Raw genomic sequence first — 54,821 nt, 5'->3', positions numbered from 1 at the left:
ACCATGCACACCGCACGCGCGGGCCTACGGACGATACTTTGCTTCATTGACTAGCTCTCCAGGCACGATGTCCGGCCATTTTGCACCCGACCGGCGGGATGCTGCAGCATCCCGCGAATGACGGCTGCATCTGCACGCGCGCGACGCTCGTATCTGACTGAAGATCCTGCGACGCCCGCCGGCCTGCACGACAGGCGGCGTGTCGACCGCGATCGCTCAACCGGTACGTCCGACAGTGCTATATTTCGCTCCACATTCAAGCCATGGCTCTGCGCGCCATTTTCTCCGCATGAACGACAGGCCGAAGGATGCCGGGCGCGTCGCTCCGTCGGCGTCTGCGCGCGACGGCGACGCGGACGCCGCGCGCCGCGAACACCTGAACCGCGTGACGTCGCAGGCGGCGCTCGGCGATCAGGCCGCTTTCGCCGAGCTTTACCGGCTGAGCGCGGCGCACCTGTTCGGCGTCATCGTGCGGATGGTGCACGATCACGGGGAAGCCGAGGATCTCCTTCAGGATGTCTACACCGCCGCGTGGCGGCGCATCGATGCGTTCGACCCGGCGCGCGGCGGCGCGATGACATGGCTCGTCACGCTCGCGCGCAACCGGACGATCGACCGGTTGCGGCAGCATCGCGACGCGCAGCTCGACGACGAACACCGGCTGACGGTCCCCGACGACGCTCCGACGCCGGCCGCGCTCGCGGAGGCGAGTCAGCAGCGCCAACGCCTCGAGCGCTGCCTCGAGCGGCTCGATCCGCACCACGGCCGCGCGGTGCGCGAGGCGTTCTTCAGCGGTGCGACCTACAGTGAGCTGGCCGCGCAATTGCGCGTGCCGCTCGGAACCATGAAAAGCTGGATCCGGCGCAGCCTGATGCAGCTAAAGGTGTGTCTGGAGCAATGAATACGTCGCCCGATCACGATCCCGAACTGCGCTGCGCGGAATACGCCCTCGGCGTGCTCGACGCCGACGCACGCCGCGTGCTGGAGCAGTCCGCCGCAAGCGATCCGATGTTGCGCGCCACGCTCGAGCGCTGGCAGCGCCGTCTCGCGCCGCTCGCCGAAGACGTCGCGCCGGTCGCGCCGCCCGCGCGCGTCTGGACGAAAATCCAGCGCGAACTCGACTTCACCGCTGCGCCGCCCGCTCACGGCGACGCACGATCAAGCGGATGGTGGAACAGCCTGCAACTGTGGCGCTGGGTCGGCATCGGCGCGAGCGCCGCGGCGCTCGGGCTGCTCGCGGTCAACGTGCTCCGCGTCGGCGAGGCGCCGCAGCGCGCCGCCGTCGGCACGCCCCACATGGCCGCCACGCTCGCGCGGCAGGACGGCGTGGCCGACTGGACGGCCACGGTCGACCTGCGGCGCGCGACGATGGTCGTCGTGCCGGCGAACACGCCGGCGATCGCCGCCGATCGCTCGACCGAACTGTGGCTGATTCCGCCGAATGCGAAGCCGATTTCGCTCGGCGTCTTCGCGCCGAACGCGCCGGCGTCGATGACGCTGCCCGATGCGATCGTCGCGCAACTCGGCGCGCGCGCGGTTCTCGCCGTGTCGCTCGAGCCGCGCGGCGGCTCGCCGACCGGTCAACCGACCGGGCCCGTGCTCGCCACCGGGCCGATGCACGCCGCATAACGCGCACCACATGACGCACGCCGCGCAACCGCGCGGCGCGCGACTACGTCTCACCCGCCCCTTCCCGACACCGCCGAACCGCGCTGCATCCTGCCTGCTGCATCCGTTCCGCCCACGGCTCCGTATATCGAAGACATCGCGTCCTCGGAGCCCGTATGCCCGCCGTCGCCGTTGCCCTGCTCGCTTTCATCGGTCTGTTCCTGTCGTTCACGGCGGTATGGATCGAACAATTGCATTCCCGCAACGCCGCAATGATCGACCCCGTCTGGGCCGCGACGCTCGGCGGCGTAGCCGTGTTCGTCGCAGCGCTCGGCACCGGCCTCGCCGCGAATCGCGCGCTCGTCGCGATCGGCGGCGGCGTCTGGGGCCTGCGGCTCGCGCAGCATCTGTGGCGGCGCAATCGCGGGCAGCCGGAAGATCCGCGCTATCGCCGGTTCCGCGAGCAATGGGGCGACGCCGCGCCGCGCAACATGTTCTGGCTGTTCCAGCTGCAAGCGCTGATCTCGATGTTGCTGTCGATCGCGTTCTTCGTCCCCGCCTATAGCGCGGAAGCGCCGTCGGGGGCGGCGCTTGCCGCCGCGGTCGCGATCTGGATCGCCGCCGTGGCAGGCGAGACGGCCGCCGACCGGCAGCTCGCGCGCTTCCTCGCCGATCCCGGCCACCGCGGCCAGGTCTGTCGCGTCGGCTGGTGGCGCTATTCGCGGCACCCCAACTACTTTTTCGAGTGCGTGCACTGGCTCGCGTACACGGCGCTGGCGATCGCGATGCCGTGGGGCTGGCTGACGCTGCTGCCGCCGCTGCTGATGGCCGTGCTGCTGGTCAAGATATCCGGCTTGCCGCTGCTCGAAGCGCGTCTCGTGCAAACCCGGCCGGGCTACCGCGACTACATGCGCACGACCAGCGCGCTCGTGCCGTGGCCGCCCAGGCCGATGCGCGGCACTTCCGCCGCGCCGACCGATCACCCCGAAGACCGGAGCTCACGCTGATGACCGCTACCACCTCGCCACCGTCGCCGGCCACGCTGCCGGCACCCGACGACTCCTGGCTGATCCGCTGTTGCGAGCGCGGCTGGCTGCCGGACCCGCTGATCCGCGCCGGAATGCGCTCGCTGATGCGCGACCGCCTGCGCGCCGAACATGCTTACGACGGCGAAGGGCGAGCGGCGGCCCATGACGCGCTGGTGCGCGAACTGAGCGCGAGCCCGATCGCGATCGACACGCAAGCAGCGAACACGCAGCACTACGAGGTGCCCGGCGCGTTCTTCGAGGCGCATCTCGGCCCGCGGCTCAAGTATTCGTGCGGCTATTACCCGCGCGGCACCGAAACGCTCCCGCAGGCCGAGGACGCGATGCTCGAGTTGTACGTGGAGCGCGCCCAGCTCGCGGACGGCCAGCGCATTCTCGACCTCGGCTGCGGCTGGGGCTCGCTGTCGCTGTGGCTCGCCGAACGCTATCCGCACGCGCAGATCGTCGGCCTGTCGAACTCGCACGGCCAACGGCTGTTCATCGAGCAATGTTCGGCGCGGCGCGGATTGACCAATCTGCGCATCGTGACCGGCGACGTGGTCGACTTCGATTTCGACGCCGACGACGCCGGCTTCGACCGCGTGCTGTCGATCGAGATGTTCGAGCACATGAAGAACTACGGGCAACTGCTCGCGAAGATCGCGCGCTGGATGCGCGACGACGGCAAGCTGTTCGTGCACATCTTCGCGCACAAGCTGCTCGCCTATCACTTCGCGGTGCGCGACGACACCGACTGGATGTCGCGCCATTTCTTCACCGGCGGCACGATGCCGTCGGCCGATCTGCTGCTGCGGTTCCAGGACGACGTGCGCATCGCCCGCCAATGGTGGCTCGACGGCACGCACTACGCGCGCACGGCGAACCAGTGGCTCGCGTCGCTCGACGCGGCGCGCGACCGGATCATGCCGATTTTCGACACCGTCTATGGCGCCGACGCGCGCGTCTGGTTCCAGCGCTGGCGAATGTTCTACATGGCCGTCGCCGAGCTGTTCGGCTATGCCGGCGGGCAGGAATGGGGCGTCGCCCATTATCTGTTCGACAAGCGCCGGGGGCACGCGTGAGGCCCGTCATGTCGCACGGCGCGGTGCGTCGCGTGGCCGTCGCGATGGCGATGGCGATGACTCTCGCGCTCGGCGCCGCAGGCTGCTCCGACGCTCCGCCGAACCCGAATCCGCGCGCCGGCGTTCCGCTGTCGACCGTTCCCGTCGACCTGCCGCGCTACATGGGCCGCTGGTACGTGATCGCGAACATTCCGTATTTCGCGGAACGCGATTTCGTCGGCAGTCGGGCCGAATGGCGGCTACGCGAAGACGGTCGGATCGACGACGCGTTCGTCGGCCGCAAAGGCGGCTTCGATCGACCCGAGACGCGCTACCGGTTCGTCGATTCGGTCAAGCCCGGCAGCGGCGGCGGCGAATGGCGCCTGCGGCTGTTCTGGCCGGTGTACGTCACGCAGCTGACGCTGTATGTCGACGCCGACTATCGCTACACGATCCTCGGCTACCCGGGCAAGACGCTCGGCTGGATCTTCTCGCGCGAGCCGACCATGGACGACGCCACCTATCGGTCTCTGCTCGCGCGGCTCGACGCGATGGGCTACGACACGTCGCGCTTCAGGCGCGTGCCGCAAACGCCCGACCAGCTCGGCCAACCCGGCTTCGCGTCGCCCGGCCGGCGCGATTGACGGCTTGCCGTGCATCCGCACGCGCGCGCGCCACGTATATCCGGACATGTCATTTCCGATTGCGCTATTGTGACTGACGGAGACCCTTCGCGATGCACCCGCAATACATCGGCTCGCTGCCGCGCGGACGACGAATCGCCGTCGTCGGCGCCGGCATCGCGGGCCTCGCAAGCGCCTATCTGCTGGCCCGCCGTCACCGCGTGACGCTGTTCGAATCCGCCGACTATCTGGGCGGCCACACGCACACGGTCGACGTCGAACTGGACGGAGCGCGCCACCCCGTCGACACGGGGTTCCTCGTATTCAACGACCGCACCTATCCGAACCTGATCGCGCTGTTCGACGAACTCGGCGTGGCGGCACATGCGACCGACATGTCGTTCTCGGTGTCGGTCGACGGCGGCCGGCTCGAATGGGCCGGCAGCAATCTCAACACGGTATTCGCGCAACGCCGCAACCTGTTTTCGCCGACGTTTCTCGGCATGCTGCGCGACATCCTGCGCTTCAACGCGGCCGCGCGCGATCATCTCGAAGCGGCGCACCGCCAGCGTCTGTCGGTCGGCGAACTGCTCACCGCCGGCCGCTACGGCGCGCCGTTCCAGCATCACTATCTGCTGCCGATGGCGGCCGCGATCTGGTCGAGCGCGGCCAACGACATCCTGCGTTTTCCGGCGGCGATGTTCCTGCGCTTCTGCCTGAATCACGCGCTGCTGCAGGTCAACAACCGCCCGCCGTGGCGCACGGTCGCCGGCGGCGCGCGGCAGTACGTCGAGCGCATCGCCGCGACGCTCGACGACGTGCGCGTCGGCACGCCGGTGCGCGCGATCCGGCGCGACGACGGCTACGTCATGGTCGCCACCGACGCGGCCGGTCACGAGCGCTTCGATGCGGTCGTGCTCGCCTGCCACGCGCCGACGAGCCTGCGGCTGCTCGCCGACCCGAGCAACGCCGAGCGCGACGTGCTGGGCGCCGTGCGCTATCAGCACAACGTCGCGGTGCTGCATACCGATACGGCGCTGCTGCCGCGCCGCAAGCGCGTGTGGTCGGCCTGGAACTACCTGAGCGGCCGCTCCGCGCCGGGCGGCGGCGACGCAGCGCCAGTGTGCGTCAGCTATCTGCTGAACCAGTTGCAGCCGCTGCCGTTCCGTTCGCCGGTGGTCGTCACGCTGAATCCGGTCGACGAGCCCGCGCCAGGCACGCAGTTGGGGCGCTACGACTACGAGCATCCGCTGCTCGATCTCGCGGCCGTCGACGCGCAGCAACGTCTGCCCGCGCTGCAGGGACGGCGCAACACGTGGTTCGCGGGCGCGTGGACGGGCTACGGATTTCATGAGGACGGGCTGAAATCGGCGTTGCGCGTCGCCGCCGACTTCGGCATCGCGCCGGTCTGGGCGCGCCCATGAACGCGCCGTTCGCCCGCGACGGCCATGCCGCGCGGCTTCTGGTCGGCCACGTGATGCACGAACGGTTACGGCCGGTGCGCCATGCGTTCACGTATCCGATCTTCCAGGTCTGCTGCGACGTCGAACGGCTCGACGAGATCGACGGCCGCTGGTTCGGCGTCGACCGCTGGCGCCCGCTCGCGCTCGCATCGCGCGACTACGGCCCGCGCGACGGGCGGCCGCTCGGGCCATGGATGCGCGATCTGCTCGCGCGGGCCGGCATTCCGGCCGACGGCCCGATCTGGCTGCAGACGATCCCGCGCATCTTCGGATACGCGTTCAACCCGGTCAGCTTCTGGTACTGCTACGACCGCGCGGGCCGGCTGCGCGCGCTCTACGCGGACGTGCGCAACACCTTCGGCGCGTACCACGGCTATCTGCTGACGGCGCTGCATCACGCGCCGATCGACGCCGGCACCGCCCTCGTCTGCCGAAAGACGTTTCACGTCTCGCCGTTTTGCGAGGTGGTCGGCAGTTATGCGTTTCGCGTGCGGCAGCGTGGCGACCGCCTGAGCGTCGCGATCGACTATCGCGACGACGACGGCCTGCTGCTGCGCACGGCGCTCGGCATGCGCGCCGAACCGCTGACCGCCGCACGCGCGTGGCGCGCGCTGGCTCGCCAGCCGCTGAACGCGGTGAACGTCGTCATCCGCATCCATTGGCATGCGCTGCGGCTGTGGCTCGCGCGCGTGCCGTTCTACGGCAAGACGCCGCCGGGCCATTCGGCCGGCGCCGATTCGTCCCTGTCCCGCTCGCCGGACGCGTCGTCACGCGGCCGCCCGGCGACGTCCGATCACGAGGCCCGCCCATGACCCTGCTGCGCCTGCTCTCTGCCGCCTCGCAAGCGGCGCTGCCGCTGTCGGCCCGGTTGTTCATCGCGCTGCTGCGACGCATCCACGACGGCCATCTCACGCTCGTGACGCCCGAAGGCGCACAACACGTGTTCGGCGATCCGCACCGCCAGCCGGCCGCGACGCTGCAGATCCGCGACTGGCGCGCCTGCCGCGCGATCCTGCGCGCCGGCGACATCGGCTTTGCCGACGCGTATCGCGCCGGCTGGGTCGACACGCCCGATCCGGTCGCGCTGCTGCGCGTCGCGATCCGCAATCAGCCGGTGATCGCCAAGACCGTGACGGGCGGCCCCTTCGCACGCGTGTGGTACGCGCTGCGCCATCGGCTGCGCGCGAATACGCGCGCGGGCAGCCGCCGCAACATCCACGCGCATTACGACCTCGGCAACGACTTCTACCGGTTGTGGCTCGACGATACGTGGACCTATTCGAGCGCATGCTTCGACGGCGACGACCGCCGCCCGCTCGCCGACGCGCAGGCGGCGAAGTATCAGCGCATCGTCGCGACGCTCGGCCTGCGCGCCGGCATGCGCGTGCTCGAGATCGGCTGCGGCTGGGGCGGCTTCGCCGTACACGCGGCGCGTCAGGGCGTCCGCGTGCACGGCGTGACGATCTCGCAGCAACAATATTCGCTGGCTCGCGAACGCGTTGCGCGCGAGGGGCTGGCCGATCTCGTCACGATCGAATTGCGCGACTATCGCGACGTCGACGGCCAATACGATGCGGCGGTGTCGATCGAAATGTTCGAAGCCGTCGGCGAAAAGTTCTGGCCCGTGTACTTCGACGTGCTCGTGCGGCGTCTGAAGCCCGGTGCACGCGCGTTGATCCAATCGATCACGATCGCCGAGTCGCAATTCGAGGCGTACCGCGCGTCGAGCGACTTCATCCGCGAATTCATCTTTCCCGGCGGGATGTTGCCGAGCGCCGAGCGCTTCGTCGACGCAGCGCGCCGCGCCGGACTCGCCGCCGCACCGGTGCACGCGTTCGGCGACGACTACGCGCGCACGCTGCGCACGTGGCGGGCGACGTTCGATGCACACGCCGATCTGGTGCGCGCGCAAGGATTCGACGAGACCTTCATTCGCACGTGGCGGCTGTACCTCGCCTATTGCGAAGCTGGATTTGCCGAGCGGCGTACCGACGTGATGCATTTCGTCGTGTCGGCGGGCCGCTGACATGACGCGCCGGTTCGCGGCCCTCGCGGCCGTTGCGGCGTGGGCGGCGTTCGCGATGCCGGGCGCCGCCGATGCAAATTGCGTCGACGATGTCGCGTCGGCGCGGCTGATCGGCTCGGGCCGCTTCTGCGTGTTCGCGATCTGTCTGTACGACGCGCAGCTGTGGGCGCGTCGCGCGCCCGGCGCGTTCGACACGCCGTTCGCGTTGTCGCTGGCCTATCGCCACGACGTGACGGGCGAGCGGCTCGTAGCGACCGGCATGGATGAAATCGAGCGCCTCGCGGCAGCGCCGCTGCCCGCCGCGACGCGCGACGCCTGGCGACGCGACATCGCCCGCGCGTTCACCGACGTGTCGCGCGGCGACGTGCTCTGCGGCGTGTATCTGCCCGAGCGCGGCGCACGCTTCTATACGAACGGTCGCCTCACCGCGGAAGTGGCCGATCCGGCGTTCGCGCGCGCGTTCTTCGAGATCTGGCTCGATCCGCGCACACGCGCGACGTCGTTGCGCCGCCAGTTGCTCGGCGACGATGCGCGCTGATTCGGCCGGCGGGCGCGGCCGGCCGAATCAGCGCGCGGCCGCGTTGCCGCGTGATCGAACTTCGTGAGGATCGCTTTCAACGCGTCGTTCGCCATGGTCGACAAGATTCACTTGCCTCGAAAAACGTGTGCCGCCTGTGGGTTGCCTTTCAGCTGGAGAAAGAAGTGGAAGGCAGTGTGGGAGGACGTCCGATATTGCTCGGATCGCTGCCGGCGAAACCGGCGATCGACCGGGAGGGGGAAGTCGGTCGGTTCGCGCGATTGAGGTCGCGCTGGCTCGTCGCGCATAGCGCCGGGCCAATCAGGGGTGAACCTCGTCGCGCGGTTGAGCGCTGTTGGCCCATGCGCGCCGTGCGTTCTCCGCGGTTGACGCAAGTCGAAAGAACTGCACGCCGGCTGTCCCCGTCGGTGTCCGGTCGAGATGGGCCAGCAGCAGGAGGTCGAGCGCATCACTGCGGCTGGATGAATCGAATTTGAGCCATTGACTCATCTATCTGAGTCATATCTTGAGTCAGACGCCCAACACACCCCATCCCATTGGCTAGCATCCGTATGAATCGCATCGTTTGGCGCAGATTCATCACGAATAGCGACTCATAATTCCGTTTCAATAGACGCGAAATTGAAGCACATTCGGCTCGATAGTCCATATTACACGCATAATTTCACACGAATACCCCACACCGCAGAGGCAATGACACACTAAATTCGCATTTTCACAACTCTTGACTCGCTTTTCTGCTTCACATTCCCGAAAATTTGCATACAATCGAGCCGTGACGCAGGTATCGACCCAAGGGAGGCCCCGTGCCAACACGCAACGACCACATCAAGCTGAGCCGTCTCGCCATCCGTGCGGCCGCGGGCCGGATGCGTGCGGCCGCCGCCACCGCGCGCGCGCGCTCGCACCGTCCCGCCGCGAACGCCGACGAACCCGCTTCGCGCCAGCGGCTCGCGGCGCTGACGCGCGGGGAACGCCGTCGTCGCCCGCAACCACAGGCGATCGACCGATGCGCGCGCGCCGAAGCGACGTTCGTCCGCACTGACGGAACGACGCTCGCCGAAGCCGACCTCGGTACGCCCGCCTATCCGACGCTGCTGGTGATGGGCGACCTGTTCGCCGCCGACATGCCGGTCGCGCCGGCCGCGCCGCCCGGATTGCGCATAAGCGAGCGCGCCGAGTCGGTGTTCCAGGCGCTGCGGCATCCGGAGCTATTCGTCGATTCATTCGTCGCGCACGTCACGTGGCTGCACAGCGACGTTGCGCAGCTCCTCGTGTCGCTGGCGCACGGGCGTCGCGTCCGTGCGGCCGCGGTCGTCTACGAATACGGCAGCGTGCGCGCCGTCGAGCTGCTGCGTGTCGCCGGCTTCGATCTGTTCCGTGCGGCCGACGGTCAGGTCGACCGTCAGTTCGTGCTGGCGAAACTGAAACGCGCGGTCGCCGCCACGTTCGCGCCGGAACGAACCGACAGCGAACCGGAGTTGCCGCGCATGCGGCATCGCGACGACACGACGCCTGCCGCGCGACACCGCACATCGCACGCACGCCGCCGTCGCGAGCGCGCGGGCCGGCCCGGTCGGCAGGCACGCGCGCGCGTTCGCACCTGAGCCACGCGCGGCCGATACCTCTTCGGGCACGCACGGCATCGCACCGGATCACGATCTGCCGCACCACCATCCAACCTCGAGAAACGAACCGAAATGGGAAATGTAATCGACGCGCCCGAGCACACGTTGACCGCGATCGACGAGGGCATTCCTCTGTCGCAACTGATTCGTCGTCGGCTCGAACATGCGGGCGCGCGCTTTCATGCGAACGACAACATCGCCGCGCACCTGCGCGACGGCGAGCTCGACGCGCTGCAGAGCGAAGTCGCACAGCGGATGGAAGCGGTGCTGCGCTCGCTCGTCATCGACGTCGATCACGACCACAACACGCGCGACACCGCGCGGCGCGTCGCGAAGATGTTCGTCCGCGAAGTGTTTGCAGGCCGTTACGAGGCACCGCCGCCCGTCACCGAGTTCCCCAACGTCGAGCGGCTGGACGAACTGCTGATCGTCGGCCCGCTGCGCGTACGCAGCGCGTGTTCGCATCATCTCTGCCCGATCATGGGGCGGATATGGATCGGCGTGCTGCCGAGCGCCACGTCGAATCTGATCGGCTTGTCGAAGTATGGCCGGCTCGTGAACTGGGTCATGGCGCGCCCGCAGATTCAGGAGGAGGCGGTCAAGCAGATCGCCGACCTGCTCGAACGGCGCATCGCGCCCGACGGGCTTGCCGTCGTGCTCGAAGCCGACCACTTCTGCATGCACTGGCGCGGCACCAAGGACGACCAAGCGAAGATGACCAACAGCGTGATGCGCGGCAAGTTCCTCGCGGACGCGTCGCTTCGCCGCGAGTTCCTTGCCCTTCTGTCCGGCAAGGACGCGTAGGCCGGCACGGAACCACGCGCAATGAATCCACCGGCACGGTGTTCACTCATGATCGGCGTCCGCTCGCACCGCGACGCGCAAAAGCAGGAAGCTCACAGCATGCGGAGTTGCAGATGAACTGTTCGCACGAGTCACTCCGCCCGTCGTCGGCGCACGGGCGCGCGAAGCCGCTCCATTCGGCCAGACAGCAACGCCGCGGCGCCGCTCATTCCCGGTCGCATGCGGCAGGCGCCGACGCGTTCGCAGACGACACGGCGCAGCGCGAACCGGACGAGCAAGCCGTCTGGCACGCGGCGCTCGACAGCCTGCTGTGTCGCGTCGCCGCCGGCGACGAGCAGGCGTTCGCGCAGCTGTACCGATTCACGTCGGCACGGCTGTACGGCGTGATCGTGCGGATGATACGTGACCGCCATGAAGCGGAAGACCTGCTTCAGGAGGTGTTCACGACGGCATGGCGGCGCGCCGGTGCGTTCGACGCCGAACGCGGCACCGCGATGACATGGCTGCTGACGCTCGCCCGCAATCGAACCATCGATCGGCTCCGGCAGCACCGTGACGCGCCGCTCGACGAAGAGCAGGCGCTGCTGATACCGGACGAAGGCCCGACACCGGACGCGGGCGCTCAGGCAAGCCAGGAACGCCAGCGCCTGGAGCGCGGGCTCGCCCATCTCGGCGAGCGACAAGCCTACGTGCTGCGTGAAGCGTTTCACGGCGGCGCATCGTATGCCGAGCTGGCCGAGCGCATGCAGGTTCCGCTCGGCACGATGAAGAGCTGGATTCGCCGCAGCCTGCTGCGGCTCAGGATTTACCTCGAGCAATGAGCCAGCCCGATTGCAGAAGTTCGACGTCGAGTGCCGATGCCCATGCGGCACGCGCTGCGGCGATCTCCCAACGCATGGGGCTGCCACGATGAATCACATGCCGCCGTTTTCCGACTCATCGGCACATATCGCTATCGTCGGCGCCGGGATAGCGGGGCTGGCCTGCGCGCGCGTGCTGGCCGACGCGGGTCACCGCGTGACCGTGTACGAAAAGAGCCGCGGTGTCGGCGGACGCATGAGTACGCGCCGTACCGCGCTCTGGCAAGCCGATCACGGTGCGCCGTATTTCACCGCGCAACATCCGGCGTTCGTCGCCGAAGTAGCGCGCTGGGTGGCAAGTGGAGCAGCAGCCCCGTGGGAGGCGCGCGTGGCGTCGATCGGCGCGCTCGGCCCGCGTGCGTTGCTCGCGCCTGCGCTGCGGTACGTCGGCGTGCCGGGCATGTCGGCGCCGGCGCAGCGTCTGTCGGCCGGCATTCGAACGCTCTGCGAAACGACGATCGTCGAGTTGATCCGCGACGGAGATTGCTGGCGCGCGACGTCGGCCGAGCACGGCGTACTGGACGCGCACCACGACGCCGTGATCGTCGCCGTCCCGGCGCCGCAGGCCGTGCCGCTTTTGCGGCATGCGGAGCCGGGTCTTGCCGTCATCGCACAGCGCAGCGAGATGCGCGCGACGTGGACGGTGATGGCGCAGTGCCGCGGGCTGCCGGACGCCGGCTTCGACGCGGCCTTCGTCAATGCGGGGCCGCTCGGCTGGATCGCCAACGACACGTCCAAGCCCGGGCGCGCCGGCATCGACACGTGGGTGCTGCATGCAACGCCCGACTGGAGTCACGCTCATCTGGAAGCACGGGCCGAATGGGTGACCGACGCATTGTTGGCGGCGTTTCGGGACATCACGGGCGCTGGCGCCGAGTCGGCGACTGCCCATCGGTGGCGCTATGCGGAGCCGGCCGCTGCCACGGCCTCGACGCACGGCCGCTTTGCATGGCGGACGACGGCGGGCGTCGGGCTGTGCGGGGACTGGCTGGGCGGCGGCAAGGTCGAAGGTGCATGGTTGAGCGGCAGCGGGCTCGGCGGCGCCGTGGTCGACGCGTTGGGCACACGGAATTCACGCGTTGAGACACCCAGTTCCGATAGTTGATCGATTCGTGAACGTCGGAGGGTGAGGCGCGCGCCAATTCCGCGATGCTCTCTGCTACTTAACGCATGCGGCGAGCGATCGCGCGGCGCCACGGCAGTGCTCGACATGCGACACGGGCGCAACACACGGCGCCCGCGCACTTCGGCATTTCGACGCAAGCGGCGCTCCCCATCCGCCGCCCCTTCATACGCCCCGACCACAACCCGCCCTACAGCGACTCGATATCCCGCACCACGCACTCCGCCTGCGCGCGGATCGCATCGAACGCCTCGTCGTCGAAACGCGCGAGTTGCCGATAGACGATCGACAGCCGGTGGTTGTGTTGCAGCGCGCTGCGATGCCGGTCGAAAAAATCCCAGTACAGCGCATTGAACGGGCACGCGTGCTCGCCCGTGCGCGCACGATGGTCGTACGCGCAGCCCTTGCAGTAGTTGCTCATCCGGTTGATGTACGCGGCGCTGGAAACGTACGGCTTGGTCGCCATCGCGCCGCCATCCGCGTACTGGCTCATGCCGAGCGTGTTCGGCAGCTCGACCCATTCGAACGCATCGATGTAGACGCCGAGATACCACTGATGCACCTGACGCGGCTCGAGCCCGGCCAGCAGCGCAAAGTTGCCGATCACCATCAGTCGCTGGATATGGTGCGCATGCGCAGCGTCGAGCGATTGCGTCAGTGCATGCGCCATGCACGCCATGCGCGTGCTGCCGTTCCAGAACCAATGCGGCAACGCGCGCCGATGGCCGAACGCATTGCTGTCGGCGTAACCCGGCATGCGCGCCCAGTACACGCCGCGCACGAACTCGCGCCAGCCGAGAATCTGCCGGATGAACCCTTCGACCGCGGCCAGCGGCGCGGCGCCGGTGCGATACGCATGCTCCGCGCGCTCGACGACTTCGCGCGGATTCAACATCTTGACGTTGAGGGCGAACGACAGCATCGAGTGGAACAGGCGTCGCGCGTCGCGGTGCATCGCATCCTGAAAGCGTCCGAAGAAAGGCAGCCCATGCCGGATGAAGGACTCGAGGCACGCGAGCGCCTCGCTGCGATCGACCGGCCAGCGGAAGTCGTCGGCGGACGGCGCGCCGAAGCTGCGCACGCCGGCGGCCACGATCCGGCTCCACAGCGCGCGATGGTCGTGACGCGGACGCCAGTCGGGCGGCTCGGCAGGCGTACCGGACCACGCCTCGCGGTTTTCGGCATCGTAGTTCCATTGCCCGCCTGCGGGACGCCCTTGTGCGTCGAGCAACACGCGATGGCGTACGCGCATGCTTCGATAGAAGCGGTCCATGACCCACGTGCGGCTGTTGCCGAACAGGCTCGCGACTTCGTCGCGCGTGGTGTAGAAATGGTTCGTATCGAGCACTTGCACCGGCACGCGCGCCGACGCCGCATAAGCCTGCAGTTGCCGGTCGACGCGCCACTCGTCGGGCAGCAGATACTCGATGCGATGTGCGCCGTAGCGGTCGGCCAGCATGTCGAGGTTCGCCGCAATGGCCTGGCGATTGAGCGGATCGTCGATCCCGATGTAGTGGACGACGTGCCCCGCCTCGCGCAGCAACTCGGCGAAGCGGCACATCGCCGCAAACACCGCAATGAGCTTCTGCGCGTGATGAAGCACGTAGTCGGTCTCCTGCCGAATCTCCATCAGCGCGTATACGATGCCGGGCCGGACCTCGGCGAACCAGCGGTGATGCGGGTCGAGCTGGTCGCCGAGAACGAGCCTCAAGGTGGTCATGGGATGCTTTGCGATCGGTTGTCGTTCATGGGGTGTCGAGGCGGGCGCATCGCGACGCCGGATGCGTCACGATCCTTCACTTACAACTTCGCGCACAACGCCCGCCGCACCGATACATTCTAGCCGCGCATGCGCTTCACGAACCATCTTTCCGATCAAAATTGAGCACATTGAATCACTTTTCTGCTTCAAATTTCCGGCAAACAGCGTAAAATCCTGATACATCAGCCATCGACTTCAGGAGAGCACCGATGTCCGCTCGCAAGGATCGCGATACGCCGCACCGCTATCGCAGCGGCGAGGCCGCGCGCCTGGCACGCATGCCAGCAGCCACGCTGAGGATTTGGGAGCGGCGCTATGGCGTGGTTGCGCCGCCGAAGACGCCGTCCGGGCAGCGGATGTACTCGGACGACGACGTGCAGCGGATTCGTTTGCTAAAGGCCCTCGTCAACCAGGGCCACGCGATCGGCTCGATCGCGAGCCTGAGCCGCGACGAACTCGAGGCGTTGTCGTTGACCGATACACGCGGCGGCGCGGCGCTGCCCGAAACGGGCGTGAGCCTGGCCGTCGTCGGCGCGTTGCCGATCTCGGCGTCCGCTATCGAGCGCATGGGCATCCATATCGCGGCGCGCATCGAATCGATCGACGAAGCGAGCCGGCACACCGGTCCGTCCGCCGATGCGCTGATCGCGACGACCACGTCGCTTCATGAAGACGTCGTGTCGCAACTGGCCAGCGCGGCGCAAGCGCTCAATGCACATGCGGTGGCCGTCATATACGGGTTCGGCACGGCGGAGGCCGTCGAGCTGGCGCGGCTGTCCGGGTTCGAGCTGTTCCGCTCGACGGAAGGCCAGACCAACTCGGCGTCGATCATCTCGAAACTCGCCCAGGCGGTCGTCAAGGCGCGACAGGTGAACGACGCCGAGCGCGGGCTGTGGCTGCGCACGCAGCGCCGCTTCGACGAAGCGACGCTCGCGTCGCTGAGCGGCTTGTCGACGACGGTCAAATGCGAATGCCCGCGCCATCTGTCCGAACTGATCATGCAGCTCAGCGCGTTCGAGCGCTACAGCGACGAATGCGTGTCGCGCTCGCCCGCCGATGCGCTGCTGCACCGCCATCTCGGCGACGCGGCGAATCGGGCCGCCGAATTGCTCGAAACGGCACTCTCCGTCATCCTGCGCGAAGAAGGGCTGGACGCGGCCGCGCAAGCGCCGAAGTCGGTCTAGGGCGGCAATCGCCAGCCAGCGGTTGGGTTGCGTTGTGGCGTAGCGCGTCGTCGACGCGCGATGCGCGGCGACGAGCGCGCCCGTTCCATTTCACCACCGCTCACTGCGCCGAAACCGCCGACGCGACCGTCGCAGCGCGCGGCTTTGCGTCGCCGCTCGCGACTCCGGCGTTCGACACGCCGCCCGCGCGCTCGACGAATGCCGACAGATCGTCCAGCACCGACGCCGCGCGTCTGAGCGGCGCGCCCAGCACGCCGACCAGCGCGGCATGGCTCAGATGCCGGTAGCGCGTGACCACCACGCTATCGCCGGCGTTCTGCAACGCCCGCGCGAATCGATCGGTGTTGCCGGGCTCGACCACCGTATCGTTCTCGGCGACGGCCAACCACATCGGCGGCTCGCTGCCCCGCACGAAGCGGATCGGCTGGCTCGCTGCACGCTGGTCGTCGGGGAAGATCCGTTCGAGCGTCGCATCGCGCAGCGGCAGGAAATCGTATGGGCCGGCCAGCCCGATCACGCCCGCGATCTCGCTGCTGCGCATCTCGCTCGCGGCCAGATAGCGGCCGTCGGTGGCGAGCAGCGCGGCGATTTGTGCGCCGGCGGAATGCCCCATCAGGAACACGCGCCGCGGGTCGCCGCCGAACGCAGCCGCGTGCCCGCGCGCCCATGCGACCGCACGGGCCGCGTCGTCGATGAAGCCGGGAAAGGTGGTGGCCGGATAGGTGCGGTAGTCGGGCACCACGGCGACAAAGCCGCGCGACGCCAGCGCCTCGCCGACGAACAGATAGTCGTTGCGCTTGCCCGACTGCCAGCTTCCCCCGTAAAAGAACACGACGACGGGCGCGCCGGCATTCGGCTCGGTCGGCCAGTCGCGCGCCACGCGCGCCGGCAAGTAGACGTCGAGCACTTGGCGCTCGCCGGGCCCGTAGGGGATATCGGCGAAAAGGCGGAAGGTGTTGGTCGGCGTCAATGCATTCAGAAGCCGCAGCGGACTGTGCGCGGCCAGCAAAGCGGCTGCGACCAGCACGGACAGCACGGCGAGCGCCACCTTGAGGTTCATGCAAATCTCCAATTGTGACCACGCGGGTCGCATACCCGCGTATACGTAGCCGGAGCGCAGGCGGATGCAGGCGCGCGTTCCGCTCGTGTCGGCACGAGATGCATCCGTTCGCCGCGCACCGCCGTATACGCATGAACCAACGAACGGAGCCCGCATGCCCGCCATCGCTCCCGATGAAGCCATCGTCTGCGAATCGCCCTATTCCTTCGGCGCTGTTTGGCTGCGCGCTGCGCGTGCGCGCCGTGTCGAGATGCGACGTGTGCATCGCTGTGGCCACGGACGAGGCTGGGCGCTCATCCTGCCGGCGGCGATCGCGATCGCAGCGCGTTGGGACGGCGTGACCGCGCCGGTCATCGCGGGCAATGGACGGCCGCGACATGAATAACGCGGCCATCGTTCGGATACGTCGCGCGGCTCGGCCCCATCCCGTTCACACCATGCAACCGCAACTCTTCACGACACACTCATGACCCGCTCCGACCTTCCGCACGAAGCTCGCCCCGTCGTCGTATGGTTCCGCGACGACCAACGGCTGGCCGACAACCCCGCGCTGACGCATGCGCTCGACACCGGGCACCCGGTCGTTTGCGTGTATGTGCACGACGCCGCGCCGAAACACGGTCGTGCGATGGGCGGCGCGCAGCGCTGGTGGCTCCATGAATCGCTGAGCAAACTCGACGACGCGCTCGCGGCGCATGGCGGCTCGCTGATTCTGCTGCGCGGCAACGAGCATGAAGCGATCACCGGTTTCGCCGCAGCGATCGGCGCGGCGATGGTCGTCTGGAACCGGCGTTACGCGAAGGCGCAGACCGGCACCGATGCGTCGATCAAGAGAGACTTGATCGACCGCGGGATCGCCGTGTCGACGTTCAACGGGCACCTGCTGCGCGAACCGTGGACGGTGACCACGCGCGAAGGCCTGCCGTTCCAGGTCTTCAGCGCGTACTGGAGAGCCGCTCGGCGCGACGATTTTTTCCCGCCGGTTCCGCTGCCGGCGCCGTCGCACATCCGGTTTTTTCCGGTTCCAGCCCACGCGACGCCACACGTCTGCACGCTTCGCGAGCTCGAGCTGCAGCCGTCGGCTCCCGACTGGGCCGGCGGGCTGCGTGAGACCTGGCAGTGCGGCGAGCAAGCCGCCAGCGATCAACTCGAAGCATTCCTGGAGAATTCGCTGTCCGACTATCCGACGCTGCGCGATTTTCCGGCCGCTCGCGCGACGAGCCGGCTGTCGCCGTATCTGCGCTTCGGCAACATATCGGTTCGGCAGGTTTGGTACGCGACGCTGTCGGCGGCCGATGCAATGCGAAGTGCGCACACCGTGCGCGGCATCGACTCAAAGGACGGGCCGTTGAACAAGTTCCTCAGCGAAATCGGCTGGCGAGAATTCTCGTACCACCTCCTGTATCACTTCGCGCCGCTTCATCAGGTCAATTTCCGCCGGCAGTTCGATTCGATGCCGTGGCGCGACGACGCGAAGTCACTGCGCAAGTGGCAGACGGGCCGCACGGGCTACCCGCTCGTCGATGCCGGCATGCGCGAGCTGTGGCATACCGGCTGGATGCACAACCGCGTGCGCATGGTGGCGGCGTCGTTTCTGTCGAAGCACTTGCTGATCGACTGGCGACAGGGCGAAGCATGGTTCTGGGATACGCTGGTCGATGCCGACGAGGCGAGCAATCCCGCGAGCTGGCAGTGGGTGTCGGGCAGCGGCGCCGACGCGGCGCCGTATTTCCGCATCTTCAATCCGGTTCTGCAGGCGCAGAAGTTCGATCCGCACGGCGACTACACGCGTCGCTGGGTGCCCGAGCTCGCGCAGCTTTCCGCAGACACCGTCCACGCGCCATGGGCCGCGTCGCGCGAGCAGTTGCAACGCGCGTCCGTCACGCTCGGGCGAAGCTATCCGATGCCGATCGTCGATCATCAGTGCGCGCGTGCACGCGCGCTGGAATCGGTGAAGCGGCTCGATTCGGAAAGCCATGCGTAGCATGGTCGTAGCGGCGGTGGATTGCGGTATGAACGCGGACGCCACGTAGCGCGTTGCGCGCCGCATCGTTCAGAAGAACTTCGACACCCACCGCGGCGCGGACGCGCGATCGAACACCACGTGCAGTTCCGGGCTGAACGATCCCAGTTCGAGCCCGTGCTCCGTCGCCAGCAGCGTGAGCGCCGCGCTCGTGTAGAACGAAATATGTCCGTTGCGCGGCACGCAGTACCACCACTGCTCGATGCCGCGCGCGCGAATCTCCGGCGTGATCAGCGAGGTCTGAAACAGCAGCGCGCCCGCGACGCCGCGATAGCGGACGATGTCGGCGAACAGGCGTCGCGGCTGCGGATGATGCTCGAACACCTCGAACGACAGCACCGCGTCGAACGTGCCGTGCGGCGCGACAGCCTGGCTGAACGGATCGTACGACGTGACGTCGCCGAACCCGCGCGCCGACAACTTGCGCTCGAGCAGCCCCAACCCCGAACCGAAATCGAGAATGCGGCCGTCGCGCATTTCCGGGAAGCTCGTGCAGATCAGGTCGGCATGCTGTTGCGGGCGATGCTCGAGATACTCGGGATCATGGCGCACGTAGTCGTCGTTGTAGACATGACGCGCGAAGTCGTCGTGCGTCCAATGGTCGAACGCCGGCGTGCACGTGAAGCCGCATTGCCGGCATGCGTAGTAGTAGATCGGCACACCGACGAACGGATCGACCTTGTTCCCCGCGATCATGTCGGCGCCGCAACGCGAGAAATCGACCACGCCGCAGATGTCGGCTTCGGCAGCGCACACCTTGCATGCGATCGTCGTCGGATAGTGGGTGATGTCTTCGAACATGTTTCGGTCTCCCCAGGATCTTCGAGCGCGCTGCCGACAGCCGCGATGGCCGTCGAATCGGCAAGCTCGGTCATGCGTTTCGCCGAATCGAGCGGCCGACGCGCGAGCGTATTGTCGGGCCGAAGCCGCGCGCCGTCGAGTGTCGCGCGCGCGTCGCGCGCATATGACGTCACGGCGCATCGGCGCTTTGTTAAATAGCGTGAGTCGCCGGCAACCGGCCGGAAAATTGCCTTAACATCGCGGCCACACGATCGACCACGGTCGTCGCCCGCTCGCCGCGATCGCTTTCTCATGTGACCCGAAGCGGGTGCGCAATTCCTTCGAACGGACCGACGCTCATGTTCCAAGCACCGGGAGACTCCTTCGTCGGCGGATCGCTGCTCGGCCTGTGCGTCGAGGTGCCGCTCGCCGCCGTCGTATCGCTGCTGATGCACGGCGTCAACTGGAACGCCGCTCGCATCGCGCTGCTGGTCGCGACACCGGTGCTGATCGCGTACGCGTTGCTGCTCGCGCGCCCGCTCGTCTTCAGCACGGTATGGAAGCACAAGCGCTCGCCGTTCGAACTCGACGACAACGTGCACGCATCGATCTACGGCCGGCTGACCGGCATCGCGATCGGCGTGGTGTTCGGCATCATGATCGCGACCACGTTTTCGTAAGGGGATACGCGCGGCGTGGATGCCTGCATGTATTCAAGCCTAGGAGCCGAACTCGCCGTCGAATTCGACGCCTTGAAGATCGGTTCGAACGGCGCCTGATCGCCGGAGCGGTCCAGCCGATCGGCATTTGCGCCGCGCCGCTAAGGCTGCCCCGCGCCGCCCGACGCGCCATAGATCTGCCCCGTCACATAGCTCGCACGCGACGACGCCAGTTCGACATAGATCGACGCGAGTTCCGCCGGCTGCCCCGGCCGACCCATCGGCACCTGCTGGCCAAACGTCTCGACGTTCTTCTCGGTCTGGCCGCCGCTCACCTGCAGCGGCGTCCAGAACGGCCCCGGCGCGACGCCGTTCACGCGAATCCCGCGCTGGATCATCTGCTTCGCGAGCCCTTTCGTGAAGTTGGCGATCGCGGCCTTCGTCATCGCGTAGTCGAGCAGGTTCGCCGACGGATCGTACGCATTCACCGAGGTCGTGTTGACGATCGCCGAACCGGGCGGCATGTGCGGAATCGCGGCGCGCGTGATCCAGAACAGCGCATATAAATTGGTGCGCAGCGTCCAGTCGAACTGCTCGGTGCTGATGTCGAGGATCGAATCGTGGCTCTGCTGACGCGCCGCATTGTTCACGAGAATATCGAGCCCGCCCAAGCCTGCGACCGCCTGTTCGACGAGCTTGCCACACGCCGCTTCGGTGCGGATGTCGACGGGCAGCGGCACTGCCTTGCGGCCCGCACTGCGAATGTATTGCACCACCTCGCGCGCATCGGGCTCCTCGTCCGGCAGATAGGCGATCGCGACGTCCGCGCCCTCGCGCGCGAACGCGATCGCGGCGGCACGGCCGATCCCGGAGTCGCCGCCGGTAATCAGCGCCTTGCGGCCGTCGAGCCGGCCGCTGCCGCGGTAGCTGCGCTCACCGTGATCGGGCCGCGGCGTCATGCGCCCGGCGAGGCCCGGCCACGGCTGGTGCTGCTGCGGAAACGGCGCGTGCGGATACAGCGTGCGCGGGTCGTGCGGCGCGGTGTCGCCGACATCGGTCGCGCCGGCATTCTGCGCGACGGCCGGAATCGCGACGCTCGCGACCAGGCTGGCCGTCGTGCCCTGCATCCACTTGCGGCGCGATTCGGATACTTCGTCTGATGACATGGTGGGCTCCGGTGCGAGATCTACACGAATAGCGATGGATGCCGAAGTGCGCCGAGCCGCGGCTGCGGTGCGGCGCGTGCAACGCAACTGGCCATTACAGCGGGCGCGGCCGGTCGCCTGCGTCGTCGGGCGCGTCGTGCCCGTCGGGCCAGGGCTTGTCGGACGGATCGCGGGCGGCGGTCTGACGCGGATCGTCGGGCACGACCTTGCGCGCCTGATCGTCCGGAATCGAATCGAGCTCGCCGCCGCCGGGCGCGTGGCCTGGCGGCCGCGCCGGTTCGGCCTGCGTGCCGCCGTGCGGTTCCGGCGTGCGGGCCAGGCCGCGTGCGTCGCGATCGTTCGGTATGCTGGATTGGGTCATGGCTTTCTCCCGTGTGCGGATGGGCAGGCGCAACGCCGCTGCGGCGGTGCAGAACGCGCTCGAATCGCGGGCGCGCGGCGGCGTGCGACGACACCCGCCTTCAGCAAGCGCCATGCCGTCATGCGGCCGCGCAACATCCGTATCCATCCGACCATTGCACTGCAGAATTTACAAACGCAGCGCCGCCCGGCACCGCGCGCGCCCGCATGGCGGCGCGGCGACGCCCGCCGCACGGGAATCCGGGCGCGGCACGCAGTTTGCTCAGGCCGGCCGGGATAGGCCGGCCGTACCGGTTCGCCGGCTGCCTGCGGCGTCGTGGTGTCGTGAGATATGAAATCTGCCTCTACCCTGCTGAAATCCGCGCCGATGCGCACCGACCACTTCGTTCAGTTCTACGACTCCGACGAGCAGCTCGTGTCGGAAGTCGCATCGTTCTCGGCCGACGCGCTGCGCGACGGCGGCAGCGCGATCGTGATTGCACGGCCCGAGCGGCTGGCGGCCGTCTACGCGCGGCTCGGCACGCTCGAGCGAGCGAGCGGCAGTGCGGCGCGCGACCGCGTCTTCATGTCGAGCGCGCAAGCACTGCTCGACAGCTTCATGGACGGCGACCTGCCCGACCCCGCGCGCTTTCGCCGCTCGATCGGCACCATCGTCGAAGCGGCCGTGCGCGCGGGCCGGCCGGTACACGCGTTCGGCGAAATGGTCGCGCTGCTGTGCGCGCAGCATCGCTACGCGGGTGCGCTGCGGCTCGAAGCGCTATGGAACGAGTTAATCGAGCGATACCGCTTCTCGCTGTACTGCGGCTATCCGCACGACGCGTTTCCGAGCGCCGAGCAGTCGGAGATGTTCCGCCACGTGTGTGCGCTGCACCGGCGCATCCTGCCTTCGGCGTCGCTGCGCAGCGACGAGAACCAGCTGCATCTGACGCTCGCGCTGTCCCAGCAACGGGCGCGCGCGCTCACCGACGAGATCCGCCGCCGCGAGGATGCCGAGCAGCAACGCAACGGCGTGCTGATGCATGCGCCGCTGCCGATCGCGCTGCTGTCGGGCGCCGCGCATCGGATCGTGCTCGCGAATCACCGCTTCTCCGCGCTGTGCGGCCGAGCCGACATCGTCGGCCGGCCGCTGACGTCGGTGCTGCCCGGCGGCGACACCGCGGCGATCGCGCGCGCGCTGGAAGCGGCGCGCGTGCAGGGGCGCTCGACGACGATCGGCGAGCACCACGACCGGCCCGATACCGACGATACCGACGCGGACGGCGCGCGCGTGTACCGGCTGCACTTCAATCCGCAACCGCTGGCGGACGGGCTCGGCGTGATCGTCAGCGCCGTCGAGGTGACGGAACACGTCGCGGCGCGCGAGAAGCTGGTCGCGGCCAACGCCGAGCGCGACCGGCTGCTCGGCGAGCTGCGCGACGCGAACCAGGCGAAGGACCAGTTTCTCGCGGTGCTCGGCCACGAGCTGCGCAACCCGTTGACGCCGATCTCGCTCGCGCTGGAGCTGATCCGCAATCGCGACGGCCAGGCCACGCCGAACGAGATTGCGATCATCCAGCGCCAGCTGGACCACATGGTCCGGCTGATCGACGATCTGCTCGACGTGTCGCGCATCACGCGCGGCAAGATCACGCTGAAGAAGGAAGCGGTGCGGCTCGCGGACATCGTCGACCGCGCGGTCGAGGTCGCGAGCCCGCTGCTCGAGCAGCGCCGCCACCGTCTGCACGTCGACACGGACCCCGAGGCGCGCTGCCACGGCGACCCCGTGCGCCTGTCGCAGGTCGTCGCGAACCTGCTGACAAACGCGGCGAAATACACGCTGCCGGGCGGCGACATCGCGGTGCACGCGCAACGCGGTGCGGACGGCAGCACGCTGATCGAAGTGCACGACAACGGCGCGGGCATTCCGCCCGACCGCCTTCAGAGCATCTTCGAACCGTTCTACCGGATCGACGGCGACAACAAGCAGGCGCACGGCGGCCTCGGCATCGGCCTCGCGCTGGTGCGCAGCCTCGTGAACCTGCATGGCGGCACCGTGCGCGCGGACAGCGCCGGGCCCGGCCGCGGCAGCACGTTCACGATCGTGCTGCCGGAATTCCGGCCGCGCGTCGGCGCCGCGGCCGCGCCGCAAGCGGAGCCCGGCATCCGCGTGGCCGCACCCGGCAGCGGCCGGCGCGTCATGCTCGTCGACGACAACGAGGACGCCGCATCGACGCTCGCGCAGTGGTTGCGCGACGCCGGGCACGAGGTCGCGGTCGTGCACGACCCGGTGACGGCGCTCGCCGCGTATCGCGGGTATCGTCCGGACGTCGCGATCCTCGATATCGGTTTGCCGGTGATGGACGGCTACGAACTGCTGCTGCGGCTGAAGGCGATCAACGAAGTCCCGCCGTGCATCTTTCTCGCGCTGACCGGCTATGGTCGCCACTCGGATCGCGAGCGCTGTCTCGCGACCGGATTCGCCGAGCATTTCGTGAAACCGGTCGACCCGGCCGCGCTGCATCTCGCGATGAGCCGCACCGGCGCGCAAGGCGGGACGCCCAACCACGACGGTCCGCAAGCCGGGCGCTAAGCCGCGGCACGGTCGATGCTTGAGATCGGCATGCCAGCCGCGCCGGCACCCTTGCGACCGAGGAGAACGATGATGAGCGACCCGAACGATCTGACACCCGACGACGACGAGCAAGGCGGCCATGCCGGCAAGCCGGGCCATCCGCAGCCCGAGCGTCGGAACGATCTGCCCGAGCTTCCCGATCCGACTGAAGTCGGGGAGGATGGGTGAGCGCGTCGATCGCGACGTAATGGAGGCGGCGCGGAGCCGGGCGTGCGCTGGTGAATGCGTGCTGGTGCTGCGCGGCGACTGCCGATGCTTCCGCAGCCGCCGCGCTTCTTCGAGTTCGTGCCCCCGCGCACGGCGGCGCCAGTGACGGCCACCGCCGTCGAGCAGCGCCCTTACGCCCGATGGCTGGCGCGCCCTATGCCGTGCCTTACCGCGTGCGCCGCTTCTCCCGCGCGACCTCCGCGGCCGGTACGGCATCCGTATCCTGCAGCGGCTCCCCCGGACTGCGACGCTTCGCCGACTGATCGATCGACACGTCCGCGGCAAGCTCGCCGCCGCCGTCCGTGTCGCCGCCCTCGGCGTCGAGCTGTCGTTCGGCGCGCTGCCAGTATTCGTCCGCGCGCCCTTCAGGCGCACCGTCCGCCTGCCACAGCCAGTACGCACGTTCCCTGATCTGCGTTTCCCTGTCTTCGTTCATCCGATTCTCCTGAGCTGATTGCACGTTCTATCGTTCCGGTTTCGACGGCGCCGACACCGCGCCGAGCGTCGACGACATCCCGCCGTCGGCCGACGTGGCCAGATCGCCCAGCGCGACGATGCCGACCAGCCGCTTGTCGCGATCGACCACCGGAACGCGACGAATCTGCGCTTCGGCCATCTTGTTCTGCACCGCGGAGATGTCGTCGTCCTCGTAACACCAGTTCGCCGGCCCGCTGACGACGCCCTCGATCGGCTCGTCGGGCCGCACGCCCATCGAGACGGCCCGCACGACGATGTCGCGGTCCGTCAGCATGCCGATGAGGCGCGTGCCGTCGCACACGGGCAGCGCGCCGACGTTCAGCGCGTCCATCATTTGCGCCGCTTCGCGCAGCGTCTGGGTCGGCGCGATGGTCGCCGCATCGCGTGTCATCACTTCAGATACAGAGGTCATGCTTCGCTCCTGTTCAAGCCGCCCACGGCGGCCTGCTGCCGGAGCATCGCGCGTTCCGCGCTGCTCAGCTCTGCGCCCAGCAGCGCGCGGACCCCAGGCCGGCCGAGGCAACGATCCGCATCAACTGCTGCAGCATCGCGTCGCTCGAAGCGGCTTCGCGCCACTGCACGATCAACTCTTCCTCGCGCACGTCGCGCCCCACCGTTTCGCAAAAGCCGTGCGTACGGCAGGTGAAGCCGGCCGCGCGCAGTTTCTCGTTCAGCTGTTCGCGAGCGGCCGAGTCGGGCGGATATTCGACCGTGACGCGTGCGGTCATGACGCGCCGCAGACGCTGCTCGACGAAGCGCAGCGGCCACACGACCAGCAGCGCGAGCACGAGCCCGAGCGCGCCGAGCAGCAGCTGGCCGCCGCCGATGCACAGACCGATGACGGTCACGAACCACAGCGTCGCGGCCGTGGTGACGCCCGACACTAGGCCGTCGCGATGCAGGATCGCGCCGCCGCCGATGAAGCCCATTCCGGTCAGGATGCCGAGCGGCAGCCGCATCAGGTCGAGCACCGAGAACGCGCCTTGCGGCTTGCCGGCCTGCAGCAGCAGCGCATTGACCTGCAGCATCGACAGGCACGCGGCCAGACACACGAGGATCGTCGTGCGCAGCCCGGCCGTCTTGCCCGACTCGCTGCGATCGAGCCCGACCAGCCCGCCCGCGACGAGCGCGAGCACGATCCTGGCGACGACGTCGCCCCACTGAAGTACGACGGGCATCGGCTCCATGCGCGCCTCCTTGCAAATCGTCGAGCGTCATGCGTCGCGGCGCGGCCGCCAGCGACGCCGCGTACGTCGCAAGGTTCGGACCCGCTATGCGCGTACCGGCCCGAGCACGCGGACCGTGTAGTGCGGCAAGCGCAATTGTAGAAACGGGCATCGGGCGCGCGGCGCTCGCCCGCACCTCGTCACGAAGGAGTTCGACCATGCTCACGCAGAAAACCAAGGACATCGTCAAGGCGACGGCTCCGGTCCTCGCCCAACACGGCTACGACATCATCACGTGCTTCTACAGGAAGCTGTTCGACGCGCATCCGGAACTGCGCAACGCGTTCAACATGGCGCATCAGGAGCAAGGGCAACAGCAGCAGGCGCTGGCGCGCGCGGTGTACGCGTACGCGGAGAACATCGAAGACCCCGGCAGCCTCGCCGCCGTGCTGAAGAACATCGCGAACAAGCACGCGAGCCTCGGCGTGCGGCCGGAGCACTATCCGATCGTCGGCGAGAACCTGCTCGCGGCGATCAAGGAAACGCTCGGCGACGCGGCGACCGACGACATCGTTTCCGCGTGGGCGCAGGCGTACGGCAACCTCGCCGACCTGTTGATGGGGATGGAGAGCACGCTGTACGAACGATCGTCCGAGCGGCTCGGCGGCTGGACCGGCTGGCGCACCTTCGTCGTGCGCGAGAAGCGCCCCGAGAGCAGCGTCATCACGTCGTTCGTGCTCGAACCGGCCGACGGCGAACCGGTCGCGAACTTCGAGCCGGGCCAGTACGTCAGCGTCGCGATGGACGTGCCCGAACTCGGCTTGCAGCAGATTCGCCAGTACAGCCTGTCGGACATGCCCAACGGACGCACGTACCGCATTTCGGTGAAGCGGGAAAGCGGCGGCGACTATCCGCCCGGCTACGTATCGTGCCTGCTGCACGACTACGTCGAGGTCGGTCAGACGCTCGCGCTCGCGGCGCCCTACGGCAGCTTCCATATCGACGTCGAGGCGAAAACGCCGATCGTGCTGATCAGCGGCGGCGTGGGCCTGACGCCGATGATCAGCATGCTCACGCGCGCGATCCAGGATTCGCACCGGCAAGTCGTGTTCGTGCACGGCGCGCGCAACAGCGGCGTGCATGCGATGCTGACCGGCTGCGCGAGACGGCCAGCACCCATGCGAACTTCAAGCTCGTCGTGTTCTACGACGACCCGCTGCCCCAAGATGTGGAAGGCGTCGACTACGACCTGAAAGGGCTGGTCGACGTGAATGCGATCAAGGACGCGCTCCTGCTGCCCGATGCCGATTACTACATTTGCGGCCCGGTGCCGTTCATGCGGTTGCAGCACGACGCGTTGAAGCAGCTCGGCGTTCCCGAGACGCGGATTCATTACGAGGTGTTCGGGCCTGATCTGTTCGCCGAATGAGGTGGCGCAACGGCTCGCGTGGGGATTCGGCGCGCGGCGGCCAGCGGCGCTGATGCGCTGATGCACGGCGCACGATGCCGATGGCCGCGCTCGCCGGCCCGATGCCGGCCGGGCCAACGCCGCGCGAACGCGCGTACCCGAGCGGATACGGGCATCACCGTATAGGCATCCTTTGCTGTTGTTCCGTATTCGACCGGATACGAAACCTCGATTCAACTCCCGCAAATCGCCTTTTCGTTTCCGACTGGATACGAACCGCGGTTGCACGCCCGAATTGTGCAATACTGTTCCCGATCAGATACGAAGCACGGAGAACGTCATGTCGGAGTCCCAGTCCGTCGACACGCTCGGCGCGCTCGCCCATCTCATCCGCGCGGCCCGGTTGCAGCAGGGCTTCACGCGCGACGAGCTGGCGAATGCGACCGGGCTGTCGCCGAAATTCATCAGCCAGGTCGAAGCCGGCAAGCCGACCGCGCAGATCGGCAAGGTGATGCTGCTGCTCGGCGAGCTGGGCGTGCGGCTGTATGCCGAGTCGTCGGTCGAGATTTCGGAGGCGACGGCGCTGAAGGCCGCGCAACGCCGCAGGAGCAGCCATGGCGGCTAGAACGCTGGTCGTGTCCGCCAACGGCGTGCGCATGGGCACGCTCGCCGACGACAAGGGAATCTGGTCGTTCGAATACGATGCGCAATGGCTCGCGAGCGCGGCCGCGTATCCGTTGTCGCCGGCGTTCGCGTTGCGCGGTGGCGCCTTCACCGACACGTCGAGCGATCGTCCGGTCCAGTGGTTCTTCGACAACCTGCTGCCCGAGGAAGGCATGCGCACGTCGCTCGCGCGCGAAGCGAACGTCGCCGCCGCCGACGCATGGGGCCTGCTCGCGTACTTCGGGCGCGAATCGGCCGGCGCGCTGACGCTGCTGGCCGACGGCGAGCACGAAGCGCCCGGCGCCCTGCAACCGCTGCCGCTCGACGAGCTCGAGCGACGCATCCGCGCGATGCCCGAGCGCGCGCTGACGGCCACCGCGCCCAAGCGCATGTCGGCGGCCGGCGCGCAGCAGAAGCTGCTGGTGGTGCTGCGCGGCGACGCGCCCGATTACGCGCTGTACGAGCCGATCGGCAGCGAGCCGTCGATGCACCTGCTCAAGCCCGACATGCGCGCGGCCGGCTATCCGCATTCGGCGATCAACGAATTCTTCTGCATGAAGCTCGCGGGCAGAATGGGCCTCGACGTGCCGGACGTGCACTTCCTGCGCGCACCGTCCGCGTGCTACGTGATCGACCGGTTCGATCGCGACGTCGCCGCGCAGCCGCCCGGCGGCTGCACACGATCGACGCGATGCAGTTGCTCAATTACGACCGCGGCTTCAAGTATCAGCGCGCGAACGCGCAAGAGCTCGCGCGCGCGATCGACCGCACCAGCACACGGGCGCTTGCGCGTCTGTCGGTGTTCCGCTGGACGGTGTTCAACGTCGTGGTCGGCAATGCCGATGCGCATCTGAAGAACCTGTCGTTCTTCGTCGACGCGCGCGGCTACCGGCTCGCGCCGTTCTACGACATCGTCAGCACGGTCGTCTATCAGACGCCGACGCACTGGCCCGATCAGCGCGGCGATCATTGGCCCGACTGCGAGCTGACGATGCCGCTCGGCGCGGCGACGCGGTTTGCGGATATCGACGCGAACGCGCTGATAGCGTTCGGTCAGGCGCTGGGGCTCAGGGAGAGGGCGGCTGCGAGCGAACTCCAGCGCTTTCTGGAGCCGCTCGACCGTCATGTCGCGCAGACGCTCGACGAGGTGCGCGAGCTGGCGAAGCCGGATGCCGGCGAGATGCGGCTGCTGAATTCGATCGTCGCGATGCCGATCGCGGAGATGGGGCGGGCGTTACGCGGGGGGCGCGGCTAGGCTACCGACGATGGGCGGATGGCGGCAACGCGCCGCGCATTGAACCAAACCGCCGTGTGATGCGTGGCGAGCCGACGCGTCGCATGACCGACTTCGCACCACGGCTTCGATCGGACGGCCAGCGGCTCGCGCGCTCTTCTCGCCACGCCGCTGCCGACACATACGGAACTCCGACGGCGCAGAAACCCGCCGCAGCGCCCGTCACCGCCCGATCGGCAACCCGGTCGGCTCGATCCACCCGAGCTTGTACGCGATCAACAGCGACAGGAACAGCGTGACCGACAAGCCCACGCGCGCCGCGAGCGACCACGCCATCCGTTTGCTCTTGCCGCGGTCGTGGTTCATGAAATACAGCGCGAAGATCAGGCTTCCGATGATCAGCACGAAAGCCGTTGAAACAAGTGCAACCTTCATTGTCGATGGTCCTCCAGGCCGGGATCGGCCTTCAGCAGTTCGGCGAGTTTTTGCCGCTCGGCCGCGACGTCGGCGACGCCCGATGCCGGCCAGTCCAGCGCGACGCCATTGCCGAGCGAATCGCGCACGAGCGCTTGATAACGCCCGTCGCTGATCCGCCCGTCGGCCATCGATTCCGAGATCTCATGCCGCAACGGTAGCGGAAAGTTCGCGTATCCGCGCGACAGCGCCGCATATTGCCGCGCGTCGATTTCCTTCGACGACGGCACGACCGCCCACAGGACGACGGCCACGATGGCCACGAACGGAATCGCCGTGTAGCGGAGAACGAACTTGATGGGGGTCATGATGCGGATATCGAGCGAACTGCGAACGGGTGGCGGGTGCGGCCGGATCGATCCGGAAGCAGCCGGCGACCGGCTGCGCGAACGATGCCGGCCGAAAAACACGCTCTGTCGGCATCGCGAGACATTGTACTTAAAGTGCGGTCTGACTAACAGAGTATGATAATGTAATTATCATGTGTCGCAGATGATGCAAGCGATCCGGCACCGTTTGCCGCCGGCCCGCAGGTCCGGGGCCGGCACCGGCGCGTGCCGCCCTGTCCGTGCCCGGCGATCCGGGCGATCGAGCGAACCCCGTACCCATATGCCAGCGCAGTACTTCCTGAGTCTGACCGGAAAACACCGGAGCGCACCCGCCAATCGCCAGCTGGGCTTCTCGCTCGCGTTCGTCGCCGGCGCAACCAATGCCGGCGGCTTTCTTGCGGTCAGGCAATACACGTCCCACATGAGCGGCATCGTGTCGGCGATTGCGGATCAGGCCGCGCTCGGGGATGTCCGGCTCGTGCTCGCCGGCATCGGTTCGCTGGCATCGTTTCTCGTCGGAGCGGGATGCTCGGCGGTGCTCGTCAACTGGGGGCGGCGCCGGAGCCTGCAAAGCCAGTACGTGCTGCCGCTGCTGGTCGAGGCCGCGCTGCTGCTCCTGTTCGGCCTGCTCGGCAGCCACCTCGCGCTGTGGGAGGCGTTCTTCGTCCCGGTGACCGTGATCCTGCTGTGCTTCATCATGGGGCTGCAGAATGCGATGATCACGAAGATGTCGGGCGCGGAGATCCGCACGACGCACATGACCGGCATCGTGACGGATCTCGGGATCGAGTTGGGCAAGCTCTTTTACTGGAATCGATCGGCGGTCGATCCGGACGCGCACGCGGTCATTGCCAACCGCGCGAAGCTGCGGACCCACGGCACGATGCTGGCGTCGTTCTTCGTCGGCGGCCTGAGCGGCGCAATCGGCTTCAAGCACGTCGGCTACGTGTCGACCGTCCCGCTCGCCGGCGTGCTGGTCATGCTCGCCGCGATGCCCGTGATCGACGATCTGCTCACATGGTTCGAACGCCGGCGTTGAGCGCGGCCCCGGCCCGGCCGCCAATGCCGACGAATTTCAATCCGATCAACCTATCGAATACGCACGCCTGACGATGGAAACGAAAACCGCACGCCTGACCGTCCTGATCGATCCCGCCAAGAAAGAGGCATTCGAAATGCTCTGCTCGGCACAAGATCTGACGCCGTCGCAAGTCGTACGGCAACTGATCCGCGAGTATCTCGACACGCACGGCATCAGCTACAAGACCAAGAGCGCGGTCGCGAAGCGGGTACGGAAATAACGCTGCGCGCATGGCGGCGGCGCCGTCACGCGCCACGCCGTCACGCCGTCACATGCAGATTTCCCAGCGGGGATGTTCGCGCGCGCGCCACACCAGCCGCGCCGGGTCGATACCCTCGCCCGCCTTCATGCGCCGCGCGGTGGACGCGAGCTTGAGCTCGCCGGCCGAACCGAACGCGAGCGCACGCTCGAGCAGCACGCGCAACGACGGCAACGGGTTGCCGTTCTTCCAGGCGAACGCGACGAAGTTGCTGTCGTCGCCGCACGGCACCAGCGAGTACGAATCGTCGAACACCGCGCGCAGCTGTTCGAGATGCCGCGGCAGCGCCGGATCGTCGTTCATGAAGTTGATCGCCAGCACACCCGTTTCACTGAGCCGCGCACGGCACGCGTCGAGGAATTCGGCGCCGGTGCAGCGGCCGGCCGTGCCGTCGGCGACGAACGCGTCGTGCAGGATCACGTCCGCTCGCACGTCGGGACGCGCGACGTAGTCGGCGCCGTCCGCACACACCACCGCGAAGCGCGCATCGTCGTGCGGAATCCTGAACACGTCGCGCAGCGCGATCACCTGCGGATTGATCTCGACCGCCTCCATCGAGCTGCCGGGCAAGTGGCGGTAACAGTACTTCGCGAGCGATCCGCCGCCGAGCCCGAGCATGCTGATGCGCGCGGGCGCCGGCTGCAGCAGCAGGAAGCCCATCATCACGCGCGTGTAGCCGAGTTCGAGCCGGACCGGATCCTTCAGCGACATGAAGCTCTGCGTGCCGAAATGATCGAAGTGCAGCGACACCGCGTGCTGCGTCTCCAGCACGAAGGGTCGCTCATCGCTCATCGGCGTCGCCAGAAAACGCAGGAATGCATCGTACGATGCCCGATCGTCGCTCATGTTCGGCAAGCCTTGCGATTGGCGCTCCGCGCCATTACGCGCTCAGACCTTCTTCAGGTAGCAGGCCTTCAGCATGAAGCCGCCCATGTCGGTCTTGCAATCGACCTCGTGATCGCCGCCGACGATCCGGATGCTCTTCACCTTGGTGCCCATCTTCAACGTGATCGACGAGCCCTTGACGCGCAAGTCCTTGATCAGCACGACGGAATCGCCATCCGACAGCACGTTGCCGTTCGCATCCTTGACGACGCTGCCCGCAGGTTCGTCGCCCGCGTCGGCGCCGGCGCTCGCCGACCATTCGTGACCGCAGTCCGGGCAGACGAACAGCGCGCCGTCCGGGTACGTGTTTTCCATCGCGCATTGCGGGCATGAGGGGACGGTGTTCATTGCGGCTTCCATTCGGTGGGGGTTCGGGTCAATCGACAAAAAAATACCGGCGCGCAAACCGGCGCCGGGATCGCATGTCGCAGCGGCCCGCCGACGTTCGACAGGCCGCAGATCATGCGCACGACATTATAATGCCATACACATAAACTGGTGTACGTATTATAATCTCCCACTCCGATCGTTCGCCGGACTTGATCGCCGCTTAACCGAGGATGCCGACATGTTCGAGATAGATGATGCAGCCAGGCTGGTCGCACGATGCAGCGACGCAAGCACCCGAGCCAGAGGCCGCGCGGTCGCGACGCCGAGCCTGCCGGCCGCCGCGCGCCGTTCCGGCCGCGCGCTTCGCCGCTGATCCGCATCGTGGCAACCGTCGTCTACGTCCAAATCGGTGCGGCATGGAACCGCAAGCGCGCGAGCCATGCGCGCGATGCGCTGGTCGCGGCGGCTCGCCGCTTCGAAAGCGACATCCTGCTGATCGCCAACGGCGTCAGCGCCGCCGCCAAGGACGCCGCCGCGATCGCGGCGCTGCAGTTGCACGGCGGCACGTCCGCCCAGTTGCTGGCCACCGGCCGCGACGAGGACACCGCGCTTCAGGCGCTGTTGCCGTTGCTGCAGGCCGGCTGACGCTGCGTCGTCCGGCCCCACGGCCCCGTGCCGTCCACCCCGAATCACCCAGCCAGAGGAAGCGATGAACGACAACGCCACGTCCACCAACACCCCCAACCTGTCGGCCGCCGCACTGTGGGCGCTCGAGCGCCTCGCCGACGTGCGCTATGGCCGCGATGCGCCGGCGCTCGGCTGGTCGGTCGAGCACGAACTCGTCGGCGCCGGTTTCGTCAGCCATTCGGCGAACGGCCGCTCCGGCGCGTCGATCACCGCGCACGGGCGCAATTTTCTGAAAAGCCGCAAGTAGTCGGCGGCCGGCATGCGGCTGCTGACGCGTCGCGCCAGTACGCGGGCGGGCCGTACGTGGGCATGAGCAGGGTCTCGTTGGCGACGCTCCGCGGGGCGTCGCCGCGCGAGTCTGCGGGTCTCTGGGTCTGTGAGTTGCAAGCCCACCAGTCAGCAAGTCCGCAAGTCCGCGGTCCGCACGCCTCGCGTGACGGGCAAGCGAGCGGCACTCGATGAGCGCCTGCGCGATCGCACGCGACAGCGTCGCGAGAACGACGGGTAGCGACGGCCGTCGACACGCGCGGATTCCACGATACAGGCGGGGCTTTGCGCATCCGCAGCGCGTTCCGCGGTATCGTACGGCAGCCCGAAGGCGACGCCGCGTGCCGCCTTCGCCCGTCTTTCCCGATGGAACGCCCGATGACATCCAGCGCCCTGCCGCCCGTCACGTCCCCGCCCATTCTCGACACCCCGCGCCTGATACTCGAAGGCCATCCGCTCGGCGACTTCGACGCGCTCGCCGCAATGTGGACCGAGCCGACCGTCGTCGCGCACATCTTCAACGGCAAGCCGTCGGCGTCGCGCGACTCGTGGATGCGGCTGCTCGCGTATCGCGGACTGTGGCCGCTGCTCGGCTACGGCTACTGGGCGATTCGCGAGAAGGCGTCGGGCCGCTACGTCGGCGATCTCGGTTTCGCGGACTTCCACCGCGCGGTCGAGCCGTCGATCCGCGGCGTGCCGGAGGCCGGCTGGGCGCTCGCGAGCTGGGCGCACGGCAAAGGCTATGCAACCGAAGCGCTCACGCACGCGCTGCACTGGCTCGATGCGCAGCAGCGCTTCGAGCGCAGCGTCTGCCTGATCGCGCCGACCAACACCGCGTCGATCCGCGTGGCGCAGAAGGCCGGCTATGCCGATCCGGTGCGCATCCGCTTCAACGACGCCGATTCGCTGCTGTTCTCGCGCGCGTGCCTGTGAGGGCCGCGCGCTATTGAAACGCGGCTGATGTGGCCGCGCGTGACGGCGACGCCGCATCGCTCGGTGTCGCCGTACCCGGTGTCGAATCCTTCGGTGCCACATCCCTCGACACCACATCCCTCGATGCCGCATCGCTTGACGCCGTATCCCTCGACGCCGCATCGCCCGGTATCGCACCCCTCGGTGCCGCATCCCTCGACGCCGTATCCCTCGACGCCGTATCCCTCGGTGCCTCATCCCTCGACGCCTCATCCCTCGACGCTTCATCCCTCGGCACCACATCCCTCGACGCCACATCCCTCACCTTCGCAGCCCCAACCGTACCCGACGTCTGCCACCCACCGCCGAGCGCCTTGTACAGCGCGACGAGATCCGTCGTCGTCTGCAACGCGCCCTGCACCGCCTGTTGCCGCCCCTCCGACCATTGACGCTCCGCGTCGAGCACGTCCAGAAACGGCGACAACCCCTTGCGGTAACGGTCGCGCGCGAGCTCGAGCGCGCCCTGCTCGGCTCTGACCGCATCGTCGAGCGCGGCCGCGCGCGTCTGGTCGGTGCGGTACACCGCCAGCGCGTTGTCGACGTCGCGCAGCGCCACCAGCACGGCCTGCCGGTACGCGAGCGCGGCTTCCGCCTGGCGCGCCTGCGACAAGCGCAGGTTCGACACCAGCTGACCGCCCGCAAAGATCGGCAACGACACCGCCGGCCCGAACGAATAAAACAGGTGCGACCAGTGCGCGAGCTCGCGCACGTGCGCGGCGCGCAACCCGACCTGACCGGTCAGCGAGATATCCGGATAGAACTGCGCGACCGCCACGCCGACGTCGGCCGTCGCCGCATGCAGGTCGGCTTCCGCGCGGCGGATGTCGGGCCGCCGGCGCGCGAGCGTCGACGGCAGGCCGACCGGCACGATGGGCGGCACCTGCGGCAATGCATGCGGCGCGGCGAGCCAGTCGTCGAGCGCGCCCGGCGCGCCACCCACCAGATAGGCGAGCGCATTGCGCAACAGCACGATCTGCTGATCGAACTGCGGCAACTGCGCGCGGATCTGCGCGAGCCGTGCGTCGGCGCTGCGCACGTCGAGGTCGCTCGCCAGGCCGTGCGCCGCCTGCTCGCGCGTGAGGTCGAGCAGATCGCGCAGCGCGCGCTCCAGCTCGTCGGCCAACGCGCGCTGACTTTCGGCGCCGCGCAGTTGCAGATAGGTCTGCGCGACTTCGGCCTCGAGCGACAGCAGCGCGTCGTCGCGGCTCGCGACCGCGGCGCTCGCCTGCGCGTCGGCCGACTCGAGCGAACGGCGCACGCGCCCGAACAGGTCGAGCTCCCATGACGCGTCGAAGCCGGCCTGCCACAGGTTGACCGGCGCTTCGAGCGCGTCGATCGCACCGCGCGCGCCGGGCCCACCGAGACCGGCAATGCGCTGCTCGATGCCCTGCTCGTCGATGATGCCCCTCAGCCCGAGCTGCTCGCGCTGATAGCTGGCGCTCGCCCGTACGTTCGGCAAGCCTTGCGCGGCTGCCGCATGCACTTGCGCGCGCGCCTGCGCGATGCGCAGCACCGCAGCCTGCAGGCCGAGGTTATCGTGCGCGGCGCGCGCGACGAGCCGGTCCAGCAGCGGATCGCCGAATGTGCGCCACCAGCGCGGGTCGGGATCCGCACCGGTCACGGGCGACGAGCGCGCACGCTCGGCCGGCGGCGCAGCCGCCGACGCACCCGGCGTTGGCGTGGATGTTGGCGTCGATGCCGCCGCCCCACCCTGCACATCGTGCCAATTCGCCGGCACATCAGCCTTCGGCGCCGTGAAATCCGGTCCGACCGTACACCCGCCGAACATCGCAGCCGCAACACAAGCCGCGATCGCGTGCATGGGCACGCGCCGTCCGCCTGCGCCGCGAGATGCGCGCGTCGTCTTCATCGTCAATGCCCTCCCGCGCCGCGAGCGGCCTTCACCGGCGAGAACAGGAACGTCAGCGGAATGCTGAACGCGCAGAACACCGCGAGGATCGCGAACACGTCGATGTACGCCAGAATCGTCGCCTGTGAGATGAAGGTTTCGTACAGCCGGCCGGTCGCCGTCTGCAACGCGGCGGACGGCGGCGCGCCGGACAGCGCGGCGACCGTACGTGCCTGGTCGTGCAGCGCGTCCTGGAAGTTCTGCGATAGCGGCGACATGTGCGTCGACAGATGCGCCATCCGCGCCTGCGTGCGTTCGCGGATCAACGCGGTCGACACCGAAATGCCGATCGAGCCGGCGACGTTGCGGAACATCGTGAACAGCGCCGACGCGTCGTCGTTGAGCCGCTGCGGCACGGTCAAATATGCGAGCGTCGTGATCGGCACGAACATGAAGCCGATCGCGAGCGACTGCGCGCAGCGGATCAGCACGAGATGCGTGTAGTCGATGTCCGGCACGAGCCGGCGCGAATACACCAGCGCGGCCGACAACAGCACGAAGCCGAAGCCGACGAGATAGCGGGTCTGCACGTGCGGCATCAGCCGGCTCACGAACGGGATCTCGAGCGTGATCAGCAGCGCGCCGGGCGACAGCACGAGCCCCGCGAGCGTGGCCGTGTAGCCGAGGTGCTGTTGCGCGAGCTGCGGCACGATCACCGCGCTGCCGTACAGCACGGACGCGAAGGTCGCGATCGTCACGCAGCCGAGCGCGAAATTGCGATCGCGCAGGCACGACAGGTCGACCACCGGCTTCTTCGTGCGCAGCAGCCACAGCGTCGCGCCGACCAGCCCGAGCGCCGACAGCACCGCGAAAATGCGAATGAAGTTCGAGTCGAACCAGTCCTCGTCCTCGCCGCGATCGAGCATCACCTGCAGGCAGCCGAGGCCGATCGCGATCAGCCCGATGCCGATGTAGTCGACCGACACCCCGCGTTCGGCGCCGCGCCGCCACGGCGGATCTTCGACGAGCTGCATCACCGCGAGCACCGTCAGCGCACCGATCGGCACGTTCAGCAGAAACACCCAGCGCCACGAGAAGTGATCGGTGATCCAGCCGCCGAGCGTCGGCCCGAGCACCGGCGCGACGACGATCGCGATCGCCGAGATCGAGAACGCGCGATTGCGTTGCTCGGGCGGGAACGTGTCGAGGATGATCGACTGCTGGTTCGGCTGCAGCCCGCCGCCGAACAAACCCTGCAGCACGCGGAACACGATCAGCTCGCCGAGGTTGGTCGCGACGCCGCACAGCAACGAGCACACGGTGAACGCCGCGATGCACAGCACGAAGTAGCGCTTGCGGCCGAGCAGGCGGCCGAGGAAGCCGGAGATCGGCAGCACGATGCCGTTGGCGACGAGATACGACGTGAGCGTCCAGGTCGCCTCGTCGTAACTCGCGGACATCGTGCCCGCGATGTGCGGCAGCGCGACGTTGACGATCGTCGTGTCGAGCACCTCCATGAAGGCGGCGAGCGTGACGACGATCGCGACGACCCACGGGTTCGCGGCGGGGCGCCACCCGTTGCCGGACGAATGCGGCGCAGCGGAACGCCGGCTCATCGGCGGCCCTCGCGGCGCGTGCAGAGTATGCGCATCAGAGACATCGCGTCGCTCCGGAGCAAGCGGGCCGCCTCACGGCAGCCGGTCATTTCAGATGGACGGTCGGTTCGACCGACAGGCCGAGACCGAGCGGCGGACGGTTCGGCAGCGGGCCGTCGAGCACGATCTTCACCGGCACGCGCTGCACGATCTTCACGAAGTTGCCGGTCGCGTTCTCGGCCGGAAACGCGGAGAACCGCGCGCCGCTGCCGAGCTGGATGCTGTCGACGTGGCCGTGCAGGTCGAGATCGGGATACGCGTCGACGGACACGTCGACGCGATCGCCGATCCGCATCCGCTCGAGTTGCGACTCCTTGAAGTTCGCGGTGATCCACACCTGCGGCGTGACGATCGAGAAGACCGACGCGCCCGCCTGCAGGTATGAGCCGAGCTGCACGTTGCGGCGCGTGACCCAGCCGTCGGACGGCGCGCGCAGCTCGCAGTACGACAGATCGAGCTCGGCCGTCGCAAGCTGCGCGCGCGCCTGCAGCACCTGCTGGCGGCGCTCCTCGACGACCGTCTCGGCCTGGCGGATCTGCTGCGGCACGAGGCTCGCGGTGCGCGCCTGCGCGCGGGCCATCGCGACGTTCGCGTCGGCACTGGCGCGCTGCGCATCGGCGGCGTCGATCGCCTGCTGGGAGGTTGCGCGCGCATCGACCGCACGCTGGCGCTCCTGGGCGGCCAGCGCCTGCCGGTAAGCGGCGTCCGCCGACTCGATCTGCGCACGCGCCTGGCGGTACTGCGCGGGATACTGCACGCGGGCGATGTCGAGCTGCACGCGCGCCGCATCGAGCTGCGCCTGCGCGAGGCCGAGCTGTGCGCGCGCCGCGTCGACCCGCGCGCGATAGTCGCGCGGATCGATTTCGACGAGCACGTCGCCGCGATGCACGAAGGTGTTGTCGTCGACGGCAAGCCGCGTCACGTAGCCGGACACGTGCGGCGCCATTGCAACCGCGTTGCCGTCGGTATAAGCGTCGTCCGTGCTCTCCTGATCGCGCGTCGCGAGCCACCACACGAGCCCGGCGATCAGCAACACCAGCAGCACCGCGCCGAGGATGATCAGCGGCTTCTTCCCCGGGCGCTTGCGTTCGCCGTCATGGCTGTCGCCGTCGCCATCGCCGCCGGTGCGGCCGCCGCGATCGTCGTGCGGATGGCCGTCACCGCCGCCGCCCGGCGCGTCGGTGTCGCGCTCATCGCGCTCATCGCGCTCATCGCGTTCGTCGCGTCGGTCGCGGCCGGCATTGCCGTCGTCGCCGCCGGCCGCGTTGCCGTCTCCGGCGCGCGCAACGGCGACGCGCGGTGCCAGTCCGACCGCACCACCGGCGTAGGCCGATACCGGGACGCGGGGCGGCGCGAGCGCGCGCCACGCGCACACGGCCGCGCGTCGTGCCGGCGTAAACGTAAAAGCACGCACGAGGGAGGCAAGGACTTGCTGCGGATCGGACAGCGGGAACAGGGTCGCATCTGACATCGAACATCGCTCCAGGCAACGGCCGCGCGCGACATTGCGCGGGCCGGCCTCGAGGGCGCGGGCGAGCAAACGGCGCGCCCGGCCGTGTCGATCGCCACGCGAAGGCGCCGGCACGGGCGATGCGTGCGCGCCTTCCCCAATGTTCCGACAGGAAGCCAGCCCGATGACCCGTTCGAATTCACTCGATACCGATTCGCAAGGACAGGACCGCGGCGACAGCACGCCCGGCCCCGAAGGAAAGCCGCACGGCACGCACACGCCGCGGCCGCGCAGCGCGCACGATCCGGCCGAAGGCAAGCCGCTGTCCTCCGATGAAGGCGCACCGGCCGATGGTGCCGGGGCGCACATGCCCACACGCGACGGCGATACGCGCTGACTGCGCTTGCCCGGTGCTATCGCCGCGCAGCTGCACGCATGCTCGCGCGCTGACGGCAGAAATGACAACGCGTTGAAAAATCGCGGACGGATGCGACGCAGGGCCGTGCATCGGCCCCATCAGCAGTATGGCTTCTGCGTCCGTCCAGCACCCGAACGCCGCCCGGCAACGATGCGTGCGCCGTAGCAGCCCCGAGCACTACGGGTGCGCGTCGTGCTCGCGGCTGCGTAGCAGGTGTGCTCCCTTTCTTCAACGGAGGTTTCATGTTCATTCACAACACACGGCTTCAGTACACGGTCCGCGTCGATGCGCCCAATCCGGGGCTCGCGAACCTGCTGCTCGAACAGTTCGGCGGCCCGCAGGGCGAACTCGCCGCCGCGATGCGCTATTTCACGCAGGCGGTCACCGAGGAGGATCCGGGCCGCAAGGACATGTTGTTCGACATCGCCACCGAGGAGCTGAGCCACCTCGAAGTGATCGGCTCGCTGGTCGCGATGCTCAATCGCGGCGCGAAGGGCGAACTCGCCGAGGCCGTCGACGAGCAGGCCGAGCTGTACCGCAAGCTGCACGGCGCAGGCAACGACAGCCACGTGACGCTGCTGCTGTACGGCGCCGGCACGCCGCTGACCAATTCGGGCGGCGTGCCCTGGACGGCCGCGTACATCGACACGATCGGCGAGCCGACCGCCGACCTGCGCTCGAACATCGCAGCCGAAGCGCGCGCGAAGATCATCTACGAGCGGCTCATCAACGTGACCGACGATCCCGGCATCCGCGACGCGCTCGGCTTCCTGATGACCCGCGAGGTATCGCATCAGAAGTCGTTCGAGAAGGCGCTGTACGCGATCACCGCGAACTTCCCGCCGGGCAAGCTGCCGCCGGTCGAGCCCTACGACCGCGTGTACTTCCGCATGCAGGACGGCGAGCCTGTGCCGGGCCCGTGGAATCGCGGCGATTCGCTGTCGTTGCGGCGCGGTGAGCCGGCCGTCGATGGCGGCGACGGCGCCGCGAAGGGCGTGGTCGAACCGCAGCAATCGCAGGCGCTCGAAGCGATGACGCGGCGTCTCGCTTCGGACCCGCGCTGCGATCCGATCACGGGCGCGGAGCTTGGTGCCGACGCACCGCGGGATACTGCGGCGGGATCGAACGGCGGGCGGTGAGCGGCAGGTGCTAACGGCAGGAGTCGGCGGCGTGGCGTTGAATGCGCCGCGCTGCCGTGAGGATGTGATGCTCTGACGGCGTGGAGCCGTGGAGCCGCGATGGCGCATCGCCGTGATGCCATCGCGCCGCGACGCGGCAACCGTCACTTCGTCAACGGCCGGGATCGACTGCGGAGGACCTATCCGTGATTTCGTGGGCGGGGCATATCATGAGGTGTAAAAGTCATGGATATGCCAATGAAGAAGAAAAGGCAAACTGTAGCGCGTCAGGCAGCGGCCCGCGGGCCGCTGCCTGAACTGCCCAAGGAACTGCTGGACCAGTTGGTCAAGGGGCCGATGACGCCGGCCGAGGTTCAGGACCTGATGCTGGCGTTCAACAAGGCAGTCATCGAGCGCGCGATGGGTGCCGAGATGAATCTGCATTTGGGCTACCGACCAGGCCAGTCCAAGCCGCCCGGTCAGGCCAACGAGCGCAATGGCGCCAGCGGCAAGACGGTCATCACCGATCGTGGCCCGGTTCGGGTCGAAGTCCCCCGCGATCGCGACGGCAGCTTCGAGCCGATCCTGATTCCCAAGCACGAGCGCCGCTTCACCGGCTTCGACGAACGCATCATCGCGATGTACGCTCGCGGCATGAGTGTGCGCGAGATTCAGGCCTTTCTGGCCGAGAGTTACGGCACCGAGGTATCTCCCGATTTCATCAGCTCGGTCACCGACGAGGTGATGGCCGAAGCGCTGACTTGGCAGAGCCGCCCGCTCGAAACGATGTATCCGGTGGTGTTCTTCGATGCCCTGCGGGTCAAGATCCGTGACGATGGTGTGGTCAGCAACAAAGCCGTCTATCTGGCCCTGGGCATCCAGGCCGACGGCCAGCGCGACGTGCTGGGCCTCTGGATCGAGCAGACCGAGGGCGCCAAGTTCTGGCTCAAGGTGTTCAACGAACTCAAGACGCGTGGCTGTCAGGACATCCTGATCGCCGTCGTCGATGGCCTGAAGGGGCTGGCCGAGGCCATCAGCGCAGCCTATCCCCGCACGACCGTTCAGACCTGCATCGTGCATCTGATCCGCAACAGTCTCGAGTACGCCAGCTACAAGGACCGTAAGGCGCTCGCCGCAGCGCTGCGCCCGATCTACGCGGCCGCCAGCGAGGAGGCGGCAAGGCAGGCACTGCAAGACTTCGCTGACGGCCCTTGGGGCGCGAAGTACCCGACCATCGTGCAGTCGTGGCAGCGTGCATGGGAGCACGTCATACCGTTCTTCGTGTTTCCGCCGGAGATTCGACGAGTTGTCTACACAACGGATGAAATGCACAAGTCCCGCACCGCGCTTCGCTCGTTCGCTATGTTCGCGCCTGCGGCCACCGTATCGGCGCGCTGTCTGATTTGGGGCGCGACTGTTTCCACCGGTTAAACAGTCTCTGATAGGTTCGCTCAGACTGCTCGGCCACGGCTCGCTCTTGCTGACGCACACTCTTCAGACTGTAGGCCGCAGCCGAACCTTTGCGCGGGCCATGCTGCGCCGGCATTCCAGCCTGCAGTTCCAGCGCACGCAGTTTGTGCGCAGTCAACGCCGGGCGATCCCACGCGAACGGTTCACCGCGTGTCAGCACATACCATACGATTACTGCGAGTTTGCGAGCAGTCGCGACGGCGGCAATTTGCTGGCCGCGGCGATCGCGCACGCGCAGGAAGAAGGCGCGCAGCGGCCCGGGCGCTTGCGTTGCACCCCAAGCGGCTTCGACCAGCATCGCCCGAGCATAAGAGCGCCCGCGCTTGGTGATGTGACCATGCCTGGCCGGTGCCGGACCGGATTGATAGACTGATGGATTGAGACCGAAGTAGCTCACTAACTTCTCCGGATTCGGAAACCGCGCGATGTCGCCGATGGCCGATAGCAGTCCGATCGCCACTGTGGTGTTCACGCCAGTGATCGTTAGCATCACGCGCAATCGCGCATCGTCGATGGTCGCTTGCGCGAGCGCTTGCTCCACCTCGCGCAGATCGTCGCCGAGGCGGTCCAGTTCGCGCAGTCGCTGCTCAACACCCAGTCGTTCATCCAGTGGCAGCGGTTGAACACCGAGCCACGCACGCCCCTTCTTGCCAAAAAGATCGGTGGCGGGACACCGCTCGATCAGGTGTGCAATCAGGACTGCGTGAATCTCGTTCTTCAGCCGTGTACGTTGCCGCACCAGCTGTGAGCGGCGCGCGATCTGTCGACGCAACGCCAGCGTGTGCTCGTCCGGCATCCATACTTCCGGCAGAAAACCGCTCGCATACAGCTGTGCCAGCACGGCTGCATCGATCTTGTCCGTCTTGACGCGAGCCTCCGCGATCAGCCTAACTTGCAGCGGATTGGCAATCGCCACACGCGCGACATGCGCGCGCAAGACGTTGACGATGGCAGTGGTATTGCCGGTCGCTTCGAGTACCACATGATCGGTGGCACGCAGCTTTGCCGCAAAGCGCTCCAGTTCATCGCGTCGCAACCCGGTGCGGCCGCCTGCATGCAGCGTGCCATCCTCCAGGTACGCGATCTCGGCCACGGAGCGCGACACATCTAACCCTACGATTCGCATAACCGTCTCCCGTTTCAGATCACTGTTGGGAGCCGGTGGGACAGCACGACAACTACGGATTCGCGCTCGCAGCGCAACCGGGCGGGTCGCAGGGGCGGCCAACTACTAACACGAGCTCGCGGCTCATCGTATAGGAACGGCCTGCCCACCCGAAGTGCTCCCCAGTGCCCCATGTCCCGGATGGTCACACCATACGCTCAAACCGCTCGGCGCGGGAACGCGAGGCACCGGCTATATCATGCCGGTTACGAACGCCATTGAAAGTCTGAACATGCAGTTGCGCAAGATCATCAAGACTCGTGGTCACTTCCCGAATGACGAGGCCGCGATCAAGCTGCTCTGGCTGGCGCTGCGCAACGTGCTGGCCAAGACCGTGCGGGCCGCCTTCGACTGGAAATCAGCGATGAACCAGTTTGCTATCCTGTTTGGCGAGCGATTCACGCAGGCGCGCGGATAACGCGCTGTTCAACCGCCTCGCCCACAAAAATGCGGACAGGTTCACTGCGGATTCAACCCCTCTCTGCCGTTCGATACTCAACCAGCTCTGGGTCTGTTCCTAGCGTTATACGCGTCATCTGCCTGATGATTCTCCAACGAGAGCCAACACCACTATGCATCCGGAATGCAGGTGCGACCGCAATACGCACGGATAATTCGACGATGACCGACGAGAAAGTTCACTCCCACGATTTCTGGCCGCGAACCTGCGATCTCGATACTCACTATCACAGCTCGGGACAGTAAGCGTGTATCGAGCACCGTCTTGACGGGGACCGAATACCTGCGACAGTTACTTGTTCAGAACATGGCAATACCATGAATGCGCCATTAACTCGTCTAGGGAAATGCTGATTAATGGGCCAACTGCCGACGTTTCAGGTGAGACGACGTCGAACTTTCCGGATAACGAATCGAATCGGCGCTCATTTCGGTGCAGTTGGCTCGTAAACGAGCCTCCCTGCTCGCATTTTTCACGCGCATGACGGACTGCTCCCATGAGCCGAACGCAGCCGGTTTCGTACGATCACCAGGTTCGCCAGGGCGAACAGACTGAACAGCTGCGCCGTGTTCTTGGCCAGTCCCTTGTAGCGCACCTTGCGATAACGGAACAGGTTCTTGACGATATGAAACGGATGCTCGACCCGCGCGCGGATTTGCGCCTTGGTTCGCTCGACCGTGGTCTCCAGATCCTTCAGCGGGCCATCCTGCATCGCCTTGATCTTTCCGCGCTTGGCCGCCACACGCCATTTCACCAGCTTGCCGTTCATTTCGTCGCGTTTGTCCACGCCGATGTAGCCCGCGTCGCCGAACGCTTCCTCTTCATGCCCGTGCAGCAGGGCGTGAGCCTGCGAAACGTCCGACACGTTGGCCGCCGTGCCCACCACGCTGTGAACCAGCCCCGAATCGGCGTCGACCCCGAGATGGGCCTTCATCCCAAAGTGCCAGGCGTTTCCTTTCTTCGTCTGATGCATCTCCGGGTCGCGGCTCTTCTCGGCGTTCTTGGTCGACGACGGCGCTTCGATGATCGTCGCGTCGACCAAGGTACCTTCCTTCATCATCAGCCCGCGTTCGCACAGCGAGATACCGATCTCATCGAACAGCTTGCGCGTCAGGTCATGCTCGAGCAGCAGGCGCCGGAACTTCAGCAGCGTGGTCGCATCCGGCACATTCTCGACAGCCAGATCGATTCCCGCGAAGGCACGCATCGCGATGCTGTCGTACAGCGCGTCTTCCAGCCCTTCGTCCGACAGGCCGTACCACTGCTGCAGGAAATAGATTCGAAGCATCCGCTCCAGACCTATCGGCCGACGGCCGCGCTCACCCTTCGGATAGTACGGCTCGATCGCCGTCAGCAACCGCGACCACGGCACGAGCTTCTCCATCTCGTCCAAGAAACGCTGGCGCCGGGTCACGCGCTTCTTACCCGCACTTTCCGCTTCCGCAAAGCTCATTTGCCGTTTCATCGTCGTGGGCCCGTTCCGTGAACTATCTTCTACAACGTCCTTGGCTGCGTCAGCGATGACCACCGAGCCGGATAAATCAGTGTTTCCCTAGGCGCAGATAGCGTGCAAAGGCGTGTCTGTATCGCGAGGCAAGCTCTGTGTCATGTGTTTCGTCGGGATGGCTCCATTCAGATTCACAGTCTTCGCAGGGCGCAAAGACCCTCGAACTTTTCGATTTGGCGGCTACAAGCACGCGCCCCTGGCCGCATACCGGACAGACCTCATTGACGACAGCGTAGTGCTTGTATGTCATAGGCAGAGACTTCGCGAGTTAGGTGACCAATACGTTCCAGGGCAGCAAGTTACCGATGCGATTGACTGGGTGCTCTGCGATGCGGACGAGCACGTGACGCAGATAGGCTTCGGGATCGATGCCGTTTAACTTGCACGTGCCGATCAAGCTGTAGATTGCGGCCGCTCTTTCACCTCCCGAGCCGGCGCCGGCAAACATTCGGTTCATCGAGGATTACCGGGGAAGGCGGCGCGGATCTTGAGGAAGAAGTATTCATCGTCACGGTACCCGTAAGCCCGACGCTTGATGACCTTGATGGTGTTGTTGATGCCTTCGACGACGCTGGTATTGAGCGGATGGCGGCAGCGAGTCACGATTCCGTGCCAGTAGCCCTGCAAGCGCTCGGCGAACTTTTGCAGGGCGGCGATCCCGCTTTGCTGAGCCTGCTCGAACCATTGTTCCCAAGCCTTTTGCGCCCAGGCTGGCTTCTGATAGAACCAGAGCCGCTTGAGCTCGTCGCGTAACACGTAGACGCATAACAGCGACTGATTGGCCGCCAGCAACTCCTTCAGGTGCACGGCCTGATCTGGCTTGAGGTTGTGGCGGTTGCGCAGCAACAACCAGCGGCTGGACTTCAGAACTTTGCGGGCCGGCTTGTCATGTCGGAGTTGATTGGCCTGGTCCACTCGCACCCGATCTATCACTTCGCGGCCGTACTTGGCCACGACGTGGTACAGGTCGAAGACGATCTCCGCCTGTGGACACTGTTCCCTGATTTCGAGTTCATACGCCGTGGTCATGTCGATCGCCACCGCTTCAATACGCTTGGCAACGCCTTCGGGAAGCTGCTCGAAGAAGGCACGGGCAGTCTCGCGCGAGCGGCCCTGTCCGATCCAGAGCACCTGCCGGCTCATCGGCTCGACCACCACCGTGGCGTAGCGATGGCCTTTATGCAGCGCGAACTCGTCCATCGCCAGATAGCGGATCGTTGACCAGTCGGGCTCGCGCACACGCGCCCGCAGACGCATCTTGTCGATCGATTTGACCGTGTGCCAGCCCAGGTCGTAGAAGGCCGCCACGGCCTGCACGCTGGCCGCTTGCAGCAGCTTCTCGCAGGCCTTGGCGAAGCGCTCCGTCACTCGCTGGTAGCGGCCCAGCCACGCCAGCTTCTCCAGTCGCGGGCCGCCGCAGCGTTCACACCAGACTCGGCGGCGCGGAACGTGCAGCACCACCCGGTATTCGAACAGCGGCAGGTCACGCACCCGGCGAACCGTTGTCTCGTGGATTTGCTGGCAGCGTGCACCACATTGCTCGCAATACATGACCTTGCTGATCGGCTTCAAATACAGCGACAGCGTGCGGTCGTCGCCTTCCGGCCATTCCACACGCTCCAACCGGTAACCCGTCCAGCAGCCCAGTGCCTGAAGTGCCTTGCGATCGAGCAATTGCTTCTCCTGACGTCCTTAAAGTCAGGCGTCAGGTTACGCAATCGCTCTAAAACCCTCCACGGTTTCCTACGATGAACCAAACATTCAGGGCATAAAGTATCGCCCGACTTGTGTCGGATTTGCGCGAGAGCGTCTCCAGTGTGGCGCTCAGCCACACATGGAGTTGATCGAGCAAGGGCTTGGTGTGAATTTGTCGGCACGACCGTCGTTCGTCGGGTGGTTTGCCTCGACTCGATTCTTCGACCTTGTACAGCGCGCCGATGCGCTCCCCCGCCTCCGTATTCAAGGCATTCGGCCGCGTAGCATGCAGTTCGTAGAACTGCCGCCGGGCATGGGCCCAGCACGCTGCTTCGGCCACTCGTCCAGTTTCGTAAATCGCCTGGTAACCACCGTAGGCATCGGCCTGCAGCGTGCCGTTGAACGATTCGAGGTGCTGCTGCGGGTGGGTAAGCCGATCATGCTGCCGATTCCGACGTGCTGCGCAACATGCGCAGCACCAACAGTAGCGTGGTTTCGCTGGGCGAGCCTTCGATGCGCACGCGGGTGTTGCCCACGCTGATCTCGATGGCGCCTGCAGCAGTTGCGCAAGTAACTGGCGCCGGGGCCGGCTGCTCCATCTCTTGCGCAGGTGTGTCCACTGTCACGGGCAGCAAATCCACCGGATCGTATTCGCCAGCACGGAGTGCTCGGCGCCATTTGAATACGAGGTTCGGATTCAACCCATGTTCCATTGCCAAACGCGCGACCGATACGCCTGCTTCGCAGGCCTGCTGAGCCAGCTTCCGCCGGAGTTCGATGGGGTGATTCGGGATGCCTTTGCGTGAACTTCTCTTCGGTGCGTCTGTTGCCACTGTGGTCCCCACTACTTTTCTGGTGGGGACTACTTTGGCAACTTCCCTTCATATCGTCGAGACGGTGCTGAGGACGCGCTTACTCGGGACACGCACGTATCGATACACCTTGGAATGCCTTTACGTCAGAGAGCGCAATGGCCGCGAACGCGAAGCTGCGCAGTCATTCGCGATAGAGCTCGACCCTGTTGCGGCCGCGCTCCTTCGCGAGATATAGCGCCTTGTCACATCGAGTGAGTGCCTGATCGACGCCGACATCCGTCGCATACATCCTGTCGACGCCGATGCTGACGGTCAGTGCGACGTGCTGTTCGCCCAGAACCAGAGGTGTTTCAGCGGCACGACGCTGCACGCGCAGCCCGAATGCGATCGCTTCCTCGGTGCCGCTGTCCGGCAGAACGGCCGCGAATTCTTCGCCGCCAATCCTCCCTACGATGTCGCCTGCGCGCGCCTCTGATCGCAGCAGCCCGGCGAAGTGTCTAAGTGCGCGGTCGCCGAGCGCGTGTCCCCAGCGATCGTTGAGCGCCTTGAAATTATCGAGGTCAAGCATAAGCACCGCAGCAATGCGACTCTCGGCGCGCCGGATCCGGACAAGTTCCGCTTCGCCTTGTGTCATGAAGTGGCGCCGATTGGCCAACTGAGTCAGGTGGTCGACCGTTGCCAGTTCATGCAGTTCTGCCTCAATACGCTTGCGCTCGGTTGTATCCGTAACAAATCCGTGCCATAACGTGCTGCCATCAGCCATACGTTGTGGCCGAGCGTCGCTCTGCCGCCAGCGAATGCCCTGCTGCGGCAATCTTACCCTGTATTCGAAGCGCCACGGCGTCAGGTTCGCCGCCGATTCGAGCAGCGACTGCCGATATCCGGTGACGTCGCGTGGATCAATTCGCGCTTCGACTACGTCCGCACTGCGAACGACCTGTTCAGGCGTCACTTCGTATATCTGTCTTACGCCATCACTCGCGTATGCGAAGACACCACGCCCATCAGCCGTTTGCCGGTATTGAAAGACGAGGCCCGGCACTTCGTTCGTCAGGTTGGTGATCAGGCTAATGGTCTCCTGCAACTGCGTGGCCATATCGCGCAAACCGGTAATGTCCGTGGTCGTGCCGACCATACGCAGCGCACGGCCGTCGCCATTGCGGCTGACTACCTTACCGCGGCTGCAGATCCACTTGTAGGTGCCATCCTTGCAACGGATGCGGTGCTCGATTTCATAGCGGTCCGTCCTGTTTTCGAAATGAGCCTGCATCGTCTCCTTGACATACTCCCGCTCGTCGGGATGCAAACGGAGGTAGGCGTCTTCAATCCGGTTGCTGATTTCATGCGACTCATAGCCGAGTATCGCCTTCCATTCCGGCGAATAGCGAATTTCACCCGTGGTGACATCGCGGTCCCAAACACCGGTCCCACTTCCGATAAGTGCAAGCGTAATCAGATCCTTTTCGGCCTGCAGTTCAGCCGCACGGCCGCGCAGTTCAGCTTCCACTTGACCTCGGGCAACCGATTGCGCGGCTATCGTCGCCAGTTCGTGCAGAAAGGCACGTTGCCCTTCGTCGAGCGTGCGAAACGCGTCATCCAGCAGGCACAGGGCGCCGAGATGGCGGCCGTCGCTGGCAGTAAGTGCGCACGCGGCAAAGAAGCGCGGCAATTTTGCAGTAACGCCGCGATCTTCGACAAAAAAGCGCGAGTCGTCGTGCGTATCGGGGACGACGACTACCTTCTCGGATTCCTTCTCAACGTTGATACGTTTAGCGAACAGGTCAGGCGGAATCGCATGGGGAAATACGCCATCGACGGCTTGCAACCGCTGCCCTTCCGGGGCGGACAACGTGACCAGCGCAGTGACGACGCCGAAGTGCGCCCGCGCCAGACGGGTCACTGCCTCGCATTCGGGACTCGCCAGCAGAGGTGAAACTTCGCCAGCGGCAGAGCCGGCGGACGCAACCGCATCATCGTCGGAATCGGTTGTGAGCATACAAAACCGTTATTCTATGAGATCGAAAACAGCGAAGTCAGCAGGATCTATAACGGCTTAGTAAGCGCGAAGTTTAGCGCTCCGCAATGGTGAATGATCGCGTCGCGTATTGAATGTCGAAAGTTTGTCGCAGGATGGAGATCGCTCCGTCCTTGGAGCAAGATGCCCCCTGTGATGCCAACAAGTCTGGCCAAGCCAACCGAGTTCAACATTCAATCGGTAACATCAGAATAAGAAAGAAACCGATTCTCATTTATAAACTTTCCCCTTGGGTTTCACCACAGACGAGATAGTGAACCGCCCCGGGAATCGTGGAGGCTGGTTGGTTTAAGTTAATGCGGTTTCAGCGGCAGCAGTTTTCAGTTGCCGATAGTAGTTTGCCTCAGCTTCGGCGGGCGGGATATAGCCGAGCGGTCCATCAGTCGGTGATGATTGAACCAAGCCACCCATTCCAGAGTAGCCAACTCGACGGACTCCCGAGTTTTCCAGGTGCGGCGATGAATCAGCTCCGTCTTGTACAAGCCGTTGATCGTTTCAGCCAGTGCGTTGTCGTAGCTGTCGCCTCGGCTGCCGACAGACGGTTCGATGCCTGCTTCGGCCAGCCGTTCGCTGTAGCGAATGCTGACGTACTGCGATCCCCTGTCGGAGTGGTGGATCAAGGTTCCATCGCCCCCCGGCCGACGGGCGTACAGCGCCTGTTCAAGTGCATCCAGCACGAAGTCCGTGGTCATCGACGAACTGACGCGCCAGCCGACGATGCGGCGGGCGAACACGTCCACTACGAAGGCCACGTACAGCCAGCCCTGCCACGTCGAGACGTACGTGAAGTCAGACACCCACAACTGATTCGGTCGGTCAGCCGTGAACTGCCGATTCACCCGATCCAGCGGGCGCGGGGCGCTCGTATCGGGATTCGTCGTGCGAACTCGCTTGCCGCGAACTGTGCCTCGCAAGCCCTGCAGCTTCATCAGCCGCCCGACCGTGCAGCGTGCGACCACAATGCCCTCCCGGTTCATCTGCTTCCAAACCTTCGGCACACCGTAGACCTGCATGTTGGCCCGCCAGACACGCTTGATCTCGGGTTGCAGGACCTCATCGCGTTTCGCACGAGCACAACGCTTCGACGGATCACGAAGCTGTGCGGCATGGCGCCGATAACCCGACGGGGCAATCCGCAAGACCCTGCAGATCGGCTCGACCCCGAAGGTGTCGCGATGCAGATCGATAAAGGCCTTCAGGACTTCAAACGGCGGTCGAGCTCCGCCTGGGCGAAAAACGCACTGGCCAGCTTCAGGATCTCGTTGGCCCGGCGCAGTTCCTTGACCTCACGCTCCAGGGCCTTGATGCGTTCACGCTCGGCCGTGCTCACGCCATCACGTTCCCCACGATCGATCTCCTCGCGCTTGACCCAATCCAGCAGCGTCTGCGGCGTACAGCCGATCATCGGTGCAATCGATTCGATCGCCGCCCACAGCGACGGATGTTCACTACGCTGCTCTCGTACCAGACGGACTGCGCGTTCCCGGACTTCCGGCGAAAACTTGTTCGACTTCTTGCTCATGGGCTCCATTCTCTCAAGAGTTGGAGCCTCCACCAAATCCGGGGCGGTTCATAGTGTCTGACGTTACACTCGCAACTACGACGGATGCGAACATCGCGTCCAAGCGGGAGGTCTGCTTTCAGGGGCAGAGTGATCGCTCTAACGACCACGTCACACCGATAGCAAATGGCGCGTCATGGCCGAGGCTGTGTTAAAACGCGAAAGAACCCGGTTTTTGAGTGTCGCTTTACCCTTCCCGAGTTGCTGCCAAGCCAATACAGCGCGATCTGAAGGGTCGATCTGTGAGGAAACCATGTTCAGCATGCGTTTTCACACAGCCTTGGCCGAACGCGGCCGGCCACCGCCCTACAAAGTGCGACCAGCGCAGGTCGACCCGGAACGGTCGGTCGTAAGATCGCGCTCCCTTTGTCGCTTCTTGAGGTACTGCAGGCATCCGACCACCGGTCTTTTTGGTCGGGCATCGGCCAACACTGTCAACAGCGCCGCAGAACCTTATCGACTTGACGTACACCGAGCTCCGAGTCATTGGATGCGAGGAAGCCGCATCAGAGATGAGTTTGCACCGGAAGCCGCTCGTATTGCCGCAGCAATCTCGTCTTCGCCGCGTCCCCCATTGATGGCAATGCTTTCCCCAAAGACAAAGTGAGGAACCGAACGGACACGGGCACCGGCCGACCTGGCCGCTTCCTGCTCGACGCGGCGGTGCTGTTCAGGATCAAGTGCGATGGCACGCGCCTGGTCGCGGTCGAAACCGTAGTCGGCTGCGATGTCGGCCAATACATCCGCGTCGGAAATATTCTTCGCTTCGATGAAGTAAGCGTCAGTGATTACAACGGCGAGCCTGTGCTGCGTGTCACGACCAGCGGCTGCCAGAATCACGGCATGAGCAGCTTGAGTCGGATAGGCCCAGAGCTGGCGGCCAAAATCCAGGGAGAAGCCCGAAGCGCGAGCTTCTCCCTCGGGGCGAGCAAAGGCCACCTTCGGATCGGTTATGCCGTAGCGCGAACGCAGCAAGTCGGGAATATAGAGGCCACCTGCCGACGCATCGGGCAGCAGCAGAACGGGATGCTGCCGGATATCAACGACCAGGTCGGGAAAATGCTCCGCCAGCACTTTGTCGAGACGGTGATGCCCGACGATGCACCACGCGCATGTGATTTCAGTATAGAGGGCTATTTGCATAACCATGTTCTGGCGGTCTGATCTGCACGCTATGCATCTGAATGTAGCTCGACATCGATTCTGGTCAGTTGAACCGATACGTCCCACAGTCGTTTTGCGAGTTCTGGATTCCGCGCGTCCTGAGACGGAGTGCATTCACCAGAGGGACCTCGCAATTCGGAAGTTTTCGTCGGCCCGTAATAGCCGCCGGACTTTATTTGTCCGGTCGCCGCTTGCAATGCGCCCCACGCGCCCTGAGCCGGCGTGTTGAAAAACAGGCCGATCAATGACATTGCGATGTTGCCCCACCAGCTATCGCGCGCAAGGTTGGTTCCAGCAAGACCCGGGTGGCAGGCCAAAGCCGTAACCGCTATCCCCGCCGCCCGCAGTCGCCGATCCAGCTCAAAGACAAAAAGCAGATTCGCAAGCTTGCTGGCTGCATAGCGAGGCATCCACTTGTAACTCTTCTCCGCATTAAGATCGTCCCATTCGATCTTCGCGCTCTTGTGCAGACCACTGCTCGTGACAACGATGCGCGACCCAGATGTTTCCGTGAGCCTGGGCAACATGAGCACGGTGAACGCAAAGCAACCAAGATGATTGACGCCGAATGTCAGCTCGAAGCCTTGCACCGTGCGCTTCAGCTTCGGCCCTTGCACGCCCGCATTATTGATGAGCACGTCGACGCGCGGTTCCTTTTCGACCAGTTTTGCTGCGTTCCGCACGCTCGTCAGGTCTGCGAGGTCAAGCGGCAGGAATGCGAGATTCGCTTCAGGAGTCTTCAGACGAATCCGGCTAATAGCAGCTTCCGCCTTTGCCTCGTCGCGGCACGCGAGAAGCACCCTGGCTCGCCGTGCCGCCAACGTACTCGCTATTTCAAGGCCTATGCCGGTGTTGGCGCCGGTGACGATAAAGGTCTTGCCCGATTGATCGGGTACATCAGCATTGGTGAATCCGCTCATGGCGTGAACCGTGTCGAAACGTTATTGCGTCAATGGTTAGCGATGCCTGGCGCGGCACGCACGAACTTCCTGTCGGTCACCTGGTCGACCAGGAACTTCGCAACGTTGCCTCTGGAGAGCTTCGTGCCGAGTCTGGTTTTTCCATACCAACCCACATCCACGCGGCCATCGGCGGGACCATCCTTTAGGTTCGGAATGCGTACCAGTGTCCAGTCCAGGTCCGAATTGGCGATCAATTCGCCAGTCGCCTTGATGTCCTCATACCCCTTGCTCGCGATAACCTTGAACAACAGCGCGAACGCATGAGCTTTGAAGGCAAAGCCATCCTTGGGATCACGATAGGCAGCCGTAGAAATCTGGATAAGACGGCGCACGCCCGCGCGCTTCATCGCGGCGATGATGTTGGTCAAGCCGCGCATGATCGGCTTATCGCCCTGCACCTTGAGACTGTTGGGACCAAGGGCGCTAATGACCGCATCGGCACCCTGGACGCACTTCGCAATGGCACGCTGGTCTTTGAGGTCGCCGACAACGATTTCTACCCTTCCCGCGAACGGCGCGATAGTTTTTTTCCCGGCCATGAGGTCACGCAGCCTTCGCCAACAAGGCTTTGATGGCCGTTTCGGTGTTGGCGATTGCGGCATGCGCCGCATCGGGGCCGAAAACCGTGCCTTCGACGCGCACTACTTCGACGTCGGTCAGGCCAATGAAACCGAGCAGGTACAGCAAATAATTG

At 66.1% G+C, this 54,821-nt stretch carries 55 protein-coding genes, 7 pseudogenes and 1 other annotated feature (2 of these 63 cut by a window edge); of the genes and pseudogenes, 32 read left to right on the top strand and 30 right to left on the bottom strand.

What is annotated here, in order from left to right; translation table 11 throughout:
- Nucleotides 1–47, bottom strand: partial view of a lipocalin family protein gene (locus WJ35_RS15455; protein WP_011880047.1) — the beginning only. 523 nt of this gene lie to the left of the window's left edge; 47 of the gene's 570 nt are visible here — the first part of the coding sequence; its start codon is at nt 45–47; its stop codon lies beyond the left edge, outside the window.
- 242 nt (nt 48–289) lie between these two features.
- On the opposite strand from WJ35_RS15455, the gene WJ35_RS15450 reads away from it, so the two are divergent.
- The 10 genes from WJ35_RS15450 (at nt 290) to WJ35_RS30185 (ending at nt 8,608) form a co-directional block, all read left to right on the top strand.
- Nucleotides 290–901: a sigma-70 family RNA polymerase sigma factor gene (locus WJ35_RS15450; RefSeq protein ID WP_011880046.1), complete on the top strand. Its 612-nt coding sequence runs from the start codon at nt 290–292 to the stop codon at nt 899–901.
- Nucleotides 898–1,629: an anti-sigma factor gene (locus tag WJ35_RS15445; RefSeq protein WP_011880045.1), complete on the top strand. Its 732-nt coding sequence runs from the start codon at nt 898–900 to the stop codon at nt 1,627–1,629. Before WJ35_RS15450 ends, WJ35_RS15445 begins: the two co-directional genes overlap by 4 nt.
- 155 nt (nt 1,630–1,784) lie before the next feature.
- A complete protein-coding gene (locus WJ35_RS15440) occupies nt 1,785–2,615 on the top strand; it encodes a DUF1295 domain-containing protein (protein ID WP_011880044.1) in 831 nt (276 codons plus the stop codon).
- Nucleotides 2,615–3,715, top strand: a complete 1,101-nt coding sequence (locus WJ35_RS15435; protein WP_011880043.1) for an SAM-dependent methyltransferase — start codon at nt 2,615–2,617, stop codon at nt 3,713–3,715. Before WJ35_RS15440 ends, WJ35_RS15435 begins: the two co-directional genes overlap by 1 nt.
- An 8-nt stretch (nt 3,716–3,723) precedes the next feature.
- Complete coding sequence (locus tag WJ35_RS15430) at nt 3,724–4,338, top strand: lipocalin family protein (RefSeq protein WP_069239485.1); 615 nt, start codon at nt 3,724–3,726, stop codon at nt 4,336–4,338.
- A 92-nt stretch (nt 4,339–4,430) separates the two neighbouring features.
- Entirely contained in the window at nt 4,431–5,741 is a 1,311-nt protein-coding gene (locus WJ35_RS15425; protein WP_069239484.1) for an NAD(P)/FAD-dependent oxidoreductase, read from the top strand.
- On the top strand, nt 5,738–6,592 hold the full coding sequence (locus WJ35_RS15420; RefSeq protein WP_011880040.1) for a DUF1365 domain-containing protein: 855 nt from the start codon (nt 5,738–5,740) through the stop codon (nt 6,590–6,592). Before WJ35_RS15425 ends, WJ35_RS15420 begins: the two co-directional genes overlap by 4 nt.
- Nucleotides 6,589–7,806: an SAM-dependent methyltransferase gene (locus WJ35_RS15415; protein WP_045579632.1), complete on the top strand. Its 1,218-nt coding sequence runs from the start codon at nt 6,589–6,591 to the stop codon at nt 7,804–7,806. Before WJ35_RS15420 ends, WJ35_RS15415 begins: the two co-directional genes overlap by 4 nt.
- Nucleotide 7,807: 1 nt before the next feature.
- Entirely contained in the window at nt 7,808–8,344 is a 537-nt protein-coding gene (locus WJ35_RS15410) for a chalcone isomerase family protein (protein WP_011880038.1), read from the top strand.
- A 93-nt stretch (nt 8,345–8,437) separates the two neighbouring features.
- Nucleotides 8,438–8,608, top strand: a complete 171-nt coding sequence (locus WJ35_RS30185; protein ID WP_080484387.1) for a DUF2256 domain-containing protein — start codon at nt 8,438–8,440, stop codon at nt 8,606–8,608.
- Nucleotides 8,609–8,644: 36 nt separating this feature from the next.
- Here the strand turns inward: WJ35_RS30185 and WJ35_RS31275 are convergent, their stop codons facing one another.
- Nucleotides 8,645–8,833 carry a hypothetical protein gene (locus WJ35_RS31275; RefSeq protein WP_155121921.1) on the bottom strand — a complete coding sequence of 63 codons (189 nt, stop codon included), beginning with the start codon at nt 8,831–8,833 and terminating at the stop codon, nt 8,645–8,647.
- Nucleotides 8,834–9,150: 317 nt separating this feature from the next.
- Here WJ35_RS31275 and WJ35_RS15405 point away from each other — a divergent pair, with 317 nt between their 5' ends.
- The 4 genes from WJ35_RS15405 to WJ35_RS15390 all read left to right on the top strand — a co-directional run bounded on the left by WJ35_RS15405 (nt 9,151) and on the right by WJ35_RS15390 (nt 12,741).
- Nucleotides 9,151–9,951, top strand: a complete 801-nt coding sequence (locus tag WJ35_RS15405; RefSeq protein ID WP_045579631.1) for a hypothetical protein — start codon at nt 9,151–9,153, stop codon at nt 9,949–9,951.
- A gap of 93 nt (nt 9,952–10,044) precedes the next feature.
- On the top strand, nt 10,045–10,776 hold the full coding sequence (folE, locus tag WJ35_RS15400) for a GTP cyclohydrolase I (protein WP_011880035.1): 732 nt from the start codon (nt 10,045–10,047) through the stop codon (nt 10,774–10,776).
- 113 nt (nt 10,777–10,889) lie between these two features.
- Nucleotides 10,890–11,597 carry a sigma-70 family RNA polymerase sigma factor gene (locus WJ35_RS15395; RefSeq protein ID WP_011880034.1) on the top strand — a complete coding sequence of 236 codons (708 nt, stop codon included), beginning with the start codon at nt 10,890–10,892 and terminating at the stop codon, nt 11,595–11,597.
- 88 nt (nt 11,598–11,685) lie between these two features.
- Entirely contained in the window at nt 11,686–12,741 is a 1,056-nt protein-coding gene (locus WJ35_RS15390) for an NAD(P)/FAD-dependent oxidoreductase (RefSeq protein WP_046427401.1), read from the top strand.
- Between the two features lie 208 nt (nt 12,742–12,949).
- Here the strand turns inward: WJ35_RS15390 and WJ35_RS15385 are convergent, their stop codons facing one another.
- Both WJ35_RS15385 and WJ35_RS31270 read right to left on the bottom strand, forming a co-directional pair.
- A complete protein-coding gene (locus WJ35_RS15385; protein WP_069239483.1) occupies nt 12,950–14,479 on the bottom strand; it encodes a cryptochrome/photolyase family protein in 1,530 nt (509 codons plus the stop codon).
- Between the two features lie 66 nt (nt 14,480–14,545).
- Complete coding sequence (locus WJ35_RS31270; RefSeq protein ID WP_155121920.1) at nt 14,546–14,704, bottom strand: hypothetical protein; 159 nt, start codon at nt 14,702–14,704, stop codon at nt 14,546–14,548.
- Nucleotides 14,705–14,730: 26 nt separating this feature from the next.
- Here WJ35_RS31270 and WJ35_RS15380 point away from each other — a divergent pair, with 26 nt between their 5' ends.
- The gene (locus WJ35_RS15380; protein WP_059475453.1) at nt 14,731–15,705 is read left to right on the top strand and encodes a MerR family transcriptional regulator; all 975 of its coding nucleotides are present in this window, start codon (nt 14,731–14,733) and stop codon (nt 15,703–15,705) included.
- Nucleotides 15,706–15,805: 100 nt separating this feature from the next.
- On the opposite strand, the gene WJ35_RS15375 is transcribed toward WJ35_RS15380, so the two are convergent.
- A complete protein-coding gene (locus WJ35_RS15375; RefSeq protein ID WP_043292622.1) occupies nt 15,806–16,765 on the bottom strand; it encodes an alpha/beta hydrolase in 960 nt (319 codons plus the stop codon).
- A 154-nt stretch (nt 16,766–16,919) separates the two neighbouring features.
- Between WJ35_RS15375 and WJ35_RS31830 the strand changes: the two genes are divergently transcribed.
- Nucleotides 16,920–17,150 carry a hypothetical protein gene (locus WJ35_RS31830; protein ID WP_060715416.1) on the top strand — a complete coding sequence of 77 codons (231 nt, stop codon included), beginning with the start codon at nt 16,920–16,922 and terminating at the stop codon, nt 17,148–17,150.
- A gap of 81 nt (nt 17,151–17,231) precedes the next feature.
- Nucleotides 17,232–18,749, top strand: coding sequence for a cryptochrome/photolyase family protein (locus WJ35_RS15370; protein WP_046427399.1), 1,518 nt, complete (start codon nt 17,232–17,234; stop codon nt 18,747–18,749).
- A 69-nt stretch (nt 18,750–18,818) separates the two neighbouring features.
- Here WJ35_RS15370 and WJ35_RS15365 read toward each other — a convergent pair whose 3' ends face one another.
- Entirely contained in the window at nt 18,819–19,589 is a 771-nt protein-coding gene (locus tag WJ35_RS15365; RefSeq protein WP_059623918.1) for a class I SAM-dependent methyltransferase, read from the bottom strand.
- A gap of 338 nt (nt 19,590–19,927) precedes the next feature.
- Here WJ35_RS15365 and WJ35_RS15360 point away from each other — a divergent pair, with 338 nt between their 5' ends.
- Nucleotides 19,928–20,248, top strand: a complete 321-nt coding sequence (locus tag WJ35_RS15360) for a hypothetical protein (RefSeq protein WP_069224874.1) — start codon at nt 19,928–19,930, stop codon at nt 20,246–20,248.
- A gap of 140 nt (nt 20,249–20,388) precedes the next feature.
- On the opposite strand, the gene WJ35_RS15355 is transcribed toward WJ35_RS15360, so the two are convergent.
- Together WJ35_RS15355 and WJ35_RS15350 are read right to left on the bottom strand one after the other, a co-directional pair.
- Complete coding sequence (locus WJ35_RS15355; RefSeq protein ID WP_011880026.1) at nt 20,389–21,393, bottom strand: SDR family oxidoreductase; 1,005 nt, start codon at nt 21,391–21,393, stop codon at nt 20,389–20,391.
- 94 nt (nt 21,394–21,487) lie between these two features.
- Nucleotides 21,488–21,754, bottom strand: coding sequence for a hypothetical protein (locus WJ35_RS15350; protein WP_046427397.1), 267 nt, complete (start codon nt 21,752–21,754; stop codon nt 21,488–21,490).
- A 366-nt stretch (nt 21,755–22,120) separates the two neighbouring features.
- Here WJ35_RS15350 and WJ35_RS15345 point away from each other — a divergent pair, with 366 nt between their 5' ends.
- The gene (locus WJ35_RS15345) at nt 22,121–24,322 is read left to right on the top strand and encodes an ATP-binding protein (RefSeq protein ID WP_069239482.1); all 2,202 of its coding nucleotides are present in this window, start codon (nt 22,121–22,123) and stop codon (nt 24,320–24,322) included.
- A 69-nt stretch (nt 24,323–24,391) separates the two neighbouring features.
- On the top strand, nt 24,392–24,532 hold the full coding sequence (locus tag WJ35_RS31825; RefSeq protein ID WP_155770231.1) for a hypothetical protein: 141 nt from the start codon (nt 24,392–24,394) through the stop codon (nt 24,530–24,532).
- Nucleotides 24,533–24,737: 205 nt separating this feature from the next.
- Here the strand turns inward: WJ35_RS31825 and WJ35_RS15340 are convergent, their stop codons facing one another.
- From WJ35_RS15340 to WJ35_RS15330, 3 genes are all read right to left on the bottom strand, one after another.
- Nucleotides 24,738–25,007: a DUF2934 domain-containing protein gene (locus WJ35_RS15340; protein WP_011880023.1), complete on the bottom strand. Its 270-nt coding sequence runs from the start codon at nt 25,005–25,007 to the stop codon at nt 24,738–24,740.
- Nucleotides 25,008–25,034: 27 nt separating this feature from the next.
- Entirely contained in the window at nt 25,035–25,460 is a 426-nt protein-coding gene (locus WJ35_RS15335) for a CBS domain-containing protein (RefSeq protein WP_011880022.1), read from the bottom strand.
- Nucleotides 25,461–25,524: 64 nt separating this feature from the next.
- Nucleotides 25,525–26,235, bottom strand: coding sequence for an MgtC/SapB family protein (locus tag WJ35_RS15330; protein ID WP_011880021.1), 711 nt, complete (start codon nt 26,233–26,235; stop codon nt 25,525–25,527).
- Nucleotides 26,236–26,432: 197 nt separating this feature from the next.
- Between WJ35_RS15330 and hmpA the strand changes: the two are divergent.
- From hmpA to WJ35_RS15315, 3 genes and pseudogenes are all read left to right on the top strand, one after another.
- Nucleotides 26,433–27,643 (top strand): annotated as a pseudogene (gene hmpA / locus WJ35_RS15325) (NO-inducible flavohemoprotein).
- A gap of 319 nt (nt 27,644–27,962) precedes the next feature.
- Nucleotides 27,963–28,247 (top strand): helix-turn-helix domain-containing protein, encoded by a 285-nt coding sequence (locus WJ35_RS15320; protein WP_011880019.1) that lies wholly within the window; start codon nt 27,963–27,965, stop codon nt 28,245–28,247.
- Nucleotides 28,237–29,540: pseudogene (locus WJ35_RS15315) on the top strand (HipA domain-containing protein). Before WJ35_RS15320 ends, WJ35_RS15315 begins: the two are co-directional and overlap by 11 nt.
- Nucleotides 29,541–29,741: 201 nt before the next feature.
- On the opposite strand, the gene WJ35_RS15310 reads toward WJ35_RS15315, so the two are convergent.
- Together WJ35_RS15310 and WJ35_RS15305 are read right to left on the bottom strand one after the other, a co-directional pair.
- Nucleotides 29,742–29,954, bottom strand: coding sequence for a twin transmembrane helix small protein (locus WJ35_RS15310; protein WP_011880017.1), 213 nt, complete (start codon nt 29,952–29,954; stop codon nt 29,742–29,744).
- The gene (locus tag WJ35_RS15305; RefSeq protein WP_059475460.1) at nt 29,951–30,301 is read right to left on the bottom strand and encodes a hypothetical protein; all 351 of its coding nucleotides are present in this window, start codon (nt 30,299–30,301) and stop codon (nt 29,951–29,953) included. The genes WJ35_RS15310 and WJ35_RS15305 overlap by 4 nt, the downstream gene beginning before the upstream one ends.
- A 301-nt stretch (nt 30,302–30,602) precedes the next feature.
- Here WJ35_RS15305 and WJ35_RS15300 point away from each other — a divergent pair, with 301 nt between their 5' ends.
- Entirely contained in the window at nt 30,603–31,361 is a 759-nt protein-coding gene (locus WJ35_RS15300; protein ID WP_069239481.1) for a YoaK family protein, read from the top strand.
- A 73-nt stretch (nt 31,362–31,434) separates the two neighbouring features.
- Nucleotides 31,435–31,623 carry a CopG family transcriptional regulator gene (locus WJ35_RS15295; RefSeq protein ID WP_069239480.1) on the top strand — a complete coding sequence of 63 codons (189 nt, stop codon included), beginning with the start codon at nt 31,435–31,437 and terminating at the stop codon, nt 31,621–31,623.
- 48 nt (nt 31,624–31,671) lie between these two features.
- Here WJ35_RS15295 and WJ35_RS15290 read toward each other — a convergent pair whose 3' ends face one another.
- Both WJ35_RS15290 and WJ35_RS15285 read right to left on the bottom strand, forming a co-directional pair.
- Nucleotides 31,672–32,508: a spermidine synthase gene (locus tag WJ35_RS15290; RefSeq protein ID WP_069239479.1), complete on the bottom strand. Its 837-nt coding sequence runs from the start codon at nt 32,506–32,508 to the stop codon at nt 31,672–31,674.
- Nucleotides 32,509–32,550: 42 nt separating this feature from the next.
- Entirely contained in the window at nt 32,551–32,895 is a 345-nt protein-coding gene (locus WJ35_RS15285; protein WP_069239789.1) for a zinc ribbon domain-containing protein YjdM, read from the bottom strand.
- Between the two features lie 258 nt (nt 32,896–33,153).
- Here WJ35_RS15285 and WJ35_RS15280 point away from each other — a divergent pair, with 258 nt between their 5' ends.
- From WJ35_RS15280 to WJ35_RS15270, 3 genes are all read left to right on the top strand, one after another.
- Nucleotides 33,154–33,522: an HPr family phosphocarrier protein gene (locus WJ35_RS15280; protein WP_011880011.1), complete on the top strand. Its 369-nt coding sequence runs from the start codon at nt 33,154–33,156 to the stop codon at nt 33,520–33,522.
- A gap of 64 nt (nt 33,523–33,586) precedes the next feature.
- On the top strand, nt 33,587–33,811 hold the full coding sequence (locus tag WJ35_RS15275; protein ID WP_011880010.1) for a hypothetical protein: 225 nt from the start codon (nt 33,587–33,589) through the stop codon (nt 33,809–33,811).
- Nucleotides 33,812–34,209: 398 nt separating this feature from the next.
- Nucleotides 34,210–34,764, top strand: a complete 555-nt coding sequence (locus tag WJ35_RS15270) for a GNAT family N-acetyltransferase (protein ID WP_172820471.1) — start codon at nt 34,210–34,212, stop codon at nt 34,762–34,764.
- A 10-nt stretch (nt 34,765–34,774) separates the two neighbouring features.
- Here WJ35_RS15270 and WJ35_RS15265 read toward each other — a convergent pair whose 3' ends face one another.
- The 3 genes from WJ35_RS15265 to WJ35_RS15255 form a co-directional block, all read right to left on the bottom strand.
- Nucleotides 34,775–36,625, bottom strand: coding sequence for an efflux transporter outer membrane subunit (locus WJ35_RS15265; protein WP_230459701.1), 1,851 nt, complete (start codon nt 36,623–36,625; stop codon nt 34,775–34,777).
- A 50-nt stretch (nt 36,626–36,675) separates the two neighbouring features.
- Nucleotides 36,676–38,268 carry a DHA2 family efflux MFS transporter permease subunit gene (locus WJ35_RS15260; protein WP_011880007.1) on the bottom strand — a complete coding sequence of 531 codons (1,593 nt, stop codon included), beginning with the start codon at nt 38,266–38,268 and terminating at the stop codon, nt 36,676–36,678.
- Nucleotides 38,269–38,353: 85 nt separating this feature from the next.
- Nucleotides 38,354–39,778, bottom strand: a complete 1,425-nt coding sequence (locus WJ35_RS15255; RefSeq protein WP_059567934.1) for an HlyD family secretion protein — start codon at nt 39,776–39,778, stop codon at nt 38,354–38,356.
- Between the two features lie 163 nt (nt 39,779–39,941).
- Between WJ35_RS15255 and WJ35_RS15250 the strand changes: the two genes are divergently transcribed.
- The 3 genes and pseudogenes from WJ35_RS15250 to WJ35_RS15240 form a co-directional block, all read left to right on the top strand.
- Nucleotides 39,942–40,154 (top strand): hypothetical protein, encoded by a 213-nt coding sequence (locus WJ35_RS15250; protein ID WP_043292618.1) that lies wholly within the window; start codon nt 39,942–39,944, stop codon nt 40,152–40,154.
- A gap of 263 nt (nt 40,155–40,417) precedes the next feature.
- Complete coding sequence (locus WJ35_RS15245) at nt 40,418–41,314, top strand: manganese catalase family protein (protein WP_011880004.1); 897 nt, start codon at nt 40,418–40,420, stop codon at nt 41,312–41,314.
- A 231-nt stretch (nt 41,315–41,545) separates the two neighbouring features.
- Nucleotides 41,546–42,646, top strand: a pseudogene (locus tag WJ35_RS15240) (IS256 family transposase); the annotation flags it as partial.
- Between the two features lie 7 nt (nt 42,647–42,653).
- On the opposite strand, the gene WJ35_RS30175 reads toward WJ35_RS15240, so the two are convergent.
- A complete protein-coding gene (locus tag WJ35_RS30175) occupies nt 42,654–43,889 on the bottom strand; it encodes an IS110 family transposase (RefSeq protein ID WP_059606722.1) in 1,236 nt (411 codons plus the stop codon).
- Between the two features lie 235 nt (nt 43,890–44,124).
- Between WJ35_RS30175 and WJ35_RS15220 the strand changes: the two are divergent.
- A pseudogene (locus WJ35_RS15220) lies at nt 44,125–44,346 on the top strand (transposase); the annotation flags it as partial.
- 514 nt (nt 44,347–44,860) lie between these two features.
- On the opposite strand, the gene WJ35_RS15215 reads toward WJ35_RS15220, so the two are convergent.
- From WJ35_RS15215 to WJ35_RS15165, 11 genes and pseudogenes are all read right to left on the bottom strand, one after another.
- Nucleotides 44,861–45,853 (bottom strand): IS5 family transposase, encoded by a 993-nt coding sequence (locus tag WJ35_RS15215; RefSeq protein WP_069239477.1) that lies wholly within the window; start codon nt 45,851–45,853, stop codon nt 44,861–44,863.
- Between the two features lie 310 nt (nt 45,854–46,163).
- Nucleotides 46,164–46,349, bottom strand: a pseudogene (locus tag WJ35_RS30170) (transposase domain-containing protein); the annotation flags it as partial.
- On the bottom strand, nt 46,349–47,569 hold the full coding sequence (locus WJ35_RS15205) for an ISL3 family transposase (protein WP_069239476.1): 1,221 nt from the start codon (nt 47,567–47,569) through the stop codon (nt 46,349–46,351). The gene WJ35_RS15205 and the pseudogene WJ35_RS30170, both read right to left, overlap by 1 nt.
- A 79-nt stretch (nt 47,570–47,648) precedes the next feature.
- Nucleotides 47,649–48,017: pseudogene (locus WJ35_RS30160) on the bottom strand (IS66 family transposase); the annotation flags it as partial.
- A gap of 10 nt (nt 48,018–48,027) precedes the next feature.
- On the bottom strand, nt 48,028–48,435 hold the full coding sequence (gene tnpA, locus WJ35_RS32650) for an IS66-like element accessory protein TnpA (RefSeq protein ID WP_046429363.1): 408 nt from the start codon (nt 48,433–48,435) through the stop codon (nt 48,028–48,030).
- 151 nt (nt 48,436–48,586) lie between these two features.
- Nucleotides 48,587–50,401 (bottom strand): diguanylate cyclase, encoded by a 1,815-nt coding sequence (locus tag WJ35_RS15195; RefSeq protein ID WP_069239475.1) that lies wholly within the window; start codon nt 50,399–50,401, stop codon nt 48,587–48,589.
- Nucleotides 50,402–50,728: 327 nt separating this feature from the next.
- Nucleotides 50,729–51,962: pseudogene (locus WJ35_RS15190) on the bottom strand (IS3 family transposase).
- Nucleotides 51,565–51,681, bottom strand: a sequence feature (AL1L pseudoknot). Its footprint overlaps the pseudogene before it by 117 nt.
- A gap of 522 nt (nt 51,963–52,484) precedes the next feature.
- Nucleotides 52,485–53,144, bottom strand: coding sequence for a DsbA family protein (locus WJ35_RS30150; protein ID WP_230459700.1), 660 nt, complete (start codon nt 53,142–53,144; stop codon nt 52,485–52,487).
- Between the two features lie 29 nt (nt 53,145–53,173).
- Nucleotides 53,174–54,085: an oxidoreductase gene (locus tag WJ35_RS15175; protein WP_069239473.1), complete on the bottom strand. Its 912-nt coding sequence runs from the start codon at nt 54,083–54,085 to the stop codon at nt 53,174–53,176.
- A 29-nt stretch (nt 54,086–54,114) separates the two neighbouring features.
- Entirely contained in the window at nt 54,115–54,666 is a 552-nt protein-coding gene (locus WJ35_RS15170; RefSeq protein ID WP_069239472.1) for an NAD(P)-dependent oxidoreductase, read from the bottom strand.
- A gap of 4 nt (nt 54,667–54,670) precedes the next feature.
- A protein-coding gene (locus WJ35_RS15165) for an FMN-dependent NADH-azoreductase (RefSeq protein WP_011879997.1) crosses the window boundary here: on the bottom strand, nt 54,671–54,821 show its final stretch. The gene runs 467 nt beyond the window's last position; 151 of the gene's 618 nt are visible here — the last part of the coding sequence; its start codon lies beyond the right edge, outside the window; its stop codon occupies nt 54,671–54,673.

The organism is Burkholderia ubonensis, assembly GCF_001718695.1.
Taxonomy (GTDB): domain Bacteria; phylum Pseudomonadota; class Gammaproteobacteria; order Burkholderiales; family Burkholderiaceae; genus Burkholderia; species Burkholderia ubonensis_B.
Note: the sequence above shows the minus strand (reverse complement) of the source record. Positions and strands in the feature narration are given on the sequence as shown.

Bases quoted from the DNA above. Each gene is read 5' to 3' on its own strand.
- WJ35_RS15170 (WP_069239472.1), bottom strand. From the start codon at position 54,666: ATGGCCGGGAAAAAAACTATCGCGCCGTTCGCGGGAAGGGTAGAAATC.
- WJ35_RS15415 (WP_045579632.1), top strand. From the start codon at position 6,589: ATGACCCTGCTGCGCCTGCTCTCTGCCGCCTCGCAAGCGGCGCTGCCG.
- WJ35_RS15345 (WP_069239482.1), top strand. From the start codon at position 22,121: ATGCGCACCGACCACTTCGTTCAGTTCTACGACTCCGACGAGCAGCTC.
- WJ35_RS15440 (WP_011880044.1), top strand. From the start codon at position 1,785: ATGCCCGCCGTCGCCGTTGCCCTGCTCGCTTTCATCGGTCTGTTCCTG.
- WJ35_RS15360 (WP_069224874.1), top strand. From the start codon at position 19,928: ATGTTCCAAGCACCGGGAGACTCCTTCGTCGGCGGATCGCTGCTCGGC.
- WJ35_RS15390 (WP_046427401.1), top strand. From the start codon at position 11,686: ATGAATCACATGCCGCCGTTTTCCGACTCATCGGCACATATCGCTATC.
- WJ35_RS15370 (WP_046427399.1), top strand. From the start codon at position 17,232: ATGACCCGCTCCGACCTTCCGCACGAAGCTCGCCCCGTCGTCGTATGG.
- WJ35_RS15435 (WP_011880043.1), top strand. From the start codon at position 2,615: ATGACCGCTACCACCTCGCCACCGTCGCCGGCCACGCTGCCGGCACCC.
- WJ35_RS30150 (WP_230459700.1), bottom strand. From the start codon at position 53,144: ATGCAAATAGCCCTCTATACTGAAATCACATGCGCGTGGTGCATCGTC.
- WJ35_RS15385 (WP_069239483.1), bottom strand. From the start codon at position 14,479: ATGACCACCTTGAGGCTCGTTCTCGGCGACCAGCTCGACCCGCATCAC.
- WJ35_RS15290 (WP_069239479.1), bottom strand. From the start codon at position 32,508: ATGAGCGACGATCGGGCATCGTACGATGCATTCCTGCGTTTTCTGGCG.
- WJ35_RS15350 (WP_046427397.1), bottom strand. From the start codon at position 21,754: ATGACCCAATCCAGCATACCGAACGATCGCGACGCACGCGGCCTGGCC.
- WJ35_RS15425 (WP_069239484.1), top strand. From the start codon at position 4,431: ATGCACCCGCAATACATCGGCTCGCTGCCGCGCGGACGACGAATCGCC.
- WJ35_RS15420 (WP_011880040.1), top strand. From the start codon at position 5,738: ATGAACGCGCCGTTCGCCCGCGACGGCCATGCCGCGCGGCTTCTGGTC.
- WJ35_RS15395 (WP_011880034.1), top strand. From the start codon at position 10,890: ATGAACTGTTCGCACGAGTCACTCCGCCCGTCGTCGGCGCACGGGCGC.
- WJ35_RS30185 (WP_080484387.1), top strand. From the start codon at position 8,438: ATGGTCGACAAGATTCACTTGCCTCGAAAAACGTGTGCCGCCTGTGGG.
- WJ35_RS15310 (WP_011880017.1), bottom strand. From the start codon at position 29,954: ATGAAGGTTGCACTTGTTTCAACGGCTTTCGTGCTGATCATCGGAAGC.
- WJ35_RS15265 (WP_230459701.1), bottom strand. From the start codon at position 36,625: ATGCACGCGATCGCGGCTTGTGTTGCGGCTGCGATGTTCGGCGGGTGT.
- WJ35_RS15430 (WP_069239485.1), top strand. From the start codon at position 3,724: ATGTCGCACGGCGCGGTGCGTCGCGTGGCCGTCGCGATGGCGATGGCG.
- WJ35_RS15280 (WP_011880011.1), top strand. From the start codon at position 33,154: ATGCAGCGACGCAAGCACCCGAGCCAGAGGCCGCGCGGTCGCGACGCC.
- WJ35_RS15275 (WP_011880010.1), top strand. From the start codon at position 33,587: ATGAACGACAACGCCACGTCCACCAACACCCCCAACCTGTCGGCCGCC.
- folE (WP_011880035.1), top strand. From the start codon at position 10,045: ATGGGAAATGTAATCGACGCGCCCGAGCACACGTTGACCGCGATCGAC.
- WJ35_RS15445 (WP_011880045.1), top strand. From the start codon at position 898: ATGAATACGTCGCCCGATCACGATCCCGAACTGCGCTGCGCGGAATAC.
- WJ35_RS15335 (WP_011880022.1), bottom strand. From the start codon at position 25,460: ATGACCTCTGTATCTGAAGTGATGACACGCGATGCGGCGACCATCGCG.
- WJ35_RS15260 (WP_011880007.1), bottom strand. From the start codon at position 38,268: ATGAGCCGGCGTTCCGCTGCGCCGCATTCGTCCGGCAACGGGTGGCGC.
- WJ35_RS15330 (WP_011880021.1), bottom strand. From the start codon at position 26,235: ATGGAGCCGATGCCCGTCGTACTTCAGTGGGGCGACGTCGTCGCCAGG.
- WJ35_RS15380 (WP_059475453.1), top strand. From the start codon at position 14,731: ATGTCCGCTCGCAAGGATCGCGATACGCCGCACCGCTATCGCAGCGGC.
- WJ35_RS15175 (WP_069239473.1), bottom strand. From the start codon at position 54,085: ATGAGCGGATTCACCAATGCTGATGTACCCGATCAATCGGGCAAGACC.
- WJ35_RS15255 (WP_059567934.1), bottom strand. From the start codon at position 39,778: ATGTCAGATGCGACCCTGTTCCCGCTGTCCGATCCGCAGCAAGTCCTT.
- WJ35_RS30175 (WP_059606722.1), bottom strand. From the start codon at position 43,889: ATGCGAATCGTAGGGTTAGATGTGTCGCGCTCCGTGGCCGAGATCGCG.
- WJ35_RS15250 (WP_043292618.1), top strand. From the start codon at position 39,942: ATGACCCGTTCGAATTCACTCGATACCGATTCGCAAGGACAGGACCGC.
- WJ35_RS15270 (WP_172820471.1), top strand. From the start codon at position 34,210: ATGACATCCAGCGCCCTGCCGCCCGTCACGTCCCCGCCCATTCTCGAC.
- WJ35_RS15295 (WP_069239480.1), top strand. From the start codon at position 31,435: ATGGAAACGAAAACCGCACGCCTGACCGTCCTGATCGATCCCGCCAAG.
- WJ35_RS31270 (WP_155121920.1), bottom strand. From the start codon at position 14,704: ATGTATCAGGATTTTACGCTGTTTGCCGGAAATTTGAAGCAGAAAAGT.
- WJ35_RS15300 (WP_069239481.1), top strand. From the start codon at position 30,603: ATGCCAGCGCAGTACTTCCTGAGTCTGACCGGAAAACACCGGAGCGCA.
- WJ35_RS15340 (WP_011880023.1), bottom strand. From the start codon at position 25,007: ATGAACGAAGACAGGGAAACGCAGATCAGGGAACGTGCGTACTGGCTG.
- WJ35_RS15245 (WP_011880004.1), top strand. From the start codon at position 40,418: ATGTTCATTCACAACACACGGCTTCAGTACACGGTCCGCGTCGATGCG.
- WJ35_RS15285 (WP_069239789.1), bottom strand. From the start codon at position 32,895: ATGAACACCGTCCCCTCATGCCCGCAATGCGCGATGGAAAACACGTAC.
- WJ35_RS31830 (WP_060715416.1), top strand. From the start codon at position 16,920: ATGCCCGCCATCGCTCCCGATGAAGCCATCGTCTGCGAATCGCCCTAT.
- WJ35_RS15320 (WP_011880019.1), top strand. From the start codon at position 27,963: ATGTCGGAGTCCCAGTCCGTCGACACGCTCGGCGCGCTCGCCCATCTC.
- WJ35_RS15375 (WP_043292622.1), bottom strand. From the start codon at position 16,765: ATGAACCTCAAGGTGGCGCTCGCCGTGCTGTCCGTGCTGGTCGCAGCC.
- WJ35_RS15410 (WP_011880038.1), top strand. From the start codon at position 7,808: ATGACGCGCCGGTTCGCGGCCCTCGCGGCCGTTGCGGCGTGGGCGGCG.
- WJ35_RS31825 (WP_155770231.1), top strand. From the start codon at position 24,392: ATGATGAGCGACCCGAACGATCTGACACCCGACGACGACGAGCAAGGC.
- WJ35_RS15365 (WP_059623918.1), bottom strand. From the start codon at position 19,589: ATGTTCGAAGACATCACCCACTATCCGACGACGATCGCATGCAAGGTG.
- WJ35_RS31275 (WP_155121921.1), bottom strand. From the start codon at position 8,833: ATGAGTCAATGGCTCAAATTCGATTCATCCAGCCGCAGTGATGCGCTC.
- WJ35_RS15215 (WP_069239477.1), bottom strand. From the start codon at position 45,853: ATGAAACGGCAAATGAGCTTTGCGGAAGCGGAAAGTGCGGGTAAGAAG.
- WJ35_RS15450 (WP_011880046.1), top strand. From the start codon at position 290: ATGAACGACAGGCCGAAGGATGCCGGGCGCGTCGCTCCGTCGGCGTCT.
- WJ35_RS15305 (WP_059475460.1), bottom strand. From the start codon at position 30,301: ATGACCCCCATCAAGTTCGTTCTCCGCTACACGGCGATTCCGTTCGTG.
- WJ35_RS15195 (WP_069239475.1), bottom strand. From the start codon at position 50,401: ATGCTCACAACCGATTCCGACGATGATGCGGTTGCGTCCGCCGGCTCT.
- WJ35_RS15355 (WP_011880026.1), bottom strand. From the start codon at position 21,393: ATGTCATCAGACGAAGTATCCGAATCGCGCCGCAAGTGGATGCAGGGC.